The 56,504-nt window shown below is 51.3% G+C and carries 59 protein-coding genes (2 of these 59 cut by a window edge); 43 read left to right on the plus strand and 16 right to left on the minus strand.

Annotated features, from left to right (window positions below; all coding sequences use genetic code 11):
• The 18 genes from FPG75_RS04760 to FPG75_RS04845 all read left to right on the plus strand — a co-directional run.
• Window positions 1-181: the end of a hypothetical protein gene (locus FPG75_RS04760; RefSeq protein ID WP_143305440.1), read on the plus strand. It extends 1,265 nt beyond the left edge of the window; only the last 181 of its 1,446 coding nucleotides appear in the window; its start codon lies beyond the left edge, outside the window; it ends in the stop codon at window positions 179-181.
• Entirely contained in the window at window positions 144-1,013 is an 870-nt protein-coding gene (locus FPG75_RS04765) for an FkbM family methyltransferase (RefSeq protein ID WP_161596666.1), read from the plus strand. The genes FPG75_RS04760 and FPG75_RS04765 overlap by 38 nt, the downstream gene beginning before the upstream one ends.
• A 9-nt stretch (window positions 1,014-1,022) precedes the next feature.
• Window positions 1,023-2,120, plus strand: coding sequence for a glycosyltransferase family 4 protein (locus tag FPG75_RS04770; protein WP_143305442.1), 1,098 nt, complete (start codon window positions 1,023-1,025; stop codon window positions 2,118-2,120).
• Window positions 2,117-2,857 carry an FkbM family methyltransferase gene (locus tag FPG75_RS04775; RefSeq protein WP_143305443.1) on the plus strand — a complete coding sequence of 247 codons (741 nt, stop codon included), beginning with the start codon at window positions 2,117-2,119 and terminating at the stop codon, window positions 2,855-2,857. The genes FPG75_RS04770 and FPG75_RS04775 overlap by 4 nt, the downstream gene beginning before the upstream one ends.
• The gene (locus FPG75_RS04780) at window positions 2,854-4,251 is read left to right on the plus strand and encodes an undecaprenyl-phosphate glucose phosphotransferase (protein ID WP_143305444.1); all 1,398 of its coding nucleotides are present in this window, start codon (window positions 2,854-2,856) and stop codon (window positions 4,249-4,251) included. The genes FPG75_RS04775 and FPG75_RS04780 overlap by 4 nt, the downstream gene beginning before the upstream one ends.
• 3 nt (window positions 4,252-4,254) lie before the next feature.
• Complete coding sequence (locus FPG75_RS04785) at window positions 4,255-5,472, plus strand: WcaI family glycosyltransferase (protein WP_143305445.1); 1,218 nt, start codon at window positions 4,255-4,257, stop codon at window positions 5,470-5,472.
• Window positions 5,473-5,624: 152 nt separating this feature from the next.
• Entirely contained in the window at window positions 5,625-5,915 is a 291-nt protein-coding gene (locus FPG75_RS04790) for a YciI family protein (RefSeq protein WP_143305446.1), read from the plus strand.
• A 212-nt stretch (window positions 5,916-6,127) separates the two neighbouring features.
• Entirely contained in the window at window positions 6,128-8,296 is a 2,169-nt protein-coding gene (locus tag FPG75_RS04795; protein WP_143305447.1) for an ATP-binding response regulator, read from the plus strand.
• A 19-nt stretch (window positions 8,297-8,315) separates the two neighbouring features.
• Window positions 8,316-9,122, plus strand: coding sequence for a helix-turn-helix domain-containing protein (locus FPG75_RS04800; RefSeq protein WP_161596668.1), 807 nt, complete (start codon window positions 8,316-8,318; stop codon window positions 9,120-9,122).
• A 56-nt stretch (window positions 9,123-9,178) separates the two neighbouring features.
• The gene (locus FPG75_RS04805; RefSeq protein ID WP_143305449.1) at window positions 9,179-11,131 is read left to right on the plus strand and encodes a M1 family aminopeptidase; all 1,953 of its coding nucleotides are present in this window, start codon (window positions 9,179-9,181) and stop codon (window positions 11,129-11,131) included.
• 59 nt (window positions 11,132-11,190) lie between these two features.
• Window positions 11,191-12,273 carry an aromatic ring-hydroxylating oxygenase subunit alpha gene (locus tag FPG75_RS04810; RefSeq protein ID WP_143305450.1) on the plus strand — a complete coding sequence of 361 codons (1,083 nt, stop codon included), beginning with the start codon at window positions 11,191-11,193 and terminating at the stop codon, window positions 12,271-12,273.
• An 11-nt stretch (window positions 12,274-12,284) separates the two neighbouring features.
• Window positions 12,285-13,712 (plus strand): APC family permease, encoded by a 1,428-nt coding sequence (locus FPG75_RS04815; protein WP_161596669.1) that lies wholly within the window; start codon window positions 12,285-12,287, stop codon window positions 13,710-13,712.
• A gap of 109 nt (window positions 13,713-13,821) precedes the next feature.
• The gene (locus tag FPG75_RS04820; RefSeq protein WP_143305454.1) at window positions 13,822-14,616 is read left to right on the plus strand and encodes an MlaE family ABC transporter permease; all 795 of its coding nucleotides are present in this window, start codon (window positions 13,822-13,824) and stop codon (window positions 14,614-14,616) included.
• Window positions 14,617-14,622: 6 nt separating this feature from the next.
• A complete protein-coding gene (locus FPG75_RS04825; protein WP_143305456.1) occupies window positions 14,623-15,396 on the plus strand; it encodes an ABC transporter ATP-binding protein in 774 nt (257 codons plus the stop codon).
• A gap of 3 nt (window positions 15,397-15,399) precedes the next feature.
• A complete protein-coding gene (locus tag FPG75_RS04830; protein ID WP_143305458.1) occupies window positions 15,400-16,443 on the plus strand; it encodes an MlaD family protein in 1,044 nt (347 codons plus the stop codon).
• A gap of 102 nt (window positions 16,444-16,545) precedes the next feature.
• Entirely contained in the window at window positions 16,546-17,292 is a 747-nt protein-coding gene (rluF, locus tag FPG75_RS04835) for a 23S rRNA pseudouridine(2604) synthase RluF (protein WP_143305461.1), read from the plus strand.
• A 242-nt stretch (window positions 17,293-17,534) separates the two neighbouring features.
• Entirely contained in the window at window positions 17,535-18,683 is a 1,149-nt protein-coding gene (locus FPG75_RS04840) for a putative sensor domain DACNV-containing protein (RefSeq protein WP_201747885.1), read from the plus strand.
• 45 nt (window positions 18,684-18,728) lie between these two features.
• Window positions 18,729-19,199: a hypothetical protein gene (locus FPG75_RS04845; protein ID WP_143305463.1), complete on the plus strand. Its 471-nt coding sequence runs from the start codon at window positions 18,729-18,731 to the stop codon at window positions 19,197-19,199.
• A gap of 126 nt (window positions 19,200-19,325) precedes the next feature.
• Here FPG75_RS04845 and FPG75_RS04850 read toward each other — a convergent pair whose 3' ends face one another.
• The 5 genes from FPG75_RS04850 to FPG75_RS04870 are packed head-to-tail and all read right to left on the minus strand — an operon-like array spanning window position 19,326 to window position 22,003.
• On the minus strand, window positions 19,326-20,459 hold the full coding sequence (locus FPG75_RS04850) for a glutathionylspermidine synthase family protein (protein WP_143305465.1): 1,134 nt from the start codon (window positions 20,457-20,459) through the stop codon (window positions 19,326-19,328).
• Between the two features lie 31 nt (window positions 20,460-20,490).
• Window positions 20,491-20,838 carry a hypothetical protein gene (locus FPG75_RS04855; RefSeq protein WP_143305467.1) on the minus strand — a complete coding sequence of 116 codons (348 nt, stop codon included), beginning with the start codon at window positions 20,836-20,838 and terminating at the stop codon, window positions 20,491-20,493.
• Entirely contained in the window at window positions 20,822-21,154 is a 333-nt protein-coding gene (locus FPG75_RS04860; protein WP_143305469.1) for a hypothetical protein, read from the minus strand. Before FPG75_RS04860 ends, FPG75_RS04855 begins: the two co-directional genes overlap by 17 nt.
• 26 nt (window positions 21,155-21,180) lie before the next feature.
• Window positions 21,181-21,543: a glyoxalase superfamily protein gene (locus FPG75_RS04865; protein WP_143305471.1), complete on the minus strand. Its 363-nt coding sequence runs from the start codon at window positions 21,541-21,543 to the stop codon at window positions 21,181-21,183.
• Between the two features lie 7 nt (window positions 21,544-21,550).
• Entirely contained in the window at window positions 21,551-22,003 is a 453-nt protein-coding gene (locus FPG75_RS04870) for an SRPBCC family protein (RefSeq protein WP_143305473.1), read from the minus strand.
• A gap of 70 nt (window positions 22,004-22,073) precedes the next feature.
• Between FPG75_RS04870 and FPG75_RS04875 the strand changes: the two genes are divergently transcribed.
• The 5 genes from FPG75_RS04875 (at window position 22,074) to FPG75_RS04895 (ending at window position 27,005) form a co-directional block, all read left to right on the plus strand.
• Window positions 22,074-23,099, plus strand: coding sequence for a sensor histidine kinase (locus tag FPG75_RS04875; RefSeq protein ID WP_143306263.1), 1,026 nt, complete (start codon window positions 22,074-22,076; stop codon window positions 23,097-23,099).
• A complete protein-coding gene (locus FPG75_RS04880) occupies window positions 23,096-23,788 on the plus strand; it encodes a LytR/AlgR family response regulator transcription factor (protein WP_143305475.1) in 693 nt (230 codons plus the stop codon). The genes FPG75_RS04875 and FPG75_RS04880 overlap by 4 nt, the downstream gene beginning before the upstream one ends.
• Before the next feature lie 93 nt (window positions 23,789-23,881).
• Complete coding sequence (locus tag FPG75_RS04885) at window positions 23,882-26,071, plus strand: TonB-dependent receptor (protein WP_143305477.1); 2,190 nt, start codon at window positions 23,882-23,884, stop codon at window positions 26,069-26,071.
• A gap of 13 nt (window positions 26,072-26,084) precedes the next feature.
• Window positions 26,085-26,717 carry a hypothetical protein gene (locus FPG75_RS04890; protein WP_143305478.1) on the plus strand — a complete coding sequence of 211 codons (633 nt, stop codon included), beginning with the start codon at window positions 26,085-26,087 and terminating at the stop codon, window positions 26,715-26,717.
• A 30-nt stretch (window positions 26,718-26,747) separates the two neighbouring features.
• Window positions 26,748-27,005 carry a hypothetical protein gene (locus FPG75_RS04895; RefSeq protein ID WP_143305480.1) on the plus strand — a complete coding sequence of 86 codons (258 nt, stop codon included), beginning with the start codon at window positions 26,748-26,750 and terminating at the stop codon, window positions 27,003-27,005.
• A gap of 61 nt (window positions 27,006-27,066) precedes the next feature.
• Here the strand turns inward: FPG75_RS04895 and FPG75_RS04900 are convergent, their stop codons facing one another.
• Complete coding sequence (locus FPG75_RS04900; protein WP_143305482.1) at window positions 27,067-27,459, minus strand: DoxX family protein; 393 nt, start codon at window positions 27,457-27,459, stop codon at window positions 27,067-27,069.
• A 237-nt stretch (window positions 27,460-27,696) separates the two neighbouring features.
• Here FPG75_RS04900 and FPG75_RS04905 point away from each other — a divergent pair, with 237 nt between their 5' ends.
• From FPG75_RS04905 to FPG75_RS04920, 4 genes are all read left to right on the plus strand, one after another.
• Window positions 27,697-28,248, plus strand: coding sequence for a TetR/AcrR family transcriptional regulator (locus FPG75_RS04905; RefSeq protein ID WP_143305484.1), 552 nt, complete (start codon window positions 27,697-27,699; stop codon window positions 28,246-28,248).
• A 57-nt stretch (window positions 28,249-28,305) separates the two neighbouring features.
• Window positions 28,306-28,866, plus strand: coding sequence for a carboxymuconolactone decarboxylase family protein (locus FPG75_RS04910; RefSeq protein WP_143305486.1), 561 nt, complete (start codon window positions 28,306-28,308; stop codon window positions 28,864-28,866).
• The gene (locus FPG75_RS04915; protein WP_143305488.1) at window positions 28,856-29,239 is read left to right on the plus strand and encodes a DUF302 domain-containing protein; all 384 of its coding nucleotides are present in this window, start codon (window positions 28,856-28,858) and stop codon (window positions 29,237-29,239) included. The genes FPG75_RS04910 and FPG75_RS04915 overlap by 11 nt, the downstream gene beginning before the upstream one ends.
• A 276-nt stretch (window positions 29,240-29,515) precedes the next feature.
• On the plus strand, window positions 29,516-30,538 hold the full coding sequence (locus FPG75_RS04920) for an aldo/keto reductase (RefSeq protein WP_143305490.1): 1,023 nt from the start codon (window positions 29,516-29,518) through the stop codon (window positions 30,536-30,538).
• 6 nt (window positions 30,539-30,544) lie between these two features.
• Here FPG75_RS04920 and FPG75_RS04925 read toward each other — a convergent pair whose 3' ends face one another.
• Together FPG75_RS04925 and FPG75_RS04930 are read right to left on the minus strand one after the other, a co-directional pair.
• A complete protein-coding gene (locus tag FPG75_RS04925; protein ID WP_143305492.1) occupies window positions 30,545-32,941 on the minus strand; it encodes an ABC transporter permease in 2,397 nt (798 codons plus the stop codon).
• Window positions 32,942-33,035: 94 nt separating this feature from the next.
• Window positions 33,036-33,578, minus strand: coding sequence for a GNAT family N-acetyltransferase (locus tag FPG75_RS04930; protein ID WP_143305494.1), 543 nt, complete (start codon window positions 33,576-33,578; stop codon window positions 33,036-33,038).
• Window positions 33,579-33,752: 174 nt separating this feature from the next.
• Here FPG75_RS04930 and FPG75_RS04935 point away from each other — a divergent pair, with 174 nt between their 5' ends.
• The 3 genes from FPG75_RS04935 (at window position 33,753) to FPG75_RS04945 (ending at window position 35,647) form a co-directional block, all read left to right on the plus strand.
• Window positions 33,753-34,097: a DUF1801 domain-containing protein gene (locus FPG75_RS04935; RefSeq protein ID WP_143305496.1), complete on the plus strand. Its 345-nt coding sequence runs from the start codon at window positions 33,753-33,755 to the stop codon at window positions 34,095-34,097.
• A gap of 21 nt (window positions 34,098-34,118) precedes the next feature.
• Entirely contained in the window at window positions 34,119-34,688 is a 570-nt protein-coding gene (locus FPG75_RS04940; RefSeq protein WP_143305498.1) for a dihydrofolate reductase family protein, read from the plus strand.
• 185 nt (window positions 34,689-34,873) lie between these two features.
• A complete protein-coding gene (locus FPG75_RS04945) occupies window positions 34,874-35,647 on the plus strand; it encodes a hypothetical protein (RefSeq protein WP_143305499.1) in 774 nt (257 codons plus the stop codon).
• Here FPG75_RS04945 and FPG75_RS04950 read toward each other — a convergent pair.
• Entirely contained in the window at window positions 35,632-36,831 is a 1,200-nt protein-coding gene (locus FPG75_RS04950; RefSeq protein ID WP_143305501.1) for an alpha/beta hydrolase family protein, read from the minus strand. The two genes, FPG75_RS04945 and FPG75_RS04950, sit on opposite strands and share 16 nt — an antisense overlap.
• Window positions 36,832-36,945: 114 nt before the next feature.
• On the opposite strand from FPG75_RS04950, the gene FPG75_RS04955 reads away from it, so the two are divergent.
• The 7 genes from FPG75_RS04955 to FPG75_RS04985 all read left to right on the plus strand — a co-directional run bounded on the left by FPG75_RS04955 (window position 36,946) and on the right by FPG75_RS04985 (window position 42,363).
• A complete protein-coding gene (locus tag FPG75_RS04955; RefSeq protein WP_143305503.1) occupies window positions 36,946-37,470 on the plus strand; it encodes a hypothetical protein in 525 nt (174 codons plus the stop codon).
• A 340-nt stretch (window positions 37,471-37,810) separates the two neighbouring features.
• Complete coding sequence (locus FPG75_RS04960) at window positions 37,811-38,893, plus strand: Gfo/Idh/MocA family protein (RefSeq protein WP_143305505.1); 1,083 nt, start codon at window positions 37,811-37,813, stop codon at window positions 38,891-38,893.
• Window positions 38,894-38,936: 43 nt separating this feature from the next.
• Window positions 38,937-39,392 carry an SRPBCC domain-containing protein gene (locus FPG75_RS04965; protein ID WP_143305507.1) on the plus strand — a complete coding sequence of 152 codons (456 nt, stop codon included), beginning with the start codon at window positions 38,937-38,939 and terminating at the stop codon, window positions 39,390-39,392.
• 103 nt (window positions 39,393-39,495) lie between these two features.
• Window positions 39,496-40,005: a VOC family protein gene (locus FPG75_RS04970; protein WP_143305509.1), complete on the plus strand. Its 510-nt coding sequence runs from the start codon at window positions 39,496-39,498 to the stop codon at window positions 40,003-40,005.
• Between the two features lie 268 nt (window positions 40,006-40,273).
• Entirely contained in the window at window positions 40,274-40,576 is a 303-nt protein-coding gene (locus FPG75_RS04975) for a DUF1905 domain-containing protein (protein ID WP_143305511.1), read from the plus strand.
• A 38-nt stretch (window positions 40,577-40,614) separates the two neighbouring features.
• On the plus strand, window positions 40,615-41,517 hold the full coding sequence (locus FPG75_RS04980; protein ID WP_143305513.1) for an AraC family transcriptional regulator: 903 nt from the start codon (window positions 40,615-40,617) through the stop codon (window positions 41,515-41,517).
• Between the two features lie 69 nt (window positions 41,518-41,586).
• A complete protein-coding gene (locus tag FPG75_RS04985) occupies window positions 41,587-42,363 on the plus strand; it encodes an SDR family NAD(P)-dependent oxidoreductase (protein WP_143305515.1) in 777 nt (258 codons plus the stop codon).
• 9 nt (window positions 42,364-42,372) lie between these two features.
• Here the strand turns inward: FPG75_RS04985 and FPG75_RS04990 are convergent, their stop codons facing one another.
• Window positions 42,373-42,834, minus strand: a complete 462-nt coding sequence (locus tag FPG75_RS04990; protein WP_143305517.1) for a hypothetical protein — start codon at window positions 42,832-42,834, stop codon at window positions 42,373-42,375.
• Between the two features lie 64 nt (window positions 42,835-42,898).
• On the opposite strand from FPG75_RS04990, the gene FPG75_RS04995 reads away from it, so the two are divergent.
• Both FPG75_RS04995 and FPG75_RS05000 read left to right on the plus strand, forming a co-directional pair.
• Window positions 42,899-43,510 (plus strand): DNA-3-methyladenine glycosylase, encoded by a 612-nt coding sequence (locus tag FPG75_RS04995; RefSeq protein ID WP_143305519.1) that lies wholly within the window; start codon window positions 42,899-42,901, stop codon window positions 43,508-43,510.
• 122 nt (window positions 43,511-43,632) lie between these two features.
• Window positions 43,633-46,008: an ABC transporter permease gene (locus FPG75_RS05000; RefSeq protein ID WP_143305521.1), complete on the plus strand. Its 2,376-nt coding sequence runs from the start codon at window positions 43,633-43,635 to the stop codon at window positions 46,006-46,008.
• On the opposite strand, the gene FPG75_RS05005 is transcribed toward FPG75_RS05000, so the two are convergent.
• Entirely contained in the window at window positions 45,994-46,617 is a 624-nt protein-coding gene (locus FPG75_RS05005; RefSeq protein WP_161596670.1) for a class I SAM-dependent methyltransferase, read from the minus strand. The genes FPG75_RS05000 and FPG75_RS05005 overlap by 15 nt on opposite strands.
• 77 nt (window positions 46,618-46,694) lie before the next feature.
• Between FPG75_RS05005 and FPG75_RS05010 the strand changes: the two genes are divergently transcribed.
• Window positions 46,695-47,636, plus strand: a complete 942-nt coding sequence (locus FPG75_RS05010) for an alpha/beta fold hydrolase (protein WP_143305525.1) — start codon at window positions 46,695-46,697, stop codon at window positions 47,634-47,636.
• A gap of 223 nt (window positions 47,637-47,859) precedes the next feature.
• Here FPG75_RS05010 and FPG75_RS05015 read toward each other — a convergent pair whose 3' ends face one another.
• Window positions 47,860-48,951: a DUF1266 domain-containing protein gene (locus FPG75_RS05015; RefSeq protein WP_161596671.1), complete on the minus strand. Its 1,092-nt coding sequence runs from the start codon at window positions 48,949-48,951 to the stop codon at window positions 47,860-47,862.
• Window positions 48,952-49,035: 84 nt separating this feature from the next.
• On the opposite strand from FPG75_RS05015, the gene FPG75_RS05020 reads away from it, so the two are divergent.
• Window positions 49,036-50,112 (plus strand): type VI immunity family protein, encoded by a 1,077-nt coding sequence (locus FPG75_RS05020; protein ID WP_143305529.1) that lies wholly within the window; start codon window positions 49,036-49,038, stop codon window positions 50,110-50,112.
• 117 nt (window positions 50,113-50,229) lie between these two features.
• Window positions 50,230-50,616 carry a VOC family protein gene (locus FPG75_RS05025; RefSeq protein WP_143305531.1) on the plus strand — a complete coding sequence of 129 codons (387 nt, stop codon included), beginning with the start codon at window positions 50,230-50,232 and terminating at the stop codon, window positions 50,614-50,616.
• 61 nt (window positions 50,617-50,677) lie between these two features.
• Here FPG75_RS05025 and FPG75_RS05030 read toward each other — a convergent pair whose 3' ends face one another.
• From FPG75_RS05030 to FPG75_RS05045, 4 genes are all read right to left on the minus strand, one after another.
• The gene (locus FPG75_RS05030; protein WP_143305533.1) at window positions 50,678-52,048 is read right to left on the minus strand and encodes an OmpA family protein; all 1,371 of its coding nucleotides are present in this window, start codon (window positions 52,046-52,048) and stop codon (window positions 50,678-50,680) included.
• A gap of 175 nt (window positions 52,049-52,223) precedes the next feature.
• Window positions 52,224-52,886, minus strand: a complete 663-nt coding sequence (locus FPG75_RS05035; protein ID WP_143305534.1) for a sterol desaturase family protein — start codon at window positions 52,884-52,886, stop codon at window positions 52,224-52,226.
• Between the two features lie 203 nt (window positions 52,887-53,089).
• Window positions 53,090-53,686: a Crp/Fnr family transcriptional regulator gene (locus FPG75_RS05040; protein ID WP_143305536.1), complete on the minus strand. Its 597-nt coding sequence runs from the start codon at window positions 53,684-53,686 to the stop codon at window positions 53,090-53,092.
• Window positions 53,687-53,798: 112 nt separating this feature from the next.
• Entirely contained in the window at window positions 53,799-55,247 is a 1,449-nt protein-coding gene (locus FPG75_RS05045) for an RICIN domain-containing protein (protein ID WP_161596672.1), read from the minus strand.
• A gap of 234 nt (window positions 55,248-55,481) precedes the next feature.
• Here FPG75_RS05045 and FPG75_RS05050 point away from each other — a divergent pair, with 234 nt between their 5' ends.
• Window positions 55,482-56,504, plus strand: partial view of a DUF2652 domain-containing protein gene (locus FPG75_RS05050; protein ID WP_143305540.1) — the 5' portion only. It continues 54 nt past the right edge of the window; the window shows 1,023 of its 1,077 coding nt (coding positions 1-1,023); it begins with the start codon at window positions 55,482-55,484; its stop codon lies off the right edge, out of view.

Below are 56,504 nucleotides of genomic sequence, written 5' to 3' on the forward strand. Positions count from 1 at the left end.
AAGAACTGATGAGCAATTATCTGCTTTCAATAAAGATTATCTCGCCTATGTAGCGATCTGTTTTTTCTTCAGCCAGATAGACCTGTTCCTGGTAATTATAGCACTGTTGAGTGCCTATGGTGTTACTGATAATAAATATATCTATGGAAAAGATGTCCGTCATACTGGAAGGCTTGCGTAAGCGTTCCTTATTGCTGTACCAGTTTTTGTTCAACGCAGATGCAAGGCAACGTACACGCCTGCACGAAATGATGTTCCACCTGTTCTCTCCCTCAATGTACAAAGCGGCGATGCAGCAATCGACGATGGTGGAAGAAGATGATGTGTACCGTTACTACGAGATCAAGGGTTATAAAGATGTTTTCATCTATCCGAAGGCGGCGCCGGATTATAGCCTGGCGATGATCCTGTCGGAATCAAGGCCGCAGCACTGGCACTACTACGAGATACCTGAAACGGCCGTTGCACCGGGCGATGTAGTGGTGGATTGCGGCAGCGCGGAAGGGTTCTTTGCTTTCAAATATCAGCATGTGGCGAGCCGCATCTTTGCCCTGGAACCTTTGCCGATGTTTGTGGCGTCGCTGAAGGCGCTGTTCCGCTCCAGCCCTTCGGTGGAAGTGCTGCCCGTGGCGGCGGGCGACAACTGCTGCAAAGCCTTTATGCAGGCGCCCTCCGGACCTACTGCCCTCGATGCTACCGTTTGCATACAGCCGCAGGACGGCAACGCCGTAGAAGTGGAGGTGGTCACGATCGACAGCCTTTTCGCAGACAAAGGCATACATATCGATTACCTCAAAGCGGATATAGAAGGCTTCGAAGAGCCGATGATCAAAGGCGCTTTGCGCACCATCCGCGACAGCAAACCCAAGATCGCCGTTACCACCTATCATAAAGGGCAGGACTATAAAAAACTGATCTCGCTGGTCAAGGCAGTGGTGCCGGAATACAAGTACCGGGTAAAAGGTATTGATTTCGCATCCGGCAATCCCGTGATGCTGCATATGTGGATATGAAAAAAACTTATGGAACTGTATCTCGACAATATCGTTTTTACCATTCAACAGGTAGGCGGCGTATCAGTATACTGGTATGAATTGCTGAAAGGTATCTGCAACAGCGGGCTGCGTCTGCATTTCCTGAATGCGAACCACAACGGCGGCAATCTGCTGGAACAGCAACTGGATTACCGCGCAGCAGACTGTATCCGCGAGAGCCGCGTGCATCCGGCATTGCTGCGCTACCTGCCACTGCGCTACAAGCTGCCGCCAGGCGCTGTTTTTCATAGCGGATACCTGCGTGTGTCGCCACAGAAAGATATCCTGAATATCCTCACCATTCATGACTTTGCACATGAACGCCGCCTGGTAACGCGCTTCCCGCGTGGACTGGTAAACACCACGCAGAAAGCATATGGTATCCGCCATGCCGATGGTATCATCTGCATATCGGAACACACCCGCAGCGATCTGTTTCATTTTTATCCGGATACAGACCCCAACAGGGTATGCGTGATACATCACGGCCTTGCACATGATTTCTTTCCTGTCAGCAAACAACCCAAATGCCCGCTGCCACTGGATTTGTGGTCGCGCTATGTTTTGTATGTCGGCGCCCGGCGGAGGTACAAGAATTTCAACACCGCCTTGCGCACTATGGAGTTGTTGCCTGCCTGCTACCAGCTGGTGGTGGTGGGCGGCGAACCATGGACCGAAGAGGAAATAACACAACTGGAAAAACATATCCCCGGCCGTTACCTGTTGTTGCCGGCGGTGGCGACGGCAACGCTGAATATCCTTTACAATTATGCATTCTGTTTTTTCTATCCATCGCTATATGAAGGTTTTGGCTTCCCGCCGGGAGAGGCCATGAAAGCGGGTTGCGCGGTAGTATGCACGCGGGCGGCCGCTATCCCGGAAGTGGTAGGCGACGCTGCGTTGATGCCCCTTGCGCCAACGCCGGCGGCATTTGCCAGGAAGATAATGGAACTGGAGCATCCAGAGCGCCGCCATATGCTGCGCCAGCGAGGGCTGGAACAAGCTGCGCGCTTCAGCTGGGACAAAACGGTGCAGGAAACAATAGCTTTTTATCATCATTGCTGGGAACATAAATTTCAACGATGAACATTCTGTTTAAAATGAGCGATGCGGCCCGTGTATGGCTGCGTTCAGGCCGGAGCCTTTCCGGCCTGATGCAACGCGGCGCCTCTGTGGCCTCCCTGCAGCTGTTACACAATTGCAGGCACTATATCCCTACGCTGCAAACCGTGCTGGACGTGGGCGCTAACCAGGGGCAGTTTGCGCTGGCCGCCGCCTGGCGTTACCCGGAAGCCAGCATCTATTCCTTCGAGCCGCTGCCCGATACCTACCGCCTGTTACAACAGCATACACGAAGAACGCCCGCTATCAAAACGTTCAACTTTGCGCTGGGCAGCAGCGATGGCGTACTTCCGTTTTTCAGCAATAACTACTCTCATGCCAGCTCGGCATTGCAGGTATCGGCATTGCAACAACAACTGATGCCGCAAACAGCCACCACCAGGCGGATTGAAGTACTGATGAAAAGAATGGATGCACTGGCCGGAGAGATACCGCTCAAAGCGCCCGTGCTGCTTAAAATGGATGTACAGGGATTTGAAAAAGAAGTGCTGCGCGGCGCCGCCGCCAGCCTGCAACATATAGACTACCTGCTTTTTGAATCATCCTTTGTACCGATGTACGACGGAGAACCACTGTTCGATGAAATGCACCAATATGTGAAAACGCTGGGTTTTGAACTGATCGCACCCGTAGGCTTTCTGCAATCCGGCAAACTACAGATACTGCAAATGGATCTTCTCTATAAAAGGAAACCACAATGAAATCGTTTATCAACTTTACACGGCTGTTGCGAAAGCTGATCGACTGCATCATACTTGAGGCAGCCTTCCTGCTCGCATACAAGTACATTACCCTGGAAACAGGATTTGTATTCACGTCTATCGACTTCAGGCTGCTTGCGCTGAGCATGATCATATGGATCGCAATTGGCTCTTTCCTGCACCTGTACGATGATTACCGGTCGAGGCCCTTCTCCTATGAATTTATAGCTATCCTCAAAGCGGCGATGCTGAACAGCTGTATCCTCACATTCGTCTTTTTCTATTTCTTCAAATATTTTCCCTATTCGCGGACCTTCCTCATCGTGTATACCATCAATATTTTCATAGGCGTTACCATCTCCAAATTTATCATCAAAAAATTCATGCTCAGGTTCTGGACAAAAGGAGTCAATACAAAAAATATCCTGATCGTAGGCGCCGGAGAAACAGGATTGAACTTTCATCAGACCATTGCCAAGAACGATCATTTTGGATACCGGTGCATTGGCTTTGTTGACGACAAGGCCAATCCCTCCCTCAACGGGCAATACCTGGGGCGGGTGTCGGAGCTGCGCAATATCCTTGAATCGCACGAGGTAGATGAAGTGGTGTTGGCCATGCCGGAGAGCACGCGCGAACTCACCGAAGATGTGATCGTGGCCAGCGAGAAAGCGGCGAAGCGCGTACGCATCATCGCCGACTGCTACCGCCATTGTTCCTCCACGGTGAGTATGAGTTTGTTTGGCGCTTTTCCATTGATCACGATCCGCTCTTCACCACTCGATGATGCCGGTTACCAGGTATTGAAAAGGGCTTTCGATGTGATTTTCACGCTTTGCCTGCTGGTAGCGTTCTCCTGGCTCTTCCTGCTGATCGCCATATTGATCAAACTCTCCTCGAAAGGGCCCGTGATCTACTGCCAGGAACGTTGGGGACTGAAGAATAAAAAGATGATCTGTTACAAATTCAGGACGATGAGGCTCAACAATGAAGACGGGAGCAAGGGCAAATATGTGCCTACTTCCCGCAACGATCCAAGGGTAACGCGCATCGGGCGTTTCCTGCGGCGTACCAATCTTGACGAGTTGCCGCAGTTTATCAATGTGCTCAAAGGAGAGATGTCGTTCGTAGGCCCGCGCCCGCATCCCACGCCCATGCACCTGGAACTGAAAGAAACCATACAACATTACATGCTGCGTCATATGGTGAAGCCCGGCATTACAGGCTGGGCGCAGGTTAACGGCTGCCGTGGCGAAAACCATGTGCCCGGGCAAATGCAGAAGCGTATCGATTTCGATATCTGGTATACCGAGAACTATAGCCCCTGGCTGGATTTTCAGATCATCTTTCAAACAGTGGTAAATATGATCAAGGGAGATAAAAATGCATATTGAAAAATGCGCTTGCTACTCATCACAGGATTTTTTGCACCGGAGCCCAGCGGCATCGGCAAATACAACGGGGAGATGATCAGCTGGCTGGCCGCCAGAGGACACGAATGTACCGTGATCACCACTTATCCCTTTTATCCGCAATGGCGGGTACAGGCGCCCTATCATTCGCGCCGGTTCCTTTATACAAAAGAAAAGCAAGGCAATGTTACAATATATCGTTGCCCGCAGTATGTGCCCGCACGGCCTTCCGGCATGAAACGCATGATACTGGATGCCAGCTTTTGCTTGTCGTCGGCCTGGAAATTGCTACAGCTGGGCTTTTCACGCCGCTATGATGTGGTGATGACGGTAGCGCCGTCGTTTCAGCTCGGCTTGCTGGCGGCGCTGTATAAAAAATGCCGCCGCGCAAAATTTATCTATCATATCCAGGACTTGCAGATAGAGGCTGCGCGCGACTTACAGATGATCCGCTCCGGATGGCTCATTCGCCGGCTGTTACAAATAGAGCGGTTTATTTTAAAACGGGCAGATGTGATCAGCAGCATTTCCACCGGTATGATACGCCGGATCAGCGAGAAGGCCGGAAAAGAAGTGTTGTTTTTCCCCAACTGGGTAGATACCCGCTTGTTCTATCCGATCGCCGACAGAAACGCCTTGAAAGCGCAGTTCGGTTTTAGTGTTAATGATAAAGTCATCCTCTATTCCGGCGCCATTGGCGAGAAGCAAGGGCTGGAGGCGATCCTGCATGCCGCCGTAGCGCTGAAACATCAGCCGGCACTGAAGTTCCTGATATGTGGCTCTGGCCCTTACCAGCAGCGGCTTAGCGCTATTGCCGCACAACATGCATTGCAAAATGTAACCTTCCTGCCATTACAGCCCGCGCAAGTCTTTAATCAGTTCCTCAACATGGCCGATGTGCATCTCATTATCCAGAAGGCCAGCGCCAGCGACCTGGTAATGCCTTCCAAACTCACTACCATCATGGCGGTGGGCGGCCTTGCCATCGTTACCGCCAACAGCGGCACCAGTTTGCACAGCCTGATACAACAGCATCAGATCGGTATGCTCATAAATGCCGAGGATCAGGAGGCGCTGCGCGAAGCCATCAGCAAGGCAATATATGAACCGGCCCATGTGATACGCAAAAATGCCAGGGCATTTGCGGAGAATTATTTGTCGATAGAGAAAGTGATGACCGGTTTCGAAGCCGCTATTTCCTGATCATTGAAGCCAGGTTCAAGCCAGTATAAAGCCAGTATAAAGCTAGTATGAAGCCAGTATGAAGTGCTGGAGCATGCCATCAACAGGCCCCCTTACCTCCTGAGGGCTAATTATCACTTTTTCCATACATTGCAGCTACATAATCTGCAATCATGTACTACTACTATAAACTCATTCCGCCACGCCCCACTTTCCATACGGATATCACCGCAGCAGAACAGGAGATCATGAACCAGCACATCGCTTACTGGGGCAGCCTCACAGAACAACGCACCGCCATCGTATTTGGCCCGGTGTTCGACCCTTCCGGTGTTTTCGGTATCGGTATCATAGAGGTGAGCACCCCCGAAGAAGCCCGCCAGGTGCCGGAACAAGACCCCGCCATCCGCTCCGGTACATTCAAATATGAACTGTTTCCAATGGAGATCGGGTTTATCCGGTAAGATCAGCGATCGTTAGATCAAGATTACCTGCTGAGCAGCTAAACCAGCCCCTCCAGATAAATTTTTGCAGTTCTGGACTTTTCCCTTAATTTCATCGGGAGTGAGTAACCATTTTTTACGTAACCATTGACCATTTTCACAAGTAGCCGGGTACCCATTGCACTAATTAGAATGCCGTTGTGACTATCACAATTTTTAATGACCATTATCTTATGCGCCGCCCCTTTTTGTTGTTGAGTATTGTTTTGTTACTGCTTTTCGTACTGATGGCAGTATTTATGGTATCCGGATATCGCATTCACCGTCACAGCGCCAAACAGTTGCTGCTGGCTGCCGACACGCTATCGCAGGATAATCCCGGTCTTCGCCTGATGGACTCTTCCCTGCTCACCCTCAGTGATGCAGAGAATAATTTCAGGCTCTACACCGTCACCTATAAAAGAAAGCACCTCGCGGCCTTCTCCTCGGAACTCGGGCAGGTGCTATCCATGGTAGACAGTATCAGCGCATCGTTAGGGAAACTGAACGACAACAGCGCCTTCGATGATCTCATCAAACAGAAAACGGAGCTGTCGCACAAGATCGGTGAAATGAAGAAAGCCACCGACTCCATGCTCACCCATTCCCTCGATGATGATATGCTCAACCGCTTGTTGCGCGGCCTTCCCTCATATAATGTGAACCAGATCAAAAAAGATGATGTCACGTTTGATACGCTGAGCTCACAGCAGGGTAGTACCGCCAAGCGAGGGTTTTTCAAACGTGTCTTCTCCAATAAACAGGATACCGTAAAGGCGCAGATGACCATTATGGTGAAGACGAAAAGCGGGAAGGTGATCGACAAGAAAACCTATGATGAACAGCGGATGAAGGGCATCATCACAGATGTAAATACCTACTACAAAAATATCCTGCGACAGCAACTGGCCAACCGCCTCCGCATCAACGACGCGGAACAATCGCTGGCAGGCACCAATATGGGCGTGCTCGGCGAATTGAAATCACTGATCATCTCCCTGCGTGATCAAACCTCGAAAGTGATCGCCACGCGAAAACAACGTACACAAGGTTTTGTGAATACGAGTGTAAGGCAGATGGAAGATATCTCGGGTTACGGCCTGGCGGCGCTGCTCGTCTCCCTGGTGCTGGTAGCCGCCGGCGCTATACTGGCATGGGAACATTATCGCCTCATCCGCCAGAATGAGCACATGGCAAGGGAACAGGCCCGCGTACGTGCCGACTTCCTCAACAACATGAGCCACGAAATACGCACGCCGCTCAATTCCATCCTGGGTTTCAGCGAACAGCTCTCTCATACTCACCTGGAAAAAGAACAACGCGACCTGCTCCATTCCGTGGAAGTGGCCGGCGATATGCTCATGCAGGTGGTGAGCGACGTGCTCGATTTCTCCAAACTGGAAAATGATTATATCTCCATACAGCGCCAGCCATTTGTCCTGTACCAGGCCTTTGAAGAAGTGGTGGATACCATGCGCATCCAGGCCGACAAGAAAAACCTGGCCTTCAACGTGGAATTTGACGGCAGCAAACAATGGAGCGTGAGCGGCGATGCCTTCCGCCTCAAACAGATATTGCTCAATCTCATCAGCAATGCCATCAAATATACCGAGAAAGGCAGTATAACGGTAACGGCTAAACTGGAAAAAGAAACGGAAAGCAAAGCGGTATTCCACTGCACCGTTAGCGATACCGGCGAAGGCATCAGCCCGGAAGCGCAGGCAAGGCTGTTTGAACGTTTTTACCAGGCCTCTTCCCGCAGCGTAACAAAAGGCGCCGGCCTCGGTCTCGCCATCACCAAACGCCTCGTGGAACTGCATGGCGGCAACATTTCTTTCAATAGTGAGCTGAACAAAGGCACCAGCTTCACCTGCAATATCCCTTACGAGGTAGTATCCGCACCGCTCACCGTAGTAGTGCCGCAGAAAGAGCCGCAACTCAAGCCTGGCGCCTATATGGAAGGACGCTATGTGCTCATCGCCGACGACCAGGAGATGAACCTGCTCTTGTTGAAAATGATGCTCACCCGCTGGAAATGCCGCTTCGATATGGCTACTGATGGTGAAGTGGCCATCGAAATGTTCGACCGGCAACAATATGATCTCATCCTCCTCGACCTCCATATGCCCAAACGCAATGGCCTGGATGTAATAGAGCATATACGAAAAGATAAAGACCCCGCCAAAGCCAATGTAGTGGTGCTGGCGCTGACCGCCAATATCACCGAAGAAGATATTACCGATTTCCGCAAGGCCGGCTTCAACGACTGGCTGGTGAAGCCTTTCCGCGAAAGGGATATCTACAGCGTTATCATTAAAAACCTGCCGCCGCCCGTGGATGCCGGCAGGCAGGAAGAAGCCTGATAAATCGTATCTTCATGCCATGGCGATCATCCTTCCTCCGGGCAATTATTTTGGCGTGGAGAAACAATGCAATGAAAACGCTTTCTTCCGGCTGAACATCACGCAATACAAGCCTGATGCGCACCTGCGTGAGCATTACCACGAAAACGCCTATCTCAGCCTGCTGATCAGCGGGAACTATGAAGAAGTGAACCGCCATGCCTCCGATGTGATCAAGCCGGGAGAGATCCTCTTCAGGCCTTCAGGGTACAGTCATGCCAATCATTTCAGGCATGCTGGCGGCCGTTGCCTGAACATCGAATTTAAGCAGGAGCTCCTGCAACAGCAGGACCTCCTGCCGCTGCTGCCGCAAAAAGCCGTCATCTACAAGGCCGGCGCTTTTGAATACCTGTACCGCCTGCTCTATGCTTTCAGCCAGGATCCGCAGGCTTCCATGCCCGCACTGGCAGAGGATTACGTGTTCAACTGGCTGGCCGGGCATCAGCAAACAGCAGTGCCGCTGCGCCTCCGCTGGCTGCCGCAGGTAAAGGCGATCCTGGAAAATGAATTTGATACCCATCATACCATTCCATCGCTCGCCGCTCGCGCTTATGTGCATCCCGTCTACCTGGCGCGCGCTTTCAAAGAACGTACAGGCTTCACCGTTGGAGAGTATCAGCTGAAGATGCGCGTGAGAAAAGCCGTGGAGCTGCTTTTCACCACACAGTTGCCCGTCGCTGATATTGCCTTTGCCGCCGGCTTCAACGATGCGCCGCACCTGGTGCGCGCCTTCCGCTTTTTTTACCAGGTAACGCCCGGAAAATTCCGCAGCACGATAAATAGTTAATCTGATACAATTTGTTTTGCCGGGGTATGTTTTTCTTTGTGAAAAAGAAGAACATCATGCGCCGCTTTATAGTATACCTGTTCCTGTTATTACCTTTGATGACCACTGCGCAGCAGTATCCTGATTATCAGCTGCAAGTGGCTGCCAGCCTGGCCAGGCAGACATTCAACGTGCAAGGCGCCCTTTCCTTTACAAGCACCGCCGAACATACCGATTCCGTGGAGATCGTGATCAGCAGGGGCGCAGGCCCAGCCTCCGTGCAGCTGGAAGGCGCCGCCGCCCGTCTCGATACTGTTGCAACAGACAATGGCGATATCGCATGGCGTTGGCACTTTGCCCGCAAACTGCCTGCCGGCACGCCGCTCAGGGTACGTTACCATTATGAGCGCGGCATGGCGCCCGCTTTTCAATATTTTATCGATAGCAGCTTTTGCATGGCCGGCGGCTATGGCTCTGCATGGTATCCGCAACTGAGCAGTAATGGCGGTACCAGTCGCGGTACCGGCACGATAACCGTCACCACAGATGAAGGCTTCCTGCCCGTAATGGCGTCCAGTACGCTGAAAACCGCTACTGTAAAGGGGAAGCCGGTGTACGAGTTTAAATATACCTTGCCCGATATCTTCTCCCTGTATATTGGCCGTTACACCAGGCAGGAATATAAAGGCGAGCGCTCTTTCTATACCTATGCGATACAGAAAAGTATCGATGGCGCCGATATTTCCCGCAAAGCCGCTGCGGTGCTCAATTTCCTGGCAGCGCGTTTTGGTCCGCTCGATATTCCCAATTTCTCCATTATCGAACTGCCGGAATATGTATCAGAGCAAACCGGCATCGGCGGCGCGAGTATTTTAGGCGGCGTGGTAATACCCACGGGCGGCCTGCGCCGCTTCAACTACGCCTTGTTCGGTCACGAGATCGGGCATCAGTGGTGGGGCAATAAAGTGATGACACGCGGCGCGAACGGCAAAGCCATGCTCGAGGAGGGCCTTGCCCAGTACGGTTCTTTGCAGGTGGTGATGCAATTTGATAGCGCGCATGCGATCAACTACCGCAAAACAGGCTACCCTGGCTATCTCCCGGATCAGAGCGGCCTCGGCTACCTGAAAAATGCCGCCGCCGGCAATGATGAGCCCCTGTCGAAACTCACGGGCAGCAACGATCATATGTTGGCCGACAGCAAAGGCTTCCTCACACTGGAAATGTTGTCAAACGTAATGGGCAAGGATGTTTTCCACCGGGCATTGCGCCAGCTCATCGAAGCGCATCATCAGGATGGTTTATCATGGGAGGATTTTTTGGGAGAGATGGAAAGAGCGCATGGCAGCAGCCTGCAATGGTTCTACCAGCAATGGTTTGCGCGTACCGGCGCGCCAGCCTGGGAAAGTAGCTGGCAGCAGCAGAGGCAAACCCTGCAACTGAGCATCCGGCAAAAAGATAGTCTCTATCAACTGCCGCTGGAAGTGCTCGTCACTTATCAGAACGGGCAGCAGGAAATAAAGAAGATCACGATCAACCAGCAGAACAATACGCTGGAGCTGCCGGTGAGCGCGGCAGTGGCGGATGTACAGATAGATCCTTATTTTAAAATATTGCATTGGGCCGAGGACCTGCGCCCTGCCGCCATGAGCCTGGCGAAAGTGCAACGCGTGATGAAACTGCGGATGGACAACCGCCTCGACGAGGCCGTACAGCTCGCGAAATCCTATCTCAGCGAGGGTTTCAGCCATGATGCCTATGGCGCGGAATTTACCTTGCTGTATATACTGGGCCGCATAGCAGCCATGCAGAAAAAGCCGGATGAAGCCATCGCCTGCTACCAGCGCGCCTTGCAATGCGCTACCCGCGCACCAGAGCTACTCGCCTATACGTATTATCGCATTGCGCAACTGGCGGCGGCCAAACAAGATAAGCCCCTGCTGCAATGGGCCGGCAACAATGCCATCCAGGCCGATGCCGCTAACCATCATGCTGACGGCATGGAAGATCGTATGAAGTTGTTATGGTGAGACAATTTTGACCGGCGGAAATAAAATATTATCTTCCTGATAAACAAAACCGCCTGTTTATGTCCATCTTCCACGTCGATGAAGATATCAGTGTGGCACGTACCCTTCACACCGATTTTTATACCAGCCCTGATATCTACCACGCCGTAAAAGAAAAGATCTTCAGTCCATCCTGGCAGCTCGTGGGCGATGTACAGCAGGTGTCGGAGCCAGGGCAATGCCATCCGTTCCTGCTGTTGCCCGGATACCTGCACGAGCCTTTGTTGCTCACGCGTGATAAAGACAACAAGATCCGCTGTATGAGCAACGTGTGTACCCACCGTGGTACGGTGCTGGTGCCAGAGCCTTGTAACAGCGCGCACCTGCGCTGCCGTTATCATGGTCGCATCTTCAGGCTGGATGGCACTTTCCAGTCGATGCCCGAATTTAAAGAAGTGAAAAACTTCCCCACGAAAGAGGACGACCTCACCGTGCTGCCCCTGCTGAAATGGGGCCCGCTGTTGTTCGCCTCTTTGCAGTCGCCTGATCCTGCGCCGTATCTCGCGGAAATGATGCAACGCCTAAGCTGGCTGCCCTTGCATGAATTTGTGTTCAGGCCCGAGCTGTCGAAAGACTACTACGTGCAAGCGCATTGGGCGCTCTATTGCGAAAATTATCTCGAAGGATTTCATATTCCCTTTGTACATGCCGGTTTGAATGCCGTGATCGATTTCGGTAATTATACGACTGAACTATTCCGTTACGCCAATTTACAGCTGGGCATTGCCAAAGAAGGCGAGGCCTGTTTCGATCTTCCGCCGGAATCGCCCGACCATGGCCGGAAAGTGGCCGCTTACTATTTTTTTGTGTTCCCCAATATGATGTTCAACTTCTACCCCTGGGGCCTTAGTATCAACATCGTGGAGCCGGAGGCCATCAACCGCACGCGTGTACGTTTTCTTACTTATGTGTGGAAAGAACAGCTGCTCCATACCGGCGCCGGCGCCGACCTCGATACCGTGGAGATGGAAGACGAGGAAGTGGTAGAGGCCGTGCAAACCGGCGTCCGGTCGAGGTTCTACCGGCATGGACGTTACTCTGTTACACGGGAGCAAGGTACCCATCATTTTCATCGTATCATCGCATCATTCATGCAGTCCTGATGCCATTGCCTATGCCTGGAAAAACAGTTGTTCGTCATACCATCGGATTCTGGCCGGCCACGGCCATCGTGATCGGCAGCATCATCGGTTCCGGTATTTTCATGAAACCGGCTACCATGGCGGCGCAGCTGGGCTCGCCCGTATGGCTGGCCGTGGTGTGGGTGGTAGGCGGTGTGTTCTCTTTGTTCGGCGCTTTCATCTTTGCAGAAGTGGGCGCGATGTTGCCGCGGACCGGCGGGCTGTATGTATATTTCCAGGCGATGTTCGGCGATTTCTTTGCCTTCCTGTATGGATGGGCGGGTTTCGCGGTGATCAATTCCGCGTCTGTATCGGCTATTGCATTTGTGTGCGCACATTATGCCAATTATTTTTTGCAATTGCCGCATCTGCCGCCTGCCGTAGAACATGCATGGGTATTGCATCTCCCGCTGCTGGGTAATCTTTATCCTTTGGAAGACCTGGGAGTGAAGGCGCTGGCCATTGTGCTGGTGCTGGGCCTTACCTGGCTCAATTACCTGAGCCTGAAGGCCAGCAGCGCTTTACAGTTGATCTCTACCTTCATCAAGGTATTGGTGATAGCTATTGTGATCTTCGGTATCTTTTTTTCGGGGAAGGGCACGCTGTCGAACTTTGTGCAGCCGGCCACAGATGCGCCACGGGGCGGGCAGCTGCTGAGTGGCTTTGTTGCCGCGCTCACGGGGGCTTTCATGGCTTACGACGGATGGATCAATATCACTTTTGTAGGCGGGGAGATGGCTGCACCGCAGAAAAATATTCCGCGCAGCCTCATCACTGGGCTATTCGTTTGTGTGCTCGTGTATCTTTTAATTAATCAGGCTTATCTGTATGTGCTGCCGGTGGGTGCCATGGCGCATTCCACGCTGGTGGCGGCGGATGCTATTGAGCTGGCCATCGGGCATACGGGCAGCGCTATTGTGGCGGGCCTCATCGTGATCTGTACTTTCGGCGCCGTAAATGGCAATACCATGGCCATTTCCAGGGTCACCTATGCAATGGGCAGCAACAAATTATTTTTCGCATGGACAGGCAGGGAGCATCCCCGCTTCGGCACGCCGGGCAATGCCTTGTGGCTGCATGGCATCTGGTCGTCGGTACTGATCCTCAGCGGCTCTTTTGATATGCTGGCGGATATGTTCACCTTCGTAGCATGGGTAGTATATCTGTTAGGGGCCGTGGGGCTTTTTGTGCTGCGGCGCCGCATGCCGGATGCGCCACGCCAGTACCGTACCTGGGGCTATCCTTATGTGCCGGTGCTGTTCATTTTATTTGCCGCCTTTTATGTGGTGAGCACGGTATGGAATGACATCGCCCGCTATGCCAGCGGTGAGGCGCCTGTGGTCAATTCTGTGCTGGGCCTTGTGATCACCGCGTTGGGCATTCCTTTTTATCTCTATTTTAAAAGAAAGCGCCAGCGCTGATGCATTTTTCTCCCCATTTTTAACAAACTGAGAACCAAATTTGTAATTTAGCAGATGGTTACACCCGTTTTCTATTTCGTATAGGCATCAGAGACATAAAAACAAGTAAATGGATTCAAGCAGCGAGCAATCGGAAAAACCTTTGATCAGCAAAGGGATTGACGGTTTTTTCAAGGACATTTTCGACATTTTCCAGTTCGTCAGCCGCTTCTTCCGCGAGGCTTTGCGCCCACCCTTGGAAGTACGCGAATTTATCCGGCAATGTTTCATGGTAGGATATAAATCGCTGGCGCTGATCACGATGACGGGCTTCATCACCGGGCTTGTATTCACCAAGCAATCGAGGCCTTCGCTTTCAGAATTTGGCGCCACTTCCTGGCTGCCGTCGCTGATCGCGATTGCCGTAGTAAGGGCGCTGGCGCCGCTGGTGACCTCATTGATCTGTGCCGGTAAGGTAGGCTCCAGCATCGGTGCGGAGCTGGCCTCCATGAAGGTGACCGAACAGATCGATGCGATGGAAGTATCCGCCATCAACCCTTTCAAATACCTGGTGGTAACCCGCGTGATGGCCACCACCGTATGCATCCCCGTGCTGGTGGCTTATACCGGCCTTGTAGCGCTGATGGGCTCCTATCTCGATATTCACCTGAACGAGCATACGAGCATGATCACCTTCTTTCAGAATGCTTTCAAGAATATTACTTTCCTCGACTTTGGTACCACCTTTTTTAAAGCCATCATGTACGGTTTCACCATCGGCATTGTGAGCTGCTTTCAGGGATACCGCGCCACACAAGGCACACAGGGCGTAGGAAAGGCCGCCAACGTATCGGTGGTGATCTCGATGTTCCTCATCTTCGTAGAAGAAGTCATCATAGTACAGGTAGCAAATTCGATCAGATAATTATTTATGAAGACATTCACCCCCGATATCGACTACCAGGAAAAAGTGATCTCCATCAAGGATCTCTTCAAATCCTTCGGCGCCAATCATGTGCTGCGTGGTATCAATATCGATGTACATAAAGGTGAGAACGTAGTGGTATTGGGCCGTTCCGGCACCGGTAAATCCGTGCTCATCAAAATCATTGCAGGCCTGCTCAAGCCCGACTCCGGCTTTGTGAGCGCGCTGGGCCGCGAGGTGGACAAGCTCGATACAGTGGAACTGCGCGAGCTGCGCCTCAAAGTAGGCTTCTGCTTTCAGAATGGCGCGTTGTACGACAGTATGACCGTTGGCGAAAACCTCGCCTTCCCGCTGAAACGCAATACCCCCGGCATTTCCCGCGATCAGGTGAGCCGTATGGTCAACATTGTGCTGGAAGCTGTAGGCCTTGCACAAACTATCAACCAGATGCCGGCGGAGCTTTCCGGCGGGCAACGCAAACGTATCGGTATCGCACGTACGCTCATCCTCCGGCCGGATATCATGCTGTATGATGAGCCTACCGCAGGCCTTGACCCGATCACCTGTACGGAAATCAATAATCTTATCAACGAAGTACAACGTCGTTTTAAAACCAGCTCCATCATCATCACACATGACCTCACCTGTGCCAAAGCCACGGGCGACAGGATCGTGGTGATGAAAGAAGGGAAATTTATCAAGGAAGGACCCTTCGATGAAGTGTTCCAGTCGGACGATGAACTGATCCGGGAGTTTTACGATTACAACTTTATTCAGTAGACTATGAAAGATTCAAGTAATAAAAGAGCGGTCATTGTAGGTATTTTCATCTTCATCGGTGTGGCCATTATGATTGCCGCCATCCTCACGCTGGGTGGGCAAAAGAAAGTGTTCATGAAATCCGTACAGGTGAAGGCGATCTTCCAGAATGTGAACGGCCTGTCGGAAGGTAACAACGTATGGTATTCCGGCGTGAAGGTAGGAACGGTAAAGAAGATCAACTTCCTGCAACATGATCAGATACTGGTATTGATGAATGTAGAGAAGAGCGCATCGCAATACATCCATAAAGATGTGGAAGTGCGCGTGAGCTCTGATGGTTTTGTGGGCAACAAGATCGTGGCGCTGTCCGGCGGTACCGACAAACTCCCCGCCATTGAAGACGGCGATCAACTCAACGTAGCCAATACCGTTAGTGCAGATGATATCATGAATACTTTGCAGGTAAATAATAAAAGCCTGGTGGAGATCACCAGCAATCTGAAAGTGATCACTAAAAAGATTGCGGACGGTCAGGGTACGATCGGTAAACTGATCAACGACGAAACGGTGTTCGCCAACCTGCAAAGCACGATGGCTACCTTGGAGAAGACGGCCGCCAACACGCAACGCCTCACGGAAGGTCTTTCTGCCTATGCGTCCAAACTGCGCACTCCTGGCTCGCTCACGAACGACCTCGTTACCGATACCGTTGTGTTTTCCCGTCTGCGCACTGCGGTAACGCAATTGCAGGAAGTGGCCAACAATGCCAATGGCATGGTGCAGAACCTGAAGAGCACCAGCGCCAGCCTGCAACAAGGTATCAGCAATAATAATACGCCCGCCGGCGTATTGCTGCATGACCAGCAAACCGCCGAAGCGCTGCGCCAGACCATCCTGAACCTGGAAAGCAGCACCGGCAGGCTTGATCAGAACATGGAAGCGCTGAAACATAATTTCCTTTTCCGCGGTTACTTCCGTAAGCAGGCCAAACGCGAAAAGAAAGAAGCGGAGCAGAAAGCGAAAGAGCAGCAGCAGCAACCGTCGCAGCCGCCTGTGCAACAGTAAAGTTATGGGGCGCCAGAGCCGCTTCTCAGCGGTGAAGATCTTCCGAAGAGATCATCTCCTGTATCGATACCCCAGTTGTGAATTAAGTATTTTTGCAGCAAGATGAACATCAGTGTAAACAAGTATATCAGCGATACGGGCTTCTGCAGCCGGAGAGAGGCCGACAAGCTCATTGAGCAGGCCCGTGTAACCATTAACGATAATATCGCCTCCAAAGGCGACCGTGTGCAGCCCGGAGATGTAGTGGAAGTAGATGGCGAGCCGCTCAAGAAAAAGAAGACTGCCGTATATATCGCGCTAAATAAACCCAAAGGGATCACCTGCACCACCGATCAGAAAGATAAAACCAACATCATCGACTATGTGAACTATTCTTCCCGCATCTTCCCGATAGGGCGGCTGGATAAGCTCTCCGAAGGATTGATCTTTCTCACCAATGATGGAGATATCGTGAACAAGATCCTGCGGGCGGGCAACAGCCATGAAAAAGAATATATTGTTACGGTCGATAAACCTGTGGACCTGGAATTCATCAAAGCCATGCGCAGCGGTGTGCGCATATTAGGCACTACCACTTTGCCCTGCTTCGTAAAGCAGGAGGGCAGCCATCGTTTCCGCATCATCCTTACGCAGGGCCTCAACCGGCAGATACGCCGCATGTGCGAAGCGCTGGGTTACAACGTAACGGCGCTGAAGCGCATCCGTATTATGAACATCTCGCTGAAAGATCTGGCGCCGGGTAAATGGCGCTACTTCACCAAAGACGAGATCAATACCATCAACAGCATGGTAGCGGGCAGCAGCAAAACAGCCCCCGGAAAGCAGGACCAGAGCGGCATGGATGAATAAGCTACCAATGTACCGCCCCTACGGGGCGTAGTATTGGTAGACAGAATGCGGGCTACTAACATATCGCCCCTACGGGGCGCAATATTGGTAGACAAAACGCGGTTTCCAACATACGCCCCGTAGGGGCGATATATTGGTAGCAATGCAGGCCACGGCGCCCCTGCCCCCATAGAGGCGGCATATTGTTCCTCCTATAGAGGGGTATTCTTACAACAACGTCTTTAACACGTGATATTGATTTTATGGACTTGACTTTTGAATCAACCTACCAGGCTGCCGTAAAGGTAGCAGGCACGGTGGCAGCGCACTTTCAGCTGCATATGGCAGCGGCGCTGGAGAATGGGGAGGGAGACCTGGCCACTGTGCCGTCCGCAAAAATAATTGAACGCATCATCGATACGGCCTTCTGGGCCAGCTTACGCAGGGAAGAAGGCAATGCCACCCGCATCTCGCTCGCTTTCCTGAATCCTTCACAGGCCGGAAAACCATTGCTGCTGGCGCAACGCCTGCCGTTTACGCCCGCCGCTCTCACCAAACTGGCGCCCGGCGTGGAACGCCCGGGCATTCACATCGGCATCTGGTATGAAGGCAATGAATTATATATCTGGGGCACCACCATCAAATTACCGAACCTTTGTTTCGTATTGGATGTGGCCGAACCTGGCCTCCTCGTAGTGAAACATCGCCGCCTGATGGGCCTCGGCAAATTCACCAATGTGGCCGTGCTCAAAGGCGACCAGGTAAAAGTAGTGGATGAACGCGTGGGCATGCTGCCCGATACCCCCGATGTGGTGACCTCTTTGCTGGGCATCAAATCATCGCCGGTATGGAACGATCCCGTGAATGTTCTGATACAGATCGCGGTATCCATGCGCGCCCACGGCAAAGGAGGCATCTTGTTGGTGATACCCGTCTGCAATCCGTCCTGGCGGGATTCTATCATCCATCCGCTGCAATACCCGGTATCACCGGGTTTCCGCGGTATCACCGATCTGCTCCGCCTCGATGAAAGCAATGTGAGCGAAATATTCTGGCAAAATGCATTGCGCCGCGAAGTAGAAAATGTTACCGGTCTTACCGCCGTAGACGGCGCCACTATCATCAACGACCGCCAGGAGCTGCTGGCCTTCGGCGCTAAAATAGCGAGAGCCAGTTACGCCACACCGGTAGACCAGGTGCTGATGATAGAACCGGTGACAGAAGGAGAACCCGTGCTGGTACACCCTTCGGCTATTGGTGGTACGAGGCATCTGTCTGCCGCGCAGTTTGTGCATGATCAGCGCAACTGCCTGGCGCTGGTAGCTTCGCAGGATGGCTATTTCACCGTATTTTCCTGGTCCGAAAGCCGGCAGATGGTGCTGGCCCACCGGATCGATACACTGTTATTATAAGGCTTTAAGCGCCGCAAATCGAATATGAAACATCTCACGCTAAGTATGCGTTATCTGTTACTGTTGCTGCTGTTGAGCAGTTGTTTTATGCACCTGCCGGCAGGTGTGTCCCGGCATGTTAGAGGGAATGGTTACATCGGTTATGTTTTCAATGAACATTACGACGTACGGTACAATCTTTCAGAAGACAGTGCCACCGGGCGTTTCACGCCAACGAAAGAAGAGATTGAACTGGTAGAGAAAGTGCTCCGCGAAAAATTACCGGCGATCGACTACAGCAAGAAGCCGATGGTTTCTAAAAATCTGCACAAATATATCCGTCAATATTTTGGCTTCATCAATGCCAAAGGAGAAAAAGTGATCTGGGTGAACAGCGTGTGGGATAAGGCCGGCAGCCATGCCAAGGTAGCGGCCGAGCTGGTGGATGTTAGCGATGGCGGCAGTTATTACTGGAATACTTTCATCAATCTTTCCGACGAAAAATTATTGCAATTCGCGATTAACGGCGTAGCATAAGCGCGGTTAAAGGCCTTGAAGCGCTCCAAGCGCTTCAAGGCCTTTGTCCTTATTGTCATTCGTTATCAATAGTGTGGCGTAACTGCGGTTAAAGGCCTTGAAGCGCTTCAAGGCCTTTGTTCCTTATTATCCATCTATCAGATGCGGTATAAACCTGCTTTTGTTATCCGTGATCAGTGTATCCGCTTCGCGGATACCCATGCCTGCAGCCTGCTGCGCGATCACCCAGCTGCCGATCACCGGGTATTTGCCATCATAGGACGGTAGTTCGAACAGCTCCTGAAAAACGTATCCCTCGCGGCCGTAGCTGCCACCGGAATTTTGTAAAAGCTGACCATTATCTACCAGGTCGATATTGGCGCCCTCGCGCGACAGGATCGGTTTCTTCACAAAACGCTTCATGCCATGTGCATCAAAGTAGGCTGGCAGCAGGTTGGGATGATTCGGGTATAACTCCCACAGGATCGGCAATATCGCCTTGTTAGAGAGCAGCATCTTCCAGCCGGGTTCTATCCAGTAAGCGCGGTTGCTATCTTCCAGGATGTTCCGGCCGAAATCTTCTTTCACCAGCCACTCCCAGGGATAGAGCTTGAAAATATTCTTTATCGGCTCTTCTTCCATATCCACAAATATGCGGTTATTGGTATCCCATCCGATATCGTCGATGAAAACAAGTTTGGTATCGATACCTGCCTGTATGGCGCAGTCCCGCATGTATTCCGTGTTGGTGAGGTCTTCCAGCGTTTGTTTGAGGCAGCTGAAATGCAGCTTGCCGGGCCGCAGGTATTCCTGTAAGTATTTCCAGCCATCGATCAGTTTTTCGTGGATGGAATTGAACTGGTCTTTTGTTTTGTCGAAGTCCTGCAGCCAGAACCATTGCACGATGCCCGCTTCATACAGCGAGGTAGGCGTGTCGGCATTGAACTCGAGCAGTTTGAGCTGGCCATTCTTATAGCAGAAATCAAAGCGGCCATAGATGGCGGGATGATCTTCTTCCCAACTGCGTTCGATGTAGGGGATGATAAACTCCGGGATACCGAAGAGGTGATAGAGGTTGTTGTCCATCACATGCTGCGCGGCGCCGAGGCAGAGGTCCCACATGGCTTGTGTGGCTTGCTCTATGTTCAGCACTTCGCTCATGGTGAAGGAATAGTAGGCGCTCTCGTCCCAATAGGGCACGTCGGCGGTATGAAATCCAAACCCCAGCTTTTCCACGGCTTGCTGCCAGTTGTTGCGCGGGGCGGTAGTGATTCTTTGCATGAGATAACGTTGAAGTATATACGATGACGTATCAGGAAGACGAGGATACGCTGAAGCCGTGGCCGCCGAAGCCGCCGCGGATGATACCGCTTTTTACGCCATTGGCGCCCATATTGGCATGTTCGCTTAGTCCGCCGGAATAGTAACCAGCGCGATGATAGCCGCCATCATAATAGGAGCCATAAGGCCGGAAAGCATAGTACCACAGGCCCGGGCCATAAGAATGGTAATAGGTGCGGTTGTAAGAAGCGGTGGTATCGCCGCGCATGTATACCCTGCGATGGTCAGGGGAGGGGCGGTGGCAGCTGGCCAGTACAGCGGTGATCAGCACGAGCTGGATGTGCCCCGACTTTTTGAATAACTTATTGTACGGTGACATAAAACTCGTAGTCTTTTTTCAGTTTAACTTCTTTTTGTTCACCATTTTCGTTTTCGGCGGTTGCTGTGCCGGTGCCGAGTGCAGGCACGGTATCGCGGTGCTCTATCGTGCGGTACAGGTTGTAGTTGGCCCATACTTTATGAGTGGTCACGATCACGTCACGGGTGCTGTCGAGGTGCTCGCTGGTGATCACCGTTTCCACTGCGCCGGCTTTGTTCACCGTGGTGGTAATGTCTTCATTTTCGTTGTCGCTACAGCTGCTGAAGCCTGCAAGCGCAGCTACTGCTAAAGCTGGCAAAAGAAAGGTCAGTTTCATGGTATTATAACGGGTATGTATATACGTTATTTAGTTTTTTCGGAGAAGATGATCTGGTTGTAGAAGGGATCGATCACCGTCACTTCCAGTGTATCCGGATCGTGATCCGACGGCCCGATGCCAGGACGGTTGTATTTGTATTCCTGATCCAGCAACCCTTTATGATAAGCGCGGAGGCCTTCACATTCAATGATGACTTTACCGCCGGGACTGGCGTCACCATGATGTTCCGACAGGTAGAGGGTAACATCCTGCCAGGATGCCGAGAGGAAAAAAGGGGCATTGTCCGGACGGTGCTCCCAGTCGATCTTAAAGCCCAGCCAGTTCACATAAAACTCCTGTACTTTATGATAATCAAATACCCGGAAGATGGGGATTACTTTTGCCATATGGTGATTATTTTTTCTCTACCAGGTCGCGGATAGCCACCAGTATGGATTGCCAGCCGCCGGCCTTCACGGTATCGTCATAACGTTCCTGCCCTTTTGCTACCGTGGCATAGTCGCCCTGCGTAGTAGTGAGCGTGGTGCTGCCATTATTTTCCGTGAGCTCGTAGGTGACGGTGAGGTAATTTTCCGGCAGGTCCGGTATATCTGAATTAGGATCGAGCACCGTGTACACCAGTTTTTTTCCGGGGATGATCTCTACCACATTACCTTTTACGGCTATCACTTCCACACCGTCGAAAAAGCCTTTCCAGAGGAGCGGACTGCCGGGCTGCCAGTCGGACAGCGCCTCGCAACCGAACATATATTTTTTTGTTTGTTCGGGGTTTACCAACATCTCCCACACAGTGGCAGCAGGGGCCGCAATGGTAATACTGTTCGTAACAGTCAACGGATTACTCATGAATAATGGATTGTAGAAGTAAAGGTAATAATTTAATATTCTCCTATCTTTATCTACATAAGAAAAAATGATGAAGACAAATATACGGGGCCGGTATATCAATATCACCTTGCATGTGCTCATATGGAGCACGCTGTTGTTGCTGCCTTACGTAGTATCTACAGCCGCCAATGGTTACCGCATCGGGCCTATCCCCGGCACTTTCTTTACCATCGCGGGTTTCATTCATATGGGCATATTTTACGGCAATGCCTATTGGCTGTGGCCGCGTTTGATGAACCGGCAATATTGGTGGCTCTATGTGATCAGCGCATTGCTGTTGATCATCGTGTCGTTTCAATTGAAATACCGCATCATGCAGGCGTGGTATCCCGTACTGATGATGGATACCGCTAATTACCGCCTGGTGTTCGCCCCCTCGGTGGTAGTGTTTGTGATCAGCGTGGTTTACCGCCGCGTGCTCGACAAGATCGTGGCCGAGCGGGAGCAGAAAGAGAAGAAAGCGGAAGCGCTGGCCACGGAACTGAAGTTCCTGCGCTCGCAGGTAAGCCCGCATTTCCTTTTCAATGTGCTCACCAACCTGGTATCGCTGGCGAGGAAAAAGTCGGACCAGCTGGAACCCGCGCTCATCATGCTTTCCGACCTGATACGTTACATGCTGTACGACTCGCAGGTGAAGAAGGTATCACTTGACAAGGAAATCACCTATCTCGAAAATTATATTGAATTACAACAACTCCGCTTCGGCAATGATGTAGATATCCATACTGAAATGTTATTGGACGACAGCGCGCAACAGGCCACCATCGAGCCGATGCTGCTGATCCCTTTTGTAGAGAACGCCTTCAAGCACGGTACCGGCTATACGGAGCGGCCCTTCATCCGTATAGCGCTGACATTGCAGCAAGGCACGCTTACCTTTGATGTACAGAATGGTTTCGACCGCGAGCAGGATAAAAGCAAGGACGATGCATCGGGTATAGGGCTTGCCAACGTAAAGTCAAGACTACAGCTGCTTTACAAGGAGCGGCACCGGTTGGTGATCACGGAAGATGAGCACCTTTTTCACGTAAAGCTAACTTTGAAACTCATATGATACGCTGTATTGCAGTTGATGATGAAAAGCTGGTGCGCGACCTGCTGGAAGATAATATCCGGCAGGTGCCCTTTCTGCAACTGGTGGCCACCTGCAAAAATGCGCTGGAGGCCAACGAGGTACTGCAATCCGAAACGGTAGACCTGATGTTCCTCGATATCCAGATGCCCCGCCTCAGCGGCTTGCAGCTGTTGCAAAGCCTTATGCATCCGCCGCTGGCGATACTCGTTACCGCCTACGAACAATATGCCCTCGAAGGTTTTGAATTACAGGTGGCCGATTACCTGCTCAAACCTTTTTCTTTCGAACGTTTCCTGAAGGCCTGCAATCGCGCCAAAGACTTGCTGCGCCTGCGTGAGAGCAAGCCCCGTGAAGTGACCGATTTTTTTGTGAACGTGGAATATACCCTCGTGAAGATCGTGGTGGCAGATATTGAATACATAGAAGGATTGAAAGATTATATCAAGATCTATCTCAGCTCCGCCCCCAAGCCTGTGCTCACCCGCATGACGATGAAGGCCATCGAAGAAAAGCTGCCCGCCACCGGCTTTATCCGCACGCATAAATCTTACCTGGTGGCCGCCAGCAAAATCACTACTATCAAGCGTGACCTGGTATGTATCGGTGAAAAGGAAATACCTGTCAGCGAATTTTATAAAGAAAATGTGACCCGCTTGCTGAATGGCTGACCCGGGATTTCGTCGCTACACTTTCCCGTCTTGTCTACTCTCCGTTAAACGCGCTTTGCTTCCCCAGTAGCTTTGTTACAGAATCTGGAAGCAATGAAACTACTTACATATATCCTGCTGTGCTGCGGCTTTGCGGCCTCGGCGCAGCACCGCATCAGCGGCCATGTGAAAGACAACAGCGGCGCGGCTATTCCCGCTGCCAGCGTGTTGCTGAACAGAACGCCTGCGGCTACTACAGACAGTGCAGGGCATTTTCAGGTGAGGACGAATGGGAGGGTGGTGCTCGGCATTTCTTCCGTAGGTTACCGCAGCTGGAAACAGGAATTACCAGCTGTTGATACCAGCATGGATATTGTATTACAACCCGATGCCCGCGGCCTGCAAATGGTGACTGTGAGTGCCGGCGCTTTTGAAGCGAGCGATAAAGCCAAGGGCGCCTCGCTCACCCCGATCGACGCCGTAACGGTAGCCGGCAGCAACGCCGATATTACACAGGCTTTGCGCTCGCTGCCCGGCGCCCAGCAAATCGGCGAACAGGATGGCCTCTTCGTAAGAGGCGGCGCCAGCGATGAAACCAAACAGTTCATCGACGGCGCCCTGCTGAAGAACCCGAACTATCCTGCGGTGCCTGGCATCACACAATATGCGCGGGTAAATCCTTTTCTTTTCAAAGGCATTCTCTTCAGCACCGGCGGATACTCTGCCCTTTATGGCCAGGCCATGAGCAGCGCGCTCATCATGGAAAGCGTAGACCTGCCGGAGAAATCATCCGCCAGCTTCAGTTTATTTCCCGCTAATATGGGTGGAGGAATGCAGCACCTCGCGGCAGATAAGCGTAGCAGCTATGGCCTCACTTTGCGCTATAGCGATCAAAGCTGGTATAACCGCATTGTGCCGCAACAGCCAGACTATTTCGCCGGCCCGCGATATTTTGAAGGCGATGCCAATTTCCGCATCAGGACAGGCAAAACCGGTATGCTGAAATTCTATACCAACTGGAACAGCAGCACCGTAGGCATGAACAACCCTGATATTGATAGCGGCGCCTTGCGCGATCATTACCAGGTGCGGGGCCGCAACAGCTATAATAATCTCAGTTACCGCTCCGCCATTGGCCGCCATTGGAAAATGGAGCTGGCACTGGCTTACAGCTATAACCGCAACCATGCCACCAATCAACTGATCGATAGTAATAATGCCGCTGTGATCATCCACAAAACACCTTACGATTACAAGCATTACAGCAGCTTGATCGATAATAATTTTGCGCAGGGCAGGGCGGTATTTACGTATAGCCTTCCACGTGGGCAGGCGCTGCGTTTCGGGGCAGAGCATTTTTATTCGCATGATCAGGGGAAGGTCAACGACACGGCGGTAGCTGTCACGGATCATCTCAGCGCAGCCTTCGCCGAAGGCGATATTTATCTTGCCAATAACCTCGCTGCCAAAGTGGGTATCCGGCTGGAGCATTCGTCGCTATTGCAACAATGGGTTGCCGCGCCGCGCATCAGCCTGGCCTACCGCCTGCCGGACGGCGGACAATTCAATCTCGCCTATGGCATCTTTTACCAGGAGCCGGCCACCGCGTATCTCTATCATGTCCGCGGGCCGGGATTCTCCAGCGCTACGCACTACGTGCTCAACTATACGAAAAAAGCCAATAACCGCTTCTTCCGCGTGGAAGCGTATTATAAAAAGTATGCGCACCTGTTGCGTACCGTGCCCGAGCTGAATGACAACGGTGACGGCTATGCGAAAGGGGTGGAGTTCTTCTTCCGCGATAAGAAAAGCATCCGTAACCTGGATTACTGGATCAGCTATACTTTCCTCGATACGAAGCGCACATTCCTGGATTACCCGTATGCTTTGCAACCAACGTTTGCAGCGCCGCATACGGCCACTATCGCTATCAAGAAGTTCATCCAGTCCATCAGCACCAGCGTGAACGTTTCTTATGCTGTAGCTGCCGGCAGGCCTTACTATGATATCCGCTACGATGGGCGGCTGGCCAACCAGGGTACCACCAGGCCTTACAGCGTGATGAACCTGCACGTGGCTTACCTCGCGGGCTTCTTCAAACATTGGAAGAACAAGGATTTTTCAGGCATCGCGTTCGGGGTCAATAACATCTTTGGCAATAAACAGGAGTTTGGCTACCGCTATAGTTATGATGGACGATACAAGACGCCGGTAACGTTGCCGGCTGCACGTAGTTATTTTCTCGGGGTGTTCCTGAGTTTCGGCATCGACAGAACAGCAGATTTTCTCAACAATGATCTATAAAAACAATTCTCTCATGAAAAAATTAATGACAGTCCTGCTCGTATTACTGGTATCGCACACCTTTGCGCAGGGCAACGGAGACGCTTTACAGCAGGCGGTTACACGCCTCGACCAGGCAAAAACGGTGAAAGATTATGAAGCGCTGGAAAAAACTTTTACGGGTATTGCAGGCGGCAATAACAATTGGCTGCCTTACTATTACGCGGCGCTTTGCAATGCCCGTATCGGCTTCCTGCTGCAGGATGATGGCGAAAGGATAGAGCCTTATAGCAACCGTGGCGAAGAGCAGGCGAAGAAAGCAATATCCCTGCTGGATACCGCCAAACAGCGGCAGGAAGCCGCCGAAGTGTACACGGTGATGAGTATGGTGTACCGCACCAAAGTGTTCATCAATCCCATGACTTACGGCCGGCGTTTCGGCCCCTTGTCCGATCAGTACCTGAAACTGGCGCGGCGCTTCAGTCCTGATAACCCGCGCGCCTTGTATTTGGCGGCCTGGACGAAATACTACACCCCCAAACTCTGGGGCGGCGATAAAGATGAAGCAAAGCGATTGGCGAGAGAGAGCCTGGCTAAACTCGGTAACAGCAGCGGCGTAGCGCCACATTGGGGTAAGGCAGAAGATGAGGCCCTGCTGGCGAAGTAAATTATTTTTCCACTTTTAAAAATGTACAAAATGGGTTTCGCAGCAATCATTATCATACGCATACTCTTTGCAGCGTGTATGGTATTTATTATCGGATATATTTTTGGTGGCTTTAGCAAGAGCCCCGTCCTTACCGGCTTCTCGAAGGCCGCAGCCATACTGGTGATCTTCCTGTTTATTGGTGCAAATGTGTTGCTGATGCGCTTCGCATGGCAGCATCATGGATGGAGCCGTTTCGGATGCCACGGCGCCGATACGGTGTATAAGGAACAGCGTATTCAACAGTAATGGCGAAGAGGCAAGCGATGTGTGTGACGCTTGCCTCTTTTGTTTTTATATGCTGCTGTTGTTATTGTTTGATCAGGCGATGATAAGATACATAAGAGCCGATCAGGAGGGCCAGCGCGATCAGCGGGAAGATGGCCTGTCCGCCGAAACCGTCTACTGCGGTATGTCCTACGAAGGCGGAGATAAAATTGATACCGAAGCCTACATAAGCCCATTCTTTATAACGGGGAGGCACCATGGGCAATATCAGCAGGAGGCCGCCGAGCACTTTACCTATGGTGAGCTCAATGCGGAAATAGTCCGGATAGCCCAGGTGCGCAATACCTTGTTTGGCCAGTTCGGTATTAAAAGTGAAAGCAGGTATGACGGAATCCAGCAGGAAGATGAGGCTGGTAAATACCCAAAACAGGATCTTGTCTCTTTTTGCAGTTTTTTGCAGTGTTAACGTAGTCATAGTGGTAGTATAAAGGTTTAAGAAATATTGTTTCGTGTTGTTGATGATGTAAAATTAGTTCGCGATGTCAGGAATTGTGGTCCGCGTTAAGGACAAACTAAGGGGGGATTTTGGCAATTTTTTCCCGCTAATTCCGCTATGGTAGGAGATTGCGCCAAAGGAGAGGGGCGATTGCGTCAGAAAAATAATTATAGACAAATTTGTCTATAATAAAAAAATGACTATCTTTGTATCGTTATGGCAAGACCAGGAAATCCAAGAGAGAAGATAATGGCCACGGCGGCGCGGTTGTTCTTTGAGCAGGGCTACCAGGCAACGGGCATCAACCAGGTGCTGGAAGAGGCGGGTGTGGCGAAGGCCAGTTTATACACGCATTTCGGTTCCAAGGAAGAGCTGGGGCTGGCCTACCTGAAAGAGGCCAGGGTGGCATGGTTTGCCGGCATCACGGCTATGGTGGATAAGAAGCAGTCGCCGGCCGAGAGGCTCCTCGCCATTTATGATTTCCTCGAACAAAGCATGCTGGCGAACCAGTTCAGGGGTTGCCGATTCATTAATATGCTGGCGGAACTGGGAACTGAGGGCGCAGCCATGCAGGAACAGATACGCGAGCATAAGGAGCAGCTGCGCCGCTACGTGCGCAAGCTGGCCGCCGCGGCCGGGCAAACGGCAGCCACCGGCGATATCGCTTACCTGCTGTTCGAAAGCGCCATCACGGAATGTAAGATCTACCGCGACCTCTGGCCCGTGAAAGCTGCTAAAAAACAAGTGAAACAACTATTGTCTCAATAAATATATTTTTTTATCCAATTATAGACAAATTTGTCTATAATCACCAACACCAAGTATATGAACAACATTATTCCGCTTCCCGACAATGAAACCGCTCCTGTTGCGAAAACCGTATTGGACCATGTAGCCCGCAAAACCGGCCGTGTGCCTAACATGTACCGCGTAATGGCGCAATCACCCGCCGTTCTGGAAGCTTACGACGTCTTTGCTACCACCTTAAAAAAAGGACATATCGGCGCCAAATTAAGCGAGCAGATCGCCATCGCCTCCGCCGCCTACAACGGTTGTAACTATTGCCTCTCTGCGCACACCTTTGGCGGCAGCAAAGTAGGACTGAGTGAAGAAGAGATGCTCAAAGCCCGCAGCTTCCACGCCAGCGATGAAAAGAGCAATGCTGCCCTGCAATTTACCGGCAAAATGCTGGAAGCCCCGCAATCACTTTCTCCGGAAGACCTCACCGCACTGCGCGCCCAGGGCTTCACCGATGGCGAAGTGCTCGAGATCATCGCCAACGTAACCCGTAACATCTTCACCAATTTCCTGAACGTAGTTGCCGCCACACCGAACGACTGGCCCGCACTCGCCACACCGCTTAATACCACCAACCATGAAAAATGATCACCGCAGCCTGTTACTGACACGCCCTTTCGACGATGCCCTGCAAAACGCAAAAGATGCCATCATTCACAGCAACTTCTTATTGCTTCATGAAATCAATCCGCAACAGATACTCGCTAAGCACGGCTACGAGATCGGCCGCATAAGACAACTCTTATTTTTCGATCCCGCCTATATGTACGATCTCGTACAAAACGATCCCGAGGCTATTATAGAAGCCCCGCTCAAGCTCCTGCTGCGAGAAGTATCGCCGGAACAAACCATCCTTCAATACTTCCATATTCCCACTCACTTCGAAGGCTATACGCAGATAGAAAAGGTAGTGAAAGACATAGCAGAACGCCAGGATGAAATAGTGCGAAGCTTGTCTTAGCTCAGGATTATAATGATTGAAAGGATTAACAGGATTTTTTTTCAGGATTTATAAAGATTAAAGGAGATTGATGAGAAGATCAACAAGGGTCCAGCCCTTGAAGCGCTCAAAGCGCTTCAAGGGCTACCATCGCAAATATCTTCCCGTTAATCTTTTTTAATCTTTATAAATCCTGAAAAAAAATCCTGTTAATCCTTTCAATCATTATAATCCTGAGCTAAGACAACCTTCGCGTCAAGCAATTCATTATCTTGCGGATCAATTCTACAAAACTCTATGCAATACAACAAACTGGGTAGTACCGGCCTGATCGTGTCCAGGCTTTCCTTCGGTGCGATGACCTTCGGAAGTGATCCTTCCATTCCTTCGATTTATAAAGTAAATCAGGATGATGCCCGGCAGATGGTAGACCGCGCGCTTGCTGCCGGTATTAATTTTTTTGATACGGCGGATGGCTATGCTAACGGGCAATCAGAAATAATGCTTGGTCAATTATTGAAAGACCGCCGTCATGATGTGGTGATCGCTACCAAAGTAGGTTTCCGCACCGGTACGCCGGTAACGCAGGCAGGCCTTTCCCGCAGGCATATCCTCTATTCCTGCGAGCAGAGCCTCCGCCGCCTGGGTACGGATTATATCGATCTATATATCCTGCACAAAGAAGATCCTTACACTCCGCTGGAAGAATCGCTCGAAGCGCTGGATACCCTGGTACGCGCCGGAAAAGTACGCTACATCGGCTTCTCCAACTGGTCGGTATGGAAAGCCGCACTGGCATGGCAGATGCAGAAAGATAATGGCTGGGCTACTTTCTGCAGCGGACAAATGAACTATTCGCTCGTGGGCCGCGATGTGGAACACGATATCATTCCCTTCATGCAGCACAGCGGTATCTCTATGAACGTGTGGAGCCCGCTCGCCAGCGGTTTCCTGAGCGGTAAATATACCCGTGAGAACCTGAAAGATGAAAGCAACCGCCTCTCCGGCTTCGACCTGTTCCCTTTCGATAAAGAATTTGGATTCAAAGTAGTGGAGCAGCTGCGCGGTATCGCGGCAGCGCATAACGCTTCTGTAGCGCAAACTGCGCTGGCATGGCTGCTGGCAAAGCCTGTCGTATCAAGCATTATCGTAGGCGCCAGCAAAATATCACAGCTGGAAGATAACCTGAAAGCAATCGACGTAAAACTCGATGCTGCTGAAGTGGCCGCCGTGGACGAGTTTACGAAGCCCGTAGCGCTGTACCCGCATTGGTTCAACGCCAATCTCATCGATCCGGTACACAAAGAAATACTGCACTAAAACATACTATTCGGTACGCAGGCTCTTCACCGGGTTGGCGAGGGCCGCGCGTACCGATTGGTAACTAACCGTGAGCAAAGCGATCATAATACAGGTAAATCCTCCGATGGCAAACATCCACCAGCTGAGTTGTATGCGGTAAGCGAAATTGCTCAGCCACTTGTTCATCGCCCAGGCCGCTAAAGGGAAACCCGCTATCATCGACAGTCCTACCAGTTTGATAAAATCTTTCGACAACATCGCCACAATGCCCGGTACGCTGGCGCCCAGCACTTTTCTCACCCCGATCTCACGGATACGTTTGCGGGTAGTGAAAGTGGCGAGGCCAAATAATCCCAGGCAGGAGATGATCACAGAGAGCAGGGAGAAGATGTTGAACAGCTTACCCATTCTTTGTTCGGAAAGATATTGGCGGGAGATGTCCGCATCCAGGAAGTCGTAAGAGAAAGGCGTATCCTGGTATATCGCGCGGAAAGATTTTTGCAGGTCGCTGATCGTTTGTTGTGCCTGTGCAACGCTTGTTCTCACAACGATAAATCCTGGATTGCCATTCAAATCGCCATACTGGCCGTTTTTGAGCACCAGCGGTTCCACCTTGTATTGCAGCGGTTTGAAGTTGAAGTCCTTTAGCACACCAATGATCTCGCCATAACGTCCATTCATCGTGATATGCATGCCCAGCGCATTTTCCGGCGTTTTCCCCATTACCTTCAAGGCTGTTTCATTTACCACAAAGTTTTTCTCATCTCCCTGGAAATCTTTCGAAAAAAATCTGCCGGCCAGCAGATTCGCGCCCATCACCCGCTGGAACTGGTTATCTACCCACATCTGCGGGAAAATAGTTTGATTTTTGGGATCTTTCCCCGGCCAGGAAATGGAAGTAGTACCAGTAGAAAGGAAAGACGGCAGATGGCTGATAATACTGTAGCGGTCTGCTTCCGCTTGCTGATCCAGCAATGCATGCAGCGCTTTGGTGCGCTGTATCAGGTCGCCGCCCGTTGGCAGCGGCACGTACAAGAGCCCTTCTTTATTAAACCCGATATCACGGTGACGGATATACTGTAATTGATAATACACCACCAGGGTACTGATCAGGATCACCACAGAGATGGTGAACTGCGCCACCACCAGGCCATTGCGGAAGAAGGCGCCGCCTGCCTGCATCATCTTCATACCTTTCAGCACTTTCACTGGCTGGAAGGAAGAAAGGAAGATGGCCGGATAGCTGCCGGCGATGAATCCGGCGATCAGGGCGATGCCCAGTAAACCGGCCACCATCCTGATGTTCAGCAGGTGGAAAGAAATGTTTTTATCCACGATATGATTGAAAGCGGGCAACAGGCAGGCTGCCACGACTGCCGCCAGCATCATGGAGATCGTAGCGATCAGTAATGATTCGCTGATGAATTGCCAGGCCAGTTGCGCGCGTGTAGCGCCGATCGCCTTACGCATGCCTACTTCTTTGGCTCTTTCTCCCGATAAGGCAGTGGCCAGGTTCATGAAATTGATACAGGCGATCAAAAGGATGAACACTGCTACCAGTGAAAAGATACGCACATATAGTATGTTGCCTTGTCCGGCCGGATCGAACAGGAGATTGGATTGCAGATGTATATCAGGCAGGGCTTGCAAACTAAAGGCGCCTTCAGTAACGCCTGGCGAGTACTTGAAGCGCATGGCAGTGATCTGCTTTGAAAGATGCTCCAGCGCTGTGGGAGAGGCTTTGAACGCGTCGTTCGTCTGGAAGTAAGTATATACATCAAAATTGTTCCACCATTCGTTAGGATCGTTCTGGGCCAAATACATGGAGATCGGCAGCAGCATATCAAATTGCAGGTGGGAATTATGCGGAAGATCCTGGAGTATAGCCGTTACCGTTACATTGTTGCCCTTGTAATCATTCATTACGTTGAGCGTTTCACCCATGGCCTTATCTGCGCTGCCGAAATATTTGATCGCTGTTTTCTCTGTAAGCACGATCGTATTAGGCTGTGTGAGCGCTGCGTTGAGATCGCCGCGCAGTAGCGGGAAGTTGAACATGCGTAGCAGGTTGGAGTCGGCATAGTAGCCGTTCTTTTCGTTATAGCGGGTTACGCCGTTACCCACTACACATTCGAGGGGGGACAGACGGGTCGCCATTTTTACGCCCGGTATCTCCGCCTTGATGGCCGGCGCCATAGCGATCGGTACGTAGGCTACGTCAGTGCCGGAGAGATGTGTGATGACCCGGTAGGTATGATCCGCATGTGGATGGAAGCGGTCGTACGACGTTTCATCCTGTACCCACAAAAATATAAGTATGCTACAGGCCATGCCGGTGGCCAGTCCGAAGATATTGAGCGCAGAGAACAATTTGTTCCTGCGGATATTGCGCCAGGCGGTTTTGATGTAGTTTTTGAGCATGATGGGAGCCTATCCAACACAATGCCGCATTAACGGCCTTTTTAGAATGAAGGAATTTATATATTATTTAAAATGATAAATTGTTCGTTTCCGGTCAGGCCTTGTCCGTATTTATGCGGTAGAGCACATGTGTTTTGAGGCGGTGGCCATCGGGGACGCGCGGATGTTCGAACTCGCCGGTTTTCTCCATGCCGAGTTTGATCATCACCTGCTCCGAGCGTTTGTTGAGCATGCTGGTGAAAGAATAGATGAGCGGCAGGTGCAACACATCGCGGGCATATTGCAGGCAGCGGCGTGCGCCTTCGGTGGCGTAACCCTGGCCCCAGGCGGATCTCCGCAGGCGCCAGCCTATTTCCACACAGGGCGTGAAATCCGCTTCAAAGCTGGGATGATTGAAACCAATGAAGCCGATGAACTGTTCATCATGCAGGGTATCTACCGCATAAAGGCCGTAACCATGCTGGTCGAAATGCGCTTTGACCCATACGAGCATCTGGGCTGTTTCTTCGAGGTTGAGCGTGGAAGAGAAAAACTCCATCACCTCGGGGTCGGCGGTGATAGCGGCGAATGGGGCGAGATCGGCATCCTGCCATTTCCTGAAGCCGAGGCGCCCGGACTGGAAGAGATAATTTTTCATCTCACAAAGATAAAGATAACGTTAACAGATACCCCATCCGTCACAAATTACTGTTTGATAGGAGGAACGTGCAGCGGCATAAATACACCGCGTGTTTGTCACGATCCGCCTTTATCCAAATGGAAGGAGGAAAGTAAGTTTGTATTGTTAAATGGAGTGCTTAAAAAAAACGTTATGAACAGCGAAGTTACCGAGTACATGGAGAAGTTACAGCCCTGGCAGATGAGCATCTGCAAGCCTTTGCGGCAAATGGTATTTGACACGGTCCCGGATATAGAAGAACGCCTGCAATACGGCAAGCCTCATTACCTGCTCAATGGCCGTTATGCCTGCGTGATTAGTGCAGCGAAAGGCAAGATATCGTTCATGATCTTCAACGCCACCGAGCTGGCGGAGATCAAAGGATTCTTTACCTCCAACGCAGGCCCCGACCGGAAAACCGCCACCATCCTGCATGGCCGCCCCGTAGATTATTCGCAGCTGGCAGCGTTGCTGAAACAGGCTGTCAGTACTTTATAAAAAAACTTCAAATTTTTCAAAATGAGAAAGCTGGTGTCATTTATGCACGTCTCCCTCGATGGATTCGTTGCCGGCCCTAAAGGCGAAATGAATTGGATAAAAATAGATGAACCCATGTTCGATATGGCCGCCGAACACACCGATGTTGCCGATACGGCCATCTATGGCCGCGTTACCTGGGAGTTGATGCACAGTTATTGGCCTACCGCCGGCGCAAAACCCAATGCCAGCCGCCACGATAAGGAACACAGCGCATGGTATAACAAGGTCGAAAAATTTGTGGCGTCACGCACGCTCAAAACAGCGCCCGATCCTACCATCTCTATCATCAGTCATGATTTTACCGATAAAGTACAGGAGATAAAAAACAGGCCTGGTGCGGAAATTATTATGTTCGGCAGTCCGGGCGCCAGCCATGCCCTCATGCGCGAAAACCTGATCGATGAATACTGGATATTTGTGAACCCCATCCTCCTCGGCGCCGGCATCCCCTTGTTCAAAGATATCAATGAAGTGATCAAACTGGACCTCATAGAGAGCAAAGCCTTCAGCAACGGCGTGGTTTGCCTGCATTACAAAACAAGATTTTGATTTAGGGATTTACGGATTTATGGATTTACGGATTTGTGGCGAATCCAAAGACCGCCACAAATCCACAAATCCGTAAATCCGTAAATTCCTAAATCCGTAAATTCCTAAATCAAAAATTCCCTAAATTTATCCCCGATTGTCAGGATACCTACCCTGCCTCATAACCATTACTCAAAATAAAACCCATGAAAAACAACTTCCTTTGGAAACACCCGCTATTGCTGTTATTGGTATTATCCGGCCTTACACTGAGCAGCTGTCACAAAAACAATGACGATACCCCTGCTCCCGTATACAACAACGACCAGTTGTATGCCGCTGCTATCAAAGATGCTATGGTGGCTGATAGTTCGGAGATCACCAACACGTTATGGCCTATCTCCGATGCAGATACCCAGCTGAAATGGAAAACCATCAATGGCCAGAAATATGTGCTGATGGCCACTTTCATGCGATTCCCTTCCAGCTATCCCAGCGGCGATTCCATCACTACCACCTGGGGCGAAGCCTGGCTGTTCATCCCTGCACAAATGAAGCAGAAGCTGGCCAAAGCTTTCCAGCCAGGATCAGACACCATTATGCGCGTATGTCAGCTGCTGGGGCTTCCTCCCGTGAACCCTAAAACCAATACGCATATCGCGGAGATGTGGGTGAATGCCAGCAGGCTATATCGCCCGGCAGGCAATCCTGATATCACCACTACTACCACGGGGCCGGTATTACTTAGCACGGTGTCGCAGAGTTATGCTACCTGGTTTAATAACTATATTATTTACGCTTACTATCATACCCTGCAGAATGCGAATGATTACCACTATCCCTGGACCCGCCTGGGCTATACGTACGACTGGGCGCCGGGATCGCAGCAGCATATTGGTCTCAGCGAATACGTGATGCAGGCTTCTTCCGGCTGCTGGGTTGAAAAAGTGAGCCGCGCGGCAGACTATTTCAAAAACTGATGTTGTAAAGGCCCTGAAATATACATCCCTCTTTCGTCTTCAACGGAAATGAACCACGCTGTGGCGCCAGCTGGCGGAAGAGGGATCTGTAATTGTTTTTTGTTGACCTTCACCTCCATACTTTTCCACTGCGCCGCCACTCCGGCCGTATCTGTTGTATAATGCATGTCTGATTTTAATATAGGCGTGCCCGTAGTAATCAGGGCGCGATAATATCCGCCATGCCTGGATAGCTGGCCGATGGCCGGCAGCGGCAAGGAATCATTGACATAGCTGTTGATGAAGGCGCTGATCTCGGCATTGGCCCAGCCGTATTTGTGGCTGTGCTTCATGCCCGGCTTGATGCATTGCTGCTGATGTTTCACCAGTGCGCAGGTGCGGGCATAGCTCTCCATTTCAAAATGAGGGTCGTTGGTGCCGTTCACAAACAGCATGGGCATAGCTGCCTTGCCGATATATTGCGAAGGGTCGTATTGTGTGAGCCAGGTATGGCGTTGTGCTTCCGTAAGGGCCTTGAGTTGTGTGCGCATACGGCCGCTTTCGCCGAGGTAGCCGCAGCCATATACGGGAACGGCTGCACGAAAACGCGGGTCGAGGCCCGCTACCGTGCAGGTGATTACGCCGCCCCAGCTGATGCCGGTAAGAGCCGTACGGTTGGTATCTACCGCCGGAAAACTGCGCAGCAACTGGTGGGCGAGGAGCACGTTGGCCACCGCATGATACATCCATTGTTCTTGTAAGGGCAGTGTGACATCGAAATAAGGCGTTTCATTTCCTGGTTCTTCAAAGCCGAGTGGCAGGTGCTTGCGGTCGGGCCCATTGCCGCGGAGGTCCATCGCGATGGCGGCAAAGCCGCGCTGCGCCCACATGATGGCCCATTCTCGAAAGGCGGCGCCGCCACCGCCATGTACCAGCACGATACCGGGCAGGTGATGGTCTTTACTGGTATCGCCGCTGAGCGTGCCGGGCGTAGCGTACCAGGCAAACACTTCCTGCTGGTGGCCATGGTAGGGTAATCCCTGGTATACAAGGGCAATGGCCGAATCCTTTTGCAGTACACGGCTGGCCGGCGCACGGTATAATGCAGGTATATCCCAGAGGGTGCCTTGCAGCGACTGTGCAAGCGCGGCATTGCTCCATGCGGTCAGCGCCAGCAGCAGGAAGAAGTTTTTCATCACGTTCATATCTCCCAAGATAATACGAAATGTTAATCAGTAGTTAATCAAAGTGATCATTGTACGGCTTTAATGTGCATGCATCTGGTAAATTGTTATTTACAGGATCAAATTGCCTGTACTATGAATAAGATCATGGAGTTGATTCTCCTGAAACTGAAGAGAAACAAGCAACGGGAACAACCGCAGCGCCGCAGGGGAGCAGGCCAATGGAACAACGAGATCAACAGCTACCTGGAGAACCAGGACAAAGCAATGATCGGTGAACTGGGTAACTGTCTGCAGCGATTTACCTGTACTGTGCAAAAAGTCAAGGAAGAATTGCGGAAACAGATCATCCATTATCAGTCTACCAACACGAGAGACCGCAAGGCCTGCGTGCGCCACCTGCGCATGACCATCATCGAGCAATATGCCGCGGTAGGGCATAGCCTCAGCAACACGCCCTTCGGCAGGTATGCGCACCTGATCAAAACAGACCTGCTGATGATCATCCTGCTATTGGAAGTGCCGCAGGGGATAGATAGTCAACACCTGATGGAGATCATGGAACGGGTGTCGCAATATGAGCAGCGGCTCACCAACAGTATTACGCAGCTGCTGTATTATTTCCGGGCATCGCTAGTGAAGGATATTGCCAGGAATTAGAGGCTACCCATATCGCATCTACCAATATATCGCCCCTGCGGGGCGTTTGTGTTGGTGGATAACATTGGGCTACCAATATATCGCCCCTCCCGGGCGCTTGTGTTGGTAGATAACATTGGGCTACCAATATATCGCCCCTGCGGGGCGTTTGTGTTGGTGGATGCATTGGGCTACCAATATATCGCCCCTGCGGGGCGTTTGCGTTGGTGTATACATTGGGCTACCCATATATCGCCCCAGCGGGGCGTCATATTGGTAGATAAAACGGGTTCCCCGGATTATCGCCCCGTAGGGGCGTTATATCACTTGAAAATGCCAATTCTCTTTTCTAAATTCAGGAATGCGTTCCCTCGTTCTCTTCCTGCTCCTGCTGGCCTGCCACGCGCAGGCACAGTCGCTACGTATAGCCGTAGCCGGTATTTCCCATGCACATGTAGCCTGGATACTGGGTCGCCCCGATAAGGGCGATATCAGCCTGGTGGGTATTTACGAAACAGATACGGCATTGTCGCACCGCTATGCACACCGCTATCATCTCCCGGAAAAAATATTTTATACCAGTCTGACGAAAATGTTGGATGCCGTGAAACCGGCAGCAGTAGTGGCTTTTGGGGATATTGTAAGTCACCGTGCGGTGGTGGAGGCCGCTGCGCCGCGCCATATCCATGTGATGGTGGAGAAGCCGCTGGCTACCACCGTTGCCGATGCGCTGGCCATGCAAGCGCTGGCGAAACAGCATCAGATACAGCTGCTCACCGACTACGAAACCAGCTGGTATCCATCCGTGGCTAAAACGTTCCAGCTGCTGCATGATAGCGCCTATGTCGGACAGGTGCGCAAAGTGGTGATCAACGACGGTCACCAGGGACCCAAAGAGATCGGCTGCGGACCGGAATTTCTCGCCTGGCTCACCGATCCTGTGCGCAATGGCGGCGGCGCGCTGATGGACTTCGGCTGCTATGGCGCTAACCTCATGACGCATCTGGTAAAAAATCGTATACCCGTTTCCGTTACAGCGGTAACGCACCATTATAAACCGGAGGTATATCCGAAAGTGGAAGATGATGCCGTGATTATCGTGGACTATGGAGATATGCACGCCCTGATACAAGCCTCCTGGAACTGGTCGTTCAGCCGCAAGGATATGGAAGTGTATGGCGATAAAGGCCTGCTGCTGGCGCCCGACAAAAACACGCTGGTACTGCGTAACAATGAGCGCGCACCGGCACAGGTGCGGCATATAACGGCAACGGATATACGCGTATACGAAGATCCGTTTACCTACCTGGCAGATGTAATACATGGCAAAGTGACAATGCCGCCCTATGGCCTCTATGCGATTGAAAACAATGTGATCGTAGTACGTATCCTGGAAGCAGCGCGGGAGTCTGCCAGAACAGGCAAGCCCGTGAAACTGATTTGATCATCTTCCTGATTATCGCTAATTTTCGTAAAACGTTATGGCTATGGATACACTCACTATCAAAGCAGCGATCCAGGTGTCGAAGCCGGCAGCAACAGTGTTTGAAGGCATCGTTGATCCTGCGCAGCTATCGAACTACTTTATCTCGGAAGGCTCCGGCCGCATGGAAAGCGGTAAAGAGGTGAGCTGGAAGTTCCCTGAATTTGACGAACGTTTCACTATCAAAGTGTTGAAAACCGAGCCGGCATCGCTGGTATCTTTCCTGTGGGGCGGGCCTGAAGGCAAACAGACGCAGGTAGATATCTCCCTGGAACAACAACCCGGAAACAGCACGCTGGTAAGGGTTACAGAGGGCGCCGCCGAGAATAATGAAGCCGGCATTAAATGGCTGATGGGCAACACCGAAGGATGGGCTAACTTCCTGGCCTGTTTGAAAGCCTGGCTAGAATATGATATCAACCTGCGCAAAGGCGCATTCGACTTCATGCGTAAAAAATAATTGTCATTTTTTCCCCTGTAGAATGGCCTGTAACAGTGCCTTTCAGCAAGATGCCAGTTGGTAACTTTATCATAGTTTCTATCACCTCGCTAAAAATAAAACTATGGAAAAGAAGATCAGCAGCGGCAAAATTTCACCGAACTTATGGTTCGCCACGAATGCAGCAGAAGCCGCCCAATACTACACGTCTATTTTTAAAAACTCCGCTATCGGCCGCACCAGCTACTATGGCAAAGAAGGCTTTGACGTACATGGCATGCCTGAAGGTACCGTGCTCACCGTAGAGTTTCAGATAGAAGGCCAACGCTTCGTTGCGCTGAATGGCGGCCCTTTATTCCAGTTCAATGAATCCATTTCATTCATCGTCAATTGCGACACACAGGAAGAAATAGATTATTACTGGGAGAAACTCGGCGCCGGTGGCGACCCGAAATCACAGGTCTGCGGATGGCTGAAAGATAAGTTCGGCGTATCATGGCAGGTAGTGCCTACGATAGTTACCGGGATGATGTCCGACAAAGATCAAAGCAAGACGGAGCGCGTGATGGCGGCGATCTTGAAAATGAAAAAGATCGATATCAATACGCTCGTATCGGCATATGAACAAAAATAACAACAGCAGATCATTTTTTTCAATGCAACATTATTGCAGTGGCTGCATGTAATTTCATTCGCATCATCCTGTTAAGCAGGGGGTAAATTTAGTTTTAGTTTTTCGCCCTGCCGTTCATAGCGGCAGGGCTTTTTGTGCAGCTGAATCAAGAAATCCGTACATCAAAAAATCCGTAAATGTCATTTTATCCCCGCAGGAAAGTCATATTCTCACGCGGCGCGAATGTTGGTGAATAGCTAACTTGGTATCCTCATCAATATGCATTACCATGTCTACAGTCAAACAAACACATCCCGCGGGGCCGCTCAACAAACAGTTCAGGGCTACCTTGCTTAAAAGCCCTTCCAAGGGCGGCTGGACTTACCTCATCTGGCCGGAATCTGTTGCCTTCTTCGGTACGCGTGGCCTTGTGAAAGTGCGCGGTACCGTAGATGGCCTGCCTTTCCAAAGCTCTTTTATGGCGCTGGGCAACGGTACTCACAAACTGCCTATCAAAGCAGACCTTCGCAAAGAGATCGGTAAAGACGCCGGCGATACGGTTACCATCAAACTGGAAGAGCGGATAGCCTGATCCCTTGTTATGATGTTTGAATATCATAATTTCGGAGGATGAAATCCAGGGAAACCATCAGCGAATTTTTTGAACAGCATGGCAGCAGGTATGCGCCGGCCTCCTTCAGCGTGAACCGCCAGGAAGAATTTGGCTGCGGCGATACCAGCCTGATCGCCAATCGCCGCGACTTCTACAAGATATCACTCATCATCAAAGGCAGCGGTCTCCTGTCTTTCTCTGATAAATCCATTCATGTACAAGGGCCCTGCCTCTCCTTCATGAACCCCATGATCCCTTATTCCTGGCAACCCGATGTGGATACCATGGTGGGATATTTTTGCCTGTTCACGGAAGACTTTATCGACGCCAATCTCAAGAACGGCGGACTGGCACAGTCGCCGCTGTTCAAGGCCGGCGGCAATCATATCTTCTTCCCCGACCAGGAGAAAACAGCGCTGCTGAGTAATTTTTTTGAGCAGATGATCAACGAACGTGAATCCGGGTACGCCAATAAATATGACCTGATCAGGAGTTATTTACAGATCATCATGCATGAGGCGATGAAATTGCAGCCGCCTGAAACCTGGCACCAGCAAGGCAATGCAGCGCAGCGTATCAGTGAGCTGTTCCTGGAACTACTGGAACGCCAGTTCCCCATAGAACCGCCGCACCAGGTGATCCGCCTGAAAAATGCCAATGAATTTGCCCATCAGCTCTCCGTTCATACCAACCACCTGAACCGCGCCCTCAAAGAGGCGACAGGCAAAACCACCACCGAGTGGATCACGGAAAGGCTGGCCACCGAAGCAAAGGCGCTCCTGCTGCACAGTAATAGAGATGTAGCTGAAATAGGCTACTGCCTTGGCTTTGAGCATGCCTCTAATTTCAATATCTTCTTTAAAAAACAAACCGGTACCACGCCTAACCAGTTCCGTAAACAAGTTGTTTCTATTTCATAATAACCTGTTTGATTGGCATAATCCGCGTGCTCTACAGGCGGCTATCTTTGTGTCATCAAAATGAAGCATATGACACAAACATCGTTAAAAGACAAAGTAGCACTGATCACCGGTGGTACTACCGGCATAGGACTCGCCGCTGCTACGCTTTTCCTGCGTAATGGCGCAAAAGTAGTGATCGCGGGCCGTCGCGAAGCAGAAGGAAAAAAAGCGCTCGCCGAATTGCAACAGATCAGCCCCGACGTACATTTTATTGCTGCCGACGTATCCGGCGCTAAGGCTGTAGCTGACCTGGTATCCGCTACTGTAGCGCGTTTTGGCCGACTCGACATAGCTTTTAATAATGCCGGCATTGAAGGTCACTTCGGCGCCATCGAAGATATTACCGAGGAAGAATATGATCAGGTGATGGATATCAACCTGAAAGGAGTATGGTTATCCTGCAAGTATGAGATCGAACAGTTTAAAAAGCAGGGCAGTGGCGGGGCGATCGTCAATACATCTTCCTGGCTGGCACGCGGCGCTTTCGCCGGTTCAAGCGTATATTCTGCTACCAAGGCAGGACTGGATGGTATGGCGCGTGCGCTCGCCGTGGAAACCGCCGCCGCTGGCATCCGTGTCAATAACGTGCAACCGGGATACATCCACACTCCGATGTTTGAACGTTTCTTCCCTGATGCCGCCGCCGCAGAACCCTACCTGAAACATGCGCCCATCGGCCGTTTTGCCAAACCGGAAGAAGTAGCGGAACTGGTGCTGTGGCTGTGCAGCCCGGCTGCGTCTTTCGTTACCGGGGAGAGCATCCTCGTAGATGGTGGTTTGTCTATCGGCGGCCAGCGCAACTAACGGTAAAGGCTACACGCCGGTTGTCAGTATCGACACTACGCTGAATAATTTCTTCTCACAATCATATTTAAAATTGATGGTCATGCCTCCGCTGTTCACATAGCGGAGGCCTCCCTTTTTATCGGGGCTTATGTTGAAAGGCGTGATGCTGACGGAAAACACGCCATCGTCGAGCTTCATGGGCGCGATCCGTATCACCTGCAAGACGGGCGTTTTCTTCAGATGCTGCACTATTGCAGCGGTACTCACTTTTTCTACCGCATATCCGTTTACGCTGGCAGGAATATAAGGACTGGCATTGCCATCCTCTTCGAGCAGCAAAGGTTTGCCGTCTTTCGGCGCCTGCTGGCTGCAATATACCTGTAATGCCTGGTAGTAGATATTGGCGCTGTCCTGTGGAGCAGCCACCTGGGCCTTTGCGGCCACCGCGCTTCCCAGCAGGCAGTAGCAAAAAAGGAGTACTGATTTCACAGATAAGGTTTTAGGTGTTGGATAAATGCGTTACTGAATTTACAACATTTTGATATCTTTCAGTATGACGAAACTGAAGCCTGCTTTCTACCTGCAACCGGATGTAACTGAAGTGGCCAGGCTACTGCTGGGAAAAACATTGGTGACCCGAATCGATGGCGTACGTACATCGGGTATCATCGTGGAAACAGAGGCCTATGCGGGAGCGATCGACCGCGCCTCCCATGCCTGGGACAACCGCCGCACCAAACGTACGGAAGTGATGTATCAACCGGGCGGCCTTGCCTATGTGTATCTCTGTTATGGCATCCATTATCTTTTCAACGTCGTCACCAATGTACGCGATGTGCCGCATGCCGTGCTGGTGCGGGCTTTGGAACCGGTAGAGCATATTGAGCTGATGCAGGCGCGGTGCCGGCATAAAAATGCATCCAGGATTACTGCCGGTCCTGGCATATTGAGCAAAGCCATGGGCATCACTGCCGCGATGGATGGCGCCAGTCTTTCAGGACAGCAGATATGGATAGAAGATGCGCCGCCATTGCCTGCCGCTATGATCGTGTCCGGCGCCCGTGTAGGCGTACAGTACGCAGGAGAAGATGCTTACCTGCCTTACCGTTTCTGGGTCAAAGACAACCCCTGGGTAAGTAAAGGAAAAGGATTGGAAAGGCCCTGAAAACGGACAGGCAGCTGTATTAAAATCGGACATATGATACATATGATTATATATAATGTATTTGTGATGATATGCGGTTGCTGGTGGCACTTTATTGGCAGGGCCCATCACAAATATGGAATATGCTCAAGAACTACCTGAAGATCGCCTGGCGCAATCTTAAAGCCAACAAAATATATTCACTGATCAATATTTCAGGGCTGTGCATCGGCATGGCGGTGGCCTTGCTGGCAGGTCGCTGGATATTCGATGAGTATACGTTCGACCGCCAGCACGAGCACTATAGCAGCATTGCGCGGGTAATGCAACATCAGGTGATCAACGGCGAAAAAAATACGTACAAGGCTGTACCTGCCGTATTGGGTGAGGAGCTGCGCAATAGCTACGGGGGCAACTTCCAGCAGGTAGTGCTTTCATCATGGACCAACCCGCACCTCTTATCTTTCAAAGATAAACATCTCTCTCTTACAGGTAATTTTATGCAGCCCGGCGCACCTGAAATGCTTACCCTGCACATGGCCGCCGGTACGCGCGAAGGCCTGAGAAGCCCTGCTGGCCTGCTATTGTCGGCCTCCGCAGCGCAGGCGCTTTTTGGCGACGCCCACGCTATTGGCAGCACCATACAACTTGATACCGCTACGCTTACCGTTACTGGCATCTATGAAGACCTGCCCTATAATAGCTCTTTCGCCAATCTGAAATTTATAGCGCCCTGGGACCTGTATGCTGCTACGCCGGAAGTAAAAGAATCAAAAGACGACTGGAACGCCAATTCTTATCAACTCTTCGTACAACTCGCACCGGCAGCGGATTTCAACAAAGTAGCCGCCGCCATCAAAGATGTGAAGCGGAGCAAATTGCCGGCCGATCAGGCAGCATTGCAACCGGAAATATTCCTCCATCCGATGAGCCGCTGGCACTTGTATGAAGAATTTAAAAATGGGGTGAACACCGGCGGCAACATTACTTTCGTACGGCTTTTTGGTATCATCGGATTATTTGTATTGTTACTGGCCTGCATCAATTTTATGAACCTGAGCACAGCACGCTCCGGGAAAAGAGCCAGGGAGATCGGTGTCCGCAAAGTAGTAGGCTCCCGTCGCAGCCAGCTGGTGACGCAGTTCTTCATCGAATCCGCCATGATGGTGGCCATCGCCTTTGTGGTGGCATTGCTTATCACAAAACAATTGTTGCCTTTATTAAACAGTCTTACCGCAAAAGAAATGACGATGGGCTGGGGCAGCCCACTGTTCTGGGTGGGAAGCATCGGCTTTTGTTTTATCGTGAGCCTGGTAGCAGGCGCCTATCCTGCGTTTTATTTGTCTGCCCTGCGGCCGGTGAAGGCGCTGAAAGGCACGTTCCGCGCGCAATACGCGGCATTGTTTTCCAGGAGGGCATTGGTGGTATTGCAATTTACAGTGTCTGTAGTGCTTATCATCGGCACCATTGTGGCCTACCGCCAGGTGAGGTTTGCCAGGGAGCGCCCGGTAGGATATACCCGCGCTGGACTGGTGGTAGCGCGGCCTTATAATACCGATATCCATGATCATATCGATGCTGTAAAACAGGATCTTTTACAGAGCGGCGCCGTTACCGCTATTGCAGAATCAGGTAACACTATTACCCGCGGAAGCCGCAGCAGCGGCGGATTTGACTGGACCGGCAAAGCGCCGGGCGCCATGGATGATTTTACTACTGTATCCATTTCGCACGACTATGGCAAGGCTACGGGCTGGCAGGTGGCAGCCGGCAGGGATTTCTCTCCCGCCTTTACCACAGATAGCTCCGCCATCGTATTGAACGAAGCCGCCGTAAAATATATGGGGCTGAAAAATCCGGTAGGAGAGATCGTCCGCTGGAATGGCCGTGCCTATCATGTGATCGGCGTGATCAGGAACATCATCATGGAATCACCCTATGCACCAGTAAAGCAGGCGGTGTACTTTTTGTACAATGGCCCCGGTGTGCTGAATATACGCATCAATCCCGCCCGCAGTGCGCCGGATGCACTGGCGGCGATAGAAGCCATCTACCACAAATATGCGCCGGACCAGCCTTTCGATTACCGCTTTGTTGATGAAGAATATGCCCGCAAATTCGGGATAGAAGAATACATTGCACGGCTGGCGGCCATCCTGGCTGTACTGGCGATCTTTATCAGCTGTCTGGGCCTCTATGGCATCGCTGCTTTCATGGCGGAACAACGTACCCGCGAAATAGGCATCCGTAAAGTAATGGGCGCTACAGTAGCGAACATCTGGCGCCTGTTGTCGGGCGAGTTCCTGCTGCTCGCCACCATCGCCTTTGCAGTGGCGGCGCCCCTGGCCTGGTACGCCATGAGCCGTTGGCTGGAACATTACACCTACCATACGGCCATGACCTGGTGGATCTTTGCTGCCGCAGGCGGCGGCGCCATGCTCCTTACATTGCTCACCGTGAGCTTTCAAACAATGAAGGCTGCATTAATGAACCCCGCCAGGAGCTTAAAGCGCGAGTGATTTCACCGCTGTCACCACCAGGTCTTTGGACATGCTGCCGTCTAAATGGCGTATATCTATGGCCGTTAGATGGTTGGCCTTCACCGCATCCAGGAGGTAACCCTCTTCATGAAAATAGAGGAACACTTCATCTCCCTCAGGCTTGCGGTACAGGTAGGATTTTTCGTAGTCATCTTCCATGGTACTGAAATACAATGCCCCGCCGGGTTTCAGCTGTTGAGCGGCATCTGCAATGAACTGTATGGCCTGCTCCTTGGAGAGGTAAGGCATGCCGAATCCGCAGACGATACCATCGAAAGTGCGGTCCATACGAGGGATATCCCGCATGTCCAACAATGCGAGGGCGACGTCCGGATTGTGTTCCCTGGCCAGTTCCAGCATATTCGGGGCGAGATCGGTTGCCAGGATACGCAAGCCCGGCTTTTGTTGCAGCAGGTAACGGGTGATGTTACCGGGGCCGCATGCCAGTTCCAGCACTTCCCCCTGCTCCGGCAGGAGCTCACAGTAGCGTGTGAGGCTGTCATGATAAGGCCGGATGTCCATATTCTTCGCCTCATATTCCTTGGCGAATTTGTTGAAAACGTCCACAGCCTGTTTGTTACGATCCATACGTGGTTTTTTAGTAATTAAATTTACTGGTATTATCCGGGATGGCATATTACCTTCGCGCAAATCTCTCTTTTTTCATGAAATCATTCCTGTTGTTCCTGGCGCTGGCAGGCGCTGCGGCTAACGTGTACGCACAAACGATTTACAGCAAGACCTATGGCAGCAAGGGTCACCCGCCGGTCATCTTTATTCATGGCGGCCCTGGCGGCAACGCCGTACAATTTGAGGCTACCACCGCGCAAAGGCTGGCGGATAGCGGCTTCTACGTGATCGTATACGATCGCCGCGGAGAAGGTCGCTCTACGGATGAAAAAGCCACTTTCACCTACCAGGAAGCGATCGAAGATCTCCAACATATCTACCGGCAATATCATCTTAAAAAAGCTTGTATCATCGGGCATAGTTTCGGTGGATTGGTAAGTACCCTGTTTACCGAAAAGTACCCGCAAAAGGTACAGGCGCTGGTGCTGGCGGGCGCCTTGTTTGCGCAGCAGGCGACCTATGATCATATCCTGGATTCGGTAAGTAAAATTTGTAAAGAAGATACTGCTTGCCTGGCGAAAATAGCCACTGTAGCGCAACTGGACCATCACAGCGCGGCCTATCGCGCCGGGTGCTTTGATATCGCCGGCGAGCATGGCTTCTTCAAGCTGTCGCATCCCGATGCAGAAGCGCGAGATATTTATCATGCTTATAAAACCGGCAGTTTGTATCAAAGCAATTTCCGCAACCGGCAGGCGCCCTTATGCTTCTATCAAAATGAAAAACGCACCAATATCGATGTGCGGCCCGTACTGAAGCAGCTGACGCAAAAGCTGGATATTTTTGCCGTCTATGGCCGTCAGGATGCTATCTTTTCGCCAGCCATGCTGGCTACTGTGGAGCAGATCACTGGGCGGGAGCATTTCCTTTACCTGGATAATTGCTCCCATTATCTGTATGCCGACCAGCAGACCCCTTTCCTCAGCGCTATCACAAAATGGCTGCGGGCGGAAAAGATGTCGCATTTGTACTATTGAGCAATAGGCCCCAGCCATTAGCTTTACATCCGAGTATTGTTGTTAATTCAATCTCCTGCTATCGCCCATTCTCAGCCAGACTTTCATGTGAGAAACCCCTTACCAAGGGGGAAGCATCGTATGGGCATGGTTTGTACATTCCGCTGCATCGTTGATAGATTGACTAGATAGACCCTGAAACAAATAGACTTGCGATCCCGCAGGTCTTTTTTGTTTGATGGCGCTAGTTCAGGGATCCGGGTTGCTGGTTCATGCTACGGGCCAGGGCTATCTCGGTAGCATAGCCGCTGGCGACGGCTTTTGGCAGGGCGATGCCGCGCCGCGCCGGCCAGGGCAAACGTGCCAGGGGCCAGTTGCATTGCTCTTTGAAGCGTTTCCAGGCTTCCGTTTTTTCGCTGGTGATCTTATAGGCATCGCACCAGAAAGCATTGCCGAGGCGGTGGTTGTTGTTGAAATCCTCGTAGCTGTCGAACAGTTCAAAAGCATAGGCCGCTGCCTGCAACATATCTTTCCAGGCTTCCTCCTCTGTGATGATGCCGGCCATAAAGGCATTGCGGGCCACCACGATGAGGCGCCAGTATTCATAGCCCCAGATAAGCTTCGGCGGCCGGCCATCAGGGCGCTGTTCCAGGCATTCTGTTATATAGCTTTCCGGCAAGCTGGTAAGATCGGCCAGGCGCTTGCGCCGGGCATGATTCGTATCCTGAACGGAAAGCACGACAGCAAAAGGTTCGGCATGATAGCCCTGTGAGAGCAGTTGTTTGGCCACCCGGCGGTAATCTTCTGTGCTGAGTATGCCCCAGTCCTGATCCAGCGATTTGCGGTAGCCAAGCGCTTCGTCGGGACGAAAAGCATGGTATTTCTCATTGCCCGCGAGCGCCGCCAGGGGATAGAATTCCAGCGTTTCGCTCCAGCAGCCGTGCTTGAACGTATCCACCAGGTGCAGGCGCAGCGCCTGTCGTTTGCCTTCCGGCAGCAGGGTAGCGCCACTGTGGCGGTAATAACGTTGTTGTTCCCGCACAGGCAGCAAACACAGGTGCCGCGCGGCCGCGATGAAGATACCCGTGAAAACCAGGAAAACCAACAAGGGTAATATTTGTACACCTTCCTTGCCTTCGGGCAGCTCATAATGGCGATGCGCCAGCGTTTGCAGCTGTATGATCAGGAAGAACGCAGTCAGCAGGGCAATGGTAAAAGAAAGTATGGCCACGGCATATACCAGCGGGCGTGATTGTTTGCCCTTCTCAAAATATTTCCATTTTGCGCTGGCCGGAAAGCTACGGTCGTTCGGGTGATTCTGTAACAATGGTTCCATTAACGAATACGATTGAAAGGGCAAACTTAAAACATCTTTCTTAAAAATTTTATCTTTGGGAAGTAACCTCAAAAATGCTTGCCCATGGAACACAGGGATTGGAACGAATTCCGCTTCAGGGATTGCCGTCAGGCAAGAGATGAAAAGAAGACCACCTACTGTCAGGAATACCTGCAACCCTCCCTCTTCTTCACGGTATATATGGATTATACCGACCCCGACGGAATGCTCGATTTTTATGAACGCTGTCTGCAGCTGGCAGGGCCGCTGTTCACGTATCACAATGGTGGCGCCACTTCCGGCGAAAAGAAGATCAGCAACAAGGAGAAAGCCTATCAGCAGTTTCCCGATTTTCTCCATTCAAAGAAAACATTTTTATGGAGAAGATTATCGAACCGCGGAGATGTTGGTAAGAAAGATGATCTGGGTGGAGTGGGAGACGCCACCTTTGAATGCTGGATACACAAGAACTTGCCGGATGCCGGCAAAGCTGCCACCACGGCGGCGCGCGTGGCAAGGCACCAGGAAGAGCTGCGCTCCCAGCAAAGCTCCCTGCTCCGCACAGGGCTCACCATTTCCCTGATGCGCATCCACCTGCCGGTAGATACTTTCCCTACGGCGCAGGCGCTGCTGGAGTGGGTGAGCGGTTTCCGCCTCCTGCGGGAGGGTAATTTCTTCTCTGCCTCCGCCGGCTATGCCATGGACCTCTATGAAGGTTATCAGCATCCCGGCGCAAAAGAAAAACTGGAACACATCCTCGCCGAATATCCGGGCTTCGATTTCGAACCGGGCATCGGCGATACGATGGGACGCCATTTCTCTATCGAGCAAAAGCAGTTTGTACCACAGCTGAAGCGCATCAACTGGCTGAACATCATCAATGAAGACGGGCTCGCTCTCCTCGGCGGAGATGCCGGCCTGATACGCAGTGTAGGCGGCAGCCCCTCTGTATTCATTCACGAACCCGGCAAGGCCCGCATCATACAGGCTGGCGCCGCACCCGCCATCGGCGGCGGCGGAAAAGCGCCGGCAGCCTACTATGCCGCCGCCAGGATATTACAGCCTCTCCTGTATGTACCGCATGAAAAGGATACGTATAGCCGTATCCGTGAGGAGGCAACGGAAAAGTGGCTTTATCATTTTCAATCTACCCCAGCCTGAATAAAAATGGCGGAAATTGCCCCGGAGAATTTCACAAATTACGACCCTGCTTCATCAACAGAGCAGCTAATTTTGAGATTGATAGCAATTTATACATCAACATCAAAATTTTAAGTGATGAAAACGAAAAAAATCTGGGCCAATTTCGCTGTGCAGGATTTAGCGCGAACCACGGCCTTCTATAAGCAACTCGGGTTTCAACAAAACGGCGAGTCGGACCAACTGACCAGTTTTTTCTTTGGCGACGAAAAAGTGATCATCCATTTCTTCTTGAAGGATATACTGGAACCCGCCATGAAAGGGCCAATAGCGGATACAAAAGCCGGAAATGAAATCATATTTACCCTCGCTGCCGAGACCAATGAAGAAGTAGATGCCTGGGAGAAAGAGATACGGCAAGCCGGAGGCACGATCGTTTCCCCACCGGAAACATTTGGCGCAGATTATTACGGCTTCGTGTTTGCCGACCCTGATGGCCACAAGTACAATGTATTCCGGATGTAGGCAGATAAAAAAAGCTCCCCGTGATGAGCGGAGAGCTTTTTCATCTTATGGCTGAAAAAGACTAGTACAAAGTGAATTCTACGCGTCTGTTCTGCTGACGGCCTGCGGCTGTTTTGTTAGACGCAATCGGCTGCGTAGCGCCATAACCGGTAGCTTCGATCCTGGAAGGATTTGCTCCTTTTGATACCAGGTATGATTTGATCGCTTCCGCACGTTCTTTAGACAAGCGCATGTTGGTAGCGGCAGAACCGGTGTTATCGGTATGGCCAGCCAGTTTCAGGCTGAAGTTCTTATCTACCAGCAGCTTCGCTACTTTGTCGAGGCTGGCGTAAGAATGCTCACGGATAGTGGCTTTACCCAGGTCAAACTCCAGGTTGTCGATCGCATCTTTCACCACTTTTTTATCTGCATCTGTTACGATGATCTTTTCTTTCACTACCTGTACAGGCGTTGGCAGCGGGCAACCGGCGCCATCTACTTTTGTGCCTGCCGGTGTGTTCGGGCATTTATCCAGGTAGTCAGGAACACCGTCGCCATCAGAATCCTGTTTCATGCTGCTGATTTCGTTCTGCATCTGCGCGATGGCTTCTTTGTTGCGTGCATCGCTTTCTGCCAGTTGATTTTTCAGTGCGGTATTTCTATCCCAGAGGTCCATCGTGGCTTGTGCCGCAGGATTTACAACGGCGAGCTGAGGTTTCTTTTTGTTGCCCAGTGCAAACTCAAGCCCTAAGCGCGCGGTAGAGAATTTGTCTTTGCTGCCATTATCTACGCCGTCAAATACTTTGCTGTTCACAAAGTTGAGGGTATAGCCCAGGTCAATGTTCACACCGCGTGCTACTACAAACTTGGCGCCTACGCCTACCGGAATAAATAATTCGTGGTGAGTGGCGTTGCCGGCAGAGTTGAGCACTGCTGTTTTACCCGCAGCCGTTTCTACAGAAGGCTTGAAGGCCATCGTACCGGCGCCGGCAGATACGTAAGGAATAACAAAGCTCTGTTTGTTGATCCAGTTGATAGAGCCGAGGCTGAGCACACCGCTAAGGGAGGCCGACCAGTTAATATCAGTAGAAAAAGCGTTGATACCATTTACCAGTGTCTGGGATTGCTTGGTAGATCCTTTCACCTGGCCGCGCATGAAGTCTGCCTGCAGGCCGAAGTTGTGGAATATCTGTTTCTTTATATAACCACCATACACCAGGCCAACGTTATTGAAGTCGAAGTTATTGAAATAATAAGGACCGCCGAAAGGGCCGAAGGCTGCTGATCCACCGCCCCATACACCTACAGACCAGGTACGGTAATCTTTCACACCATTAAAGGGCGTTACACGATCTACTTTGTGTGTATTGGTGCTATCTTGTGCAAAGGCTGATCCAGTGATTGCTAACACAGAAGAAGCCAGTATCAGGGTCTTCCCACATTTCGTAAACATGCTCATAAAATATGAATTGGGTTAAATAAAATAATCAATGCTCTGCGTCTTCAATATACCGGTATGAGATGTAGAACTTTGATGGGCCTGTTTACAAAGTCTGTGCCAATATCTTTTTATGGTGATTTAATAAATTGTATTTCAGGTAGTTATGTTCATAACGTGAACGCCTATGTTAGGATAGCGTACCGAATCTTCTCTCTTGTATCTTGTCATATTCTTTTACATAATCCGGATGTTCTGTTCCCATCACCCTGTCCCATATACGAAAATAGAGACCGTAATTTCCTTTGAATTTATTGTGATGCAGATTGTGATACACCGAAGTGTTTACCACTTCAAATAACCAGCTATGGCGAAAACCGCGGGGCATCAATTCATAACCGAGGTGGCCGTAAACATTGATGATAAAGGCAGCGATGGTGAACAGCAGTACCGATAAGGCATGCATCGGCATGATCATCGTGATGAACAAAAGCACGCCACTTTCGGCTACGGCTTCCAGCAAGTGAAAGCTATAGGAAGTCCAGGGAGAAGGATTGGTACTTTTATGATGCACCAGGTGCGTGAAATTGAATAATTTTTTGTGATGCAGCGCGCGGTGCATCCAGTAAAAATAAGTATCATGCGCAATCAGCCCCAGTGCTACAGATACGGGAATGTACCACAAAGGGAAATCATGCAGATGGTCGTAGAGCTGCGTGTAATGTTTCAGCGGCGTGAAGAAGATCAGCGCAGTGACGAGCGTAAATACCAGCGTGCTTTGCATGGAGTGCCAGATCTCGCGGAAGAAATCCTTGCGGGAAGCCAGCCGGAGCTGTATTTTTCGCCGCGACATCTTCCCCGGAAAAAATAAATAAAACAAGGCGAATGGGATGCCTGCGATCAGAAAATACCTGACAGCGGAGGCAGTGAAAATTTTAATGGTTGCATCAAAAGTGCTGGCGTTCATATCGTGTTACGGTTCGTTGATGCAACAAATTTAACAGCGCCAGTCCGTGTTCGGGGTTAACAAAGGATAATAAATGGCATTAACAAAAGTTATTTTTTTCCTTTGTGGTGGATGCGTTTCCGGATGCGGGAAAGCGATACCGGCGTGATGCCCAGCATGGAGGCGATGTATTTGTCGGGCACCCGGTTAAGGATATCCGCGCGGTGATTGACCAGTTGCAGGTACCTTTCTTCCGGCGAGAGGGTTACAAAGGTTTCCAGCGCCTGCAGGGCTTCTGCCAGCATCTTCATTAAAAAATAATTGCGCAGGGGTTCAAATTCAGGATGCGCTTTGAGCACGGTTTCTAGTTTATCATAGTCTATTTCCAGCAGCGTAACGGGTTCCAGGGCTTTGTAGATGAAGCGGGAAGGTTGTAGCTGGATGATGGTATCATGCGATGCGATGAACTGCCCTTCCCATCGCAGGTACAGGGTGGCGTCGTCGCCGCTGGGTTTGATGGTGTAGGCGCGCATGATGCCGTGCTCTATGAAGGCCAGTTTGCGGGAGGTATCACCCTCACGGATATACGTTGCTCCGGCCTCGAGTTGCAGGGACCGGGTCATAGAGAAGAGGGGCGCGGTATCCGCCGGTAATACGCCACTAAGGCTGCGTAACAGCTCCTGTAAAAAATTGATCGAAACAGACATGAAGGCAAGATGCAAAAAAAATGCATGAAAAAGGCTGCCCGGAGGCAGCCTTTTTGCGATGTGTGAACTGACGCAGTAATAATACTGCCTCGTATCTGGGTTTGCTCATGCTTCACTGTTCTACAAATTTCCATTGTTGTGCCACTGTTCCGTTCGAGGTCCATATCTGGATTTTGTTGCCGTTAGCGGTACCCTGGGCGTTGTCGTCCAGGCTGGAGCCTGGCGCGCAGGCAGGGCTGAGGTTATAGTAACCGCCGCCGAGAGAAGTGATCTTCCATTTTTGCGCGTTGGTGCCGTTATCGGTATAGATCTGCACCTGTGTGCCATCGGCGGTGCCGCTGGCGCTAACGTCCATCATTTTGCCCGGCGCATTAACTGGCTGGAGTTTGTAGTAGCCGCTGCCAACATCTGTTACGATCCATTGCTGGTTAGTGGAAGAAGGGGAGTTGTTGCTCCACAGCTCTACCTTGGTACCATCGGCAGTGCTGCCGCCGCTTACATCGAGTACGCTGGTATTGTTGACCGCGGAAAATATTTTATAGGTATGCCCGGAAGTGATGCCGCTGGAAGTGCCGCCGCTGGCGGGGTTCATGATCTGGATCGCTTTGCGGGTAGCATTGAAAACAGGATTGTGGTTATAGTCGCGGCTCATGCGGTAAGCGCCCACTCCCACGCCGTTATTAGCCACTACCCATTGTGCATAGCTCCACAGCGAGGTGCTGGGCACATCATTGAGATTGCTGCCATCGAAGTTGTCGCCATTCACGAGGTAGATCAGCTTGTCGGAACCATACAGGCTGACGAGCGGCCCGAAATCCGCTGTGCCGCTGCCAGACCAGTAGTGGCTGCCACTGGTATAAGACTGGAACAGCACATAATCGTAATTGCTTTTGTAATTGGTGTAGATAGGACCATCGCCTACGCTGCCATCGGTATCGAAGAAGAACACCGGTTTTTTGCCCATCACGGTGAGGGCGGAGGTGGAATTAGGACCGAAATATTTGGCCACTGATTTCAGCAGGCTGAGGAGGTTGGTGCTGTTGGGTACGTCGCCGCCGAGCGTGCCGCTTTCAATGTCCAGGTCGATACCATCGAGCGAATCGGCCACGATATGCTGCTGGTACATATCGCGGGCCCAATGGTCGTAGGTGCTGCTGGAAGTAGGGCTGCTGCTGCCTGTGCCTGCCGGTGTGGACGGATCTTTTACAGAGCCATCGAAGTAGGCATCAGATACAAAGTGGCATACCACGATGCGGGTGCCTTTGGCCTGTGCTGCACGCCAGTCGCTGCGTTGCGGATCGCGGCCCGCGAAGAACTCGAGGAAGTCCACGCTGTCGGGCGCATTGGCGGGATTATATGCCGGCACGGGATCAGCGCCATCGGCAACGAGATAGCCTACAAACAATTTGTGGGAGCTGTTCTTGTAAGCCACCAGGCTGCTGGCGGAAGTGGCGGCGCCGGCAATGGCCGCAGCTTTGCCTTTGAGGGGTTGTAGCTCTTGTTGGTTACGGGTACAACTAAATAAAAGGGTAATAAGGAACAGGTAACATACTTGTTTCATGAGTGGAATTAATTTAGCAGTTAACATTGATAACGGTAGACCGATACGCACGTAATACACCCCGGCCCCTTGGACCAGCTACTGCGCTCTCGTGATTTTTGGTTGTTCGACTGATACTCCTTCCTGTTAGAGAAGTGGCTCTACCTTAAAGACGGGCGAGCGAAAGAAATGGACACCTTCATCATGAAAATTTTTTTTGAGCGCTTTTTTTTACCTTTAAACAAAGAAAAACTGATGGAAAACAGAGGGTTGCTTTTCATCCCTGATATCAGTGGCTTTACCCGTTTTGTAAATGAGATAGAGATCAGCCATAGCCGTCATATCATCCAGCAATTGCTGGAAGTGCTGATCAACGCCAACGAAACAGGGCTGGAAATATCGGAGATAGAAGGAGATGCCATCCTGTTTTACAAATTCGGCGCGCCGCTGGAACTAGAGGCTTTGTACCGGCAGGTAGAGAAAATGTTCTGCGCATTCCACCGTCATCTTAATGCCTATGACCAGCGCAAGATATGCCAGTGCCATGCCTGCGTATCCGCGGTAGACCTCACTTTGAAGGTGATCACACATTATGGCGAATTTACCACCTACCAGGTGAAGCATTTCAATAAATTGATCGGGAGGGATGTGATCATAGCGCACCAGTTGCTGAAGAATGATATTGCGCAGCATGAATACTGGCTGGTGACCGATCAGTTGTTGTCGGGCCCGCCGCCGGATCTCGCCCGGTGGATGATATGGGACGCCAGCAGTAAAGAAACAGAAACCGGCAGCATCCCTTTTCATTATACCCAGCTAAGCGCATTGAAAAACACCTTGCCCGAAACGCCAGTGGTAGCGGACCTTTCCGGGAAAGTGAAAGTGTTGTCGGTGTCAAGAGAATATGATACAGATATCAAAACGCTCTGCTTCACCGTGATACATTTTGAGTATCGCCACGAATGGCAGGAAGGTTTGGAGGCGGTGGATGAAGTAGAACATTTTCTGCCGGGCGTGGGCAGCCGCCATCGCCATGTGATGAAAGACGGCCGGCGCCTGTTGTTTTACACCAGTAACTTTTCCTACCGTCCTGATGAACAGATCGTATTATGTGAAACAGAAGAGCAGCGTAAGGATACCACTTGCTACATCATGGAGAAAACAGCCAATGGAAAAACCCGGCTCACCGTAGATATCTATCAGCCACGGAACCCGCTGCGGCAGCTGCTTTTCGGCCTCCATGCCAGAAGCGGCAGCAGGGCGGGCTGGCAAAGGTCG

The organism is Chitinophaga vietnamensis (assembly GCF_902167635.1).
Lineage (GTDB): Bacteria > Bacteroidota > Bacteroidia > Chitinophagales > Chitinophagaceae > Chitinophaga > Chitinophaga vietnamensis.

Bases quoted from the DNA above. Each gene is read 5' to 3' on its own strand.
- FPG75_RS05035 (WP_143305534.1), bottom strand. From the start codon at position 52,886: ATGTCGCGGCGAAAAATACAGCTCCGGCTGGCTTCCCGCAAGGATTTC.
- FPG75_RS04805 (WP_143305449.1), top strand. From the start codon at position 9,179: ATGCGCCGCTTTATAGTATACCTGTTCCTGTTATTACCTTTGATGACC.
- FPG75_RS04810 (WP_143305450.1), top strand. From the start codon at position 11,191: ATGTCCATCTTCCACGTCGATGAAGATATCAGTGTGGCACGTACCCTT.
- FPG75_RS04930 (WP_143305494.1), bottom strand. From the start codon at position 33,578: ATGAAAAATTATCTCTTCCAGTCCGGGCGCCTCGGCTTCAGGAAATGG.
- FPG75_RS04960 (WP_143305505.1), top strand. From the start codon at position 37,811: ATGCGTTCCCTCGTTCTCTTCCTGCTCCTGCTGGCCTGCCACGCGCAG.
- FPG75_RS04970 (WP_143305509.1), top strand. From the start codon at position 39,496: ATGGAAAAGAAGATCAGCAGCGGCAAAATTTCACCGAACTTATGGTTC.
- FPG75_RS04785 (WP_143305445.1), top strand. From the start codon at position 4,255: ATGCGCTTGCTACTCATCACAGGATTTTTTGCACCGGAGCCCAGCGGC.
- FPG75_RS04855 (WP_143305467.1), bottom strand. From the start codon at position 20,838: ATGTCACCGTACAATAAGTTATTCAAAAAGTCGGGGCACATCCAGCTC.
- FPG75_RS04935 (WP_143305496.1), top strand. From the start codon at position 33,753: ATGAACAGCGAAGTTACCGAGTACATGGAGAAGTTACAGCCCTGGCAG.
- FPG75_RS05025 (WP_143305531.1), top strand. From the start codon at position 50,230: ATGAAAACGAAAAAAATCTGGGCCAATTTCGCTGTGCAGGATTTAGCG.
- FPG75_RS04860 (WP_143305469.1), bottom strand. From the start codon at position 21,154: ATGAAACTGACCTTTCTTTTGCCAGCTTTAGCAGTAGCTGCGCTTGCA.
- FPG75_RS04925 (WP_143305492.1), bottom strand. From the start codon at position 32,941: ATGCTCAAAAACTACATCAAAACCGCCTGGCGCAATATCCGCAGGAAC.
- FPG75_RS04940 (WP_143305498.1), top strand. From the start codon at position 34,119: ATGAGAAAGCTGGTGTCATTTATGCACGTCTCCCTCGATGGATTCGTT.
- FPG75_RS05015 (WP_161596671.1), bottom strand. From the start codon at position 48,951: ATGGAACCATTGTTACAGAATCACCCGAACGACCGTAGCTTTCCGGCC.
- FPG75_RS04910 (WP_143305486.1), top strand. From the start codon at position 28,306: ATGAACAACATTATTCCGCTTCCCGACAATGAAACCGCTCCTGTTGCG.
- FPG75_RS04995 (WP_143305519.1), top strand. From the start codon at position 42,899: ATGACGAAACTGAAGCCTGCTTTCTACCTGCAACCGGATGTAACTGAA.
- FPG75_RS04955 (WP_143305503.1), top strand. From the start codon at position 36,946: ATGAATAAGATCATGGAGTTGATTCTCCTGAAACTGAAGAGAAACAAG.
- FPG75_RS04790 (WP_143305446.1), top strand. From the start codon at position 5,625: ATGTACTACTACTATAAACTCATTCCGCCACGCCCCACTTTCCATACG.
- FPG75_RS04980 (WP_143305513.1), top strand. From the start codon at position 40,615: ATGAAATCCAGGGAAACCATCAGCGAATTTTTTGAACAGCATGGCAGC.
- FPG75_RS04820 (WP_143305454.1), top strand. From the start codon at position 13,822: ATGGATTCAAGCAGCGAGCAATCGGAAAAACCTTTGATCAGCAAAGGG.
- FPG75_RS04780 (WP_143305444.1), top strand. From the start codon at position 2,854: ATGAAATCGTTTATCAACTTTACACGGCTGTTGCGAAAGCTGATCGAC.
- FPG75_RS04765 (WP_161596666.1), top strand. From the start codon at position 144: ATGGAAAAGATGTCCGTCATACTGGAAGGCTTGCGTAAGCGTTCCTTA.
- FPG75_RS04845 (WP_143305463.1), top strand. From the start codon at position 18,729: ATGCGTTATCTGTTACTGTTGCTGCTGTTGAGCAGTTGTTTTATGCAC.
- FPG75_RS05010 (WP_143305525.1), top strand. From the start codon at position 46,695: ATGAAATCATTCCTGTTGTTCCTGGCGCTGGCAGGCGCTGCGGCTAAC.
- FPG75_RS04775 (WP_143305443.1), top strand. From the start codon at position 2,117: ATGAACATTCTGTTTAAAATGAGCGATGCGGCCCGTGTATGGCTGCGT.
- FPG75_RS04965 (WP_143305507.1), top strand. From the start codon at position 38,937: ATGGATACACTCACTATCAAAGCAGCGATCCAGGTGTCGAAGCCGGCA.
- FPG75_RS05005 (WP_161596670.1), bottom strand. From the start codon at position 46,617: ATGGATCGTAACAAACAGGCTGTGGACGTTTTCAACAAATTCGCCAAG.
- FPG75_RS05040 (WP_143305536.1), bottom strand. From the start codon at position 53,686: ATGTCTGTTTCGATCAATTTTTTACAGGAGCTGTTACGCAGCCTTAGT.
- FPG75_RS04975 (WP_143305511.1), top strand. From the start codon at position 40,274: ATGTCTACAGTCAAACAAACACATCCCGCGGGGCCGCTCAACAAACAG.
- FPG75_RS04870 (WP_143305473.1), bottom strand. From the start codon at position 22,003: ATGAGTAATCCGTTGACTGTTACGAACAGTATTACCATTGCGGCCCCT.
- FPG75_RS05030 (WP_143305533.1), bottom strand. From the start codon at position 52,048: ATGTTTACGAAATGTGGGAAGACCCTGATACTGGCTTCTTCTGTGTTA.
- FPG75_RS04985 (WP_143305515.1), top strand. From the start codon at position 41,587: ATGACACAAACATCGTTAAAAGACAAAGTAGCACTGATCACCGGTGGT.
- FPG75_RS04880 (WP_143305475.1), top strand. From the start codon at position 23,096: ATGATACGCTGTATTGCAGTTGATGATGAAAAGCTGGTGCGCGACCTG.
- rluF (WP_143305461.1), top strand. From the start codon at position 16,546: ATGAACATCAGTGTAAACAAGTATATCAGCGATACGGGCTTCTGCAGC.
- FPG75_RS04830 (WP_143305458.1), top strand. From the start codon at position 15,400: ATGAAAGATTCAAGTAATAAAAGAGCGGTCATTGTAGGTATTTTCATC.
- FPG75_RS04800 (WP_161596668.1), top strand. From the start codon at position 8,316: ATGGCGATCATCCTTCCTCCGGGCAATTATTTTGGCGTGGAGAAACAA.
- FPG75_RS04850 (WP_143305465.1), bottom strand. From the start codon at position 20,459: ATGCAAAGAATCACTACCGCCCCGCGCAACAACTGGCAGCAAGCCGTG.
- FPG75_RS04950 (WP_143305501.1), bottom strand. From the start codon at position 36,831: ATGAACGTGATGAAAAACTTCTTCCTGCTGCTGGCGCTGACCGCATGG.
- FPG75_RS04840 (WP_201747885.1), top strand. From the start codon at position 17,535: ATGGACTTGACTTTTGAATCAACCTACCAGGCTGCCGTAAAGGTAGCA.
- FPG75_RS04890 (WP_143305478.1), top strand. From the start codon at position 26,085: ATGAAAAAATTAATGACAGTCCTGCTCGTATTACTGGTATCGCACACC.
- FPG75_RS04825 (WP_143305456.1), top strand. From the start codon at position 14,623: ATGAAGACATTCACCCCCGATATCGACTACCAGGAAAAAGTGATCTCC.
- FPG75_RS04895 (WP_143305480.1), top strand. From the start codon at position 26,748: ATGGGTTTCGCAGCAATCATTATCATACGCATACTCTTTGCAGCGTGT.
- FPG75_RS05045 (WP_161596672.1), bottom strand. From the start codon at position 55,247: ATGAAACAAGTATGTTACCTGTTCCTTATTACCCTTTTATTTAGTTGT.
- FPG75_RS05020 (WP_143305529.1), top strand. From the start codon at position 49,036: ATGGAACACAGGGATTGGAACGAATTCCGCTTCAGGGATTGCCGTCAG.
- FPG75_RS05000 (WP_143305521.1), top strand. From the start codon at position 43,633: ATGCTCAAGAACTACCTGAAGATCGCCTGGCGCAATCTTAAAGCCAAC.
- FPG75_RS04815 (WP_161596669.1), top strand. From the start codon at position 12,285: ATGCCTGGAAAAACAGTTGTTCGTCATACCATCGGATTCTGGCCGGCC.
- FPG75_RS04920 (WP_143305490.1), top strand. From the start codon at position 29,516: ATGCAATACAACAAACTGGGTAGTACCGGCCTGATCGTGTCCAGGCTT.
- FPG75_RS04770 (WP_143305442.1), top strand. From the start codon at position 1,023: ATGGAACTGTATCTCGACAATATCGTTTTTACCATTCAACAGGTAGGC.
- FPG75_RS04945 (WP_143305499.1), top strand. From the start codon at position 34,874: ATGAAAAACAACTTCCTTTGGAAACACCCGCTATTGCTGTTATTGGTA.
- FPG75_RS04905 (WP_143305484.1), top strand. From the start codon at position 27,697: ATGGCAAGACCAGGAAATCCAAGAGAGAAGATAATGGCCACGGCGGCG.
- FPG75_RS04795 (WP_143305447.1), top strand. From the start codon at position 6,128: ATGCGCCGCCCCTTTTTGTTGTTGAGTATTGTTTTGTTACTGCTTTTC.
- FPG75_RS04915 (WP_143305488.1), top strand. From the start codon at position 28,856: ATGAAAAATGATCACCGCAGCCTGTTACTGACACGCCCTTTCGACGAT.
- FPG75_RS04875 (WP_143306263.1), top strand. From the start codon at position 22,074: ATGAAGACAAATATACGGGGCCGGTATATCAATATCACCTTGCATGTG.
- FPG75_RS04900 (WP_143305482.1), bottom strand. From the start codon at position 27,459: ATGACTACGTTAACACTGCAAAAAACTGCAAAAAGAGACAAGATCCTG.
- FPG75_RS04865 (WP_143305471.1), bottom strand. From the start codon at position 21,543: ATGGCAAAAGTAATCCCCATCTTCCGGGTATTTGATTATCATAAAGTA.
- FPG75_RS04885 (WP_143305477.1), top strand. From the start codon at position 23,882: ATGAAACTACTTACATATATCCTGCTGTGCTGCGGCTTTGCGGCCTCG.